This is a genomic window from Allonocardiopsis opalescens (genome assembly GCF_003002095.1).
GTDB lineage: Bacteria > Actinomycetota > Actinomycetes > Streptosporangiales > Streptosporangiaceae > Allonocardiopsis > Allonocardiopsis opalescens.
In genome coordinates, this window is record NZ_PVZC01000003.1 from 338562 (window position 1) to 395406 (window position 56845).

The window sequence follows — 56845 nt, forward strand, 5'->3', positions numbered from 1 at the left end:
GATGGACGTGGTAACGGCATCACCGCTGGGCGAAACGAACCGCAGCCGATAGTGTGCGCCTGCGCGGTTCGCTTCGGCAAGGACCTCCGCGGGTCCCGACACATCCAGCAGTTTGACATCGTCGAAGACGAGAAAGACGACCTCGTGGAATGTCGGGGTGGGCATGCGTGCCTCCGCGTCAGGCGGTGTCTTCGCGCATGTGCGCACAGACGAGCTCTGCCGGCTGGACGGCGTTCAGCGCCGCGCCCTTCCGCAGATCATCGCCACTGACCATATAGGTCAGCCCTCGCCCGTCCGGCATCCCCTCATCGCGCCGCACCCGGTCGATGAGCGTCGCCTCTGTTCCCGCCGCGCCGCGGCGTCGGGACACCGACGCCCTCCACGCCCACGGCCCCGGCAAGGAAGGCACGCGCCTCGTCGGCGGAGATCGGCTCGTCGAACTCGGCGTCGATCGTCATCGAGGGGCCGGTGAGGACGGGACGCGCACGCACGCCGAGCAGCTCCTCGTTGCCCGTGCGGCCCATGCCGGAAACCGCTTGGTACGTGCTCACGACAAGGCGCCGCAGGCGACCGGGAACATCCTCTCCCGCAGGATCGAGCGGCGCCTTGGGGATCGGAGGGGGCGGACCGTGCACCATGCGTTGTCCAGCCAGTTGCATATTCCTGCCGATACCGATTGTGACTATGCCTCTAATATGTTGGTGTGGGCGATGCGCTGCTGCTTGAGTTCTCCGATCTCCTTCGACGCCATGCGAGGTCCGATCTTTCGACACCGCTGGAGGGGGTGACGATCTGCAAGATGGATGACACGGACGTGCTCAGCGCGTCGATGTCCGGCACGGTCTTCGCCGCGATGGCTGAGGGCTGCAAGCGGCTCGCGGTCGCCGATCGTGTCTACGAATACCGAGCGGGCCAGCATCTGGTCGCCCCCATCGATCTGCCGGTGACCGGTCAGGCCATCGGCGCGACTCCGAGCAGCCCGACCCTGGGATTCGGCATGGCGCTCGAACCGGCCGCGATCGCGGAGGTTCTGTTGGCCGCCGGCCCGGGTGATCTTCCGCGTACGAGCGGTCGAGCCCGCCTGGGCATGGTTGTCGGGGAGACGTCGCATGAACTGCTCGATGCGATCGTGAGACTGCTCCGGCTGCTCGATCGGCCACAGGACCGCCGGGTGCTGGCCCCCGTGTACAAGCGTGAGATCCTCTGGCGCCTCATGACCGGCGATCAAGGAGACGTCGTCCGTCAACTCGGCCTGGCAGACAGCGGCCTGAGCAGCGTCGCTCACGCCGCGCAGTGGATCCGGGAGAACTACCACCAGAGTTTCAAGGTCCAGGATCTCGCGCGCATGGCGAACACGAGCGTGTCAGCGTTCCACCGGAACTTCCAGGCCGTCACGTCCATGAGCCCGATCCAGTTCCAGAAGCATGTGAGGCTGCAAGCCGCGCGGTTGATGCTGCTCAACGAACCCAACGACGTCACCGGGGTCGCCCACCGTGTCGGGTACGGAAGCTCCACGCAGTTCAGCCGCGAGTACCGGCGCCAGTTCGGCACGTCGCCCAGCGCGGACGTCGCCCGTTTCCATCAGGCGGGGTCCCGTCCTCCGCAGTCGGCGCTCCCATAGGTGGGATCGTCCGAGCGACCGCCGGCAAACCGGGCCAAGACCTGCAGGATCGTGCATGGGTGCAAGAGGATCGTGATGTTCCAGATCCTGTTCTGCGGGTTCCATGGATCGAGCGAGAGAGCGTCACCATGACCAGCGAGCTTGATGACGAGCCATGCCCTTCAGGAATGGCTGAGCGTCGACGTGCTGGCGTCCATCGTGGGGTGCGCCCTATCGCAGAACCAAGAGGTCGCTCGAACACCACCCTGAGTTCGGCGGCACGATAGGAGGAACACCCGTGGGAATCAATGTGATCGACAAGATCTACGTCAACGGCGAGTTCGTGACTCCGCACGGTACCGAGATGTTCGATCTGTTCAACCCTGCCATCGGGCAGGTCATCGGCCAGGTCCAGCTTGCTGACGAGGTCGACACCCAGGCCGCGGTCGCCGCCGCCAAGGCCGCCCTGCCGGCGTGGTCGGCGACGACCCGCGAGGAGCGGATCGACGCCCTGCGACGCATGCGAGACGCCGTCACCGTCAGGCGCGACGAACTGCTCGAGGCCGTCCGCCTCGAGTACGGGGCGCCCGTCCGAAACGAGTGGATGGTCGACAGCGCCATCGGCGCGTTCGAGGACATGATCACGACGCTGGAGACCTTCGAGTTCACCCGGCAGGTGGGCAATACGACCGTCGAGATGGCGCCGGTCGGTGTCGCCGGCCTGATCAGCCCCTGGAACGCGGACGCGTTCTTCATCGCCGACAAGATCGCGACCGCACTCGCCGGCGGGAACACGGTCGTCATGAAGCCGAGCGAGATGAGCGCGACCCAGACCCGGGTCATGACCGAGGCGTTGCACGATGCCGGCCTGCCCGCCGGTGTCTTCAACATCGTGACGGGCCGTGGCGACGTGGTCGGGAGCACGATCACCCGGCACCCCGACGTGCCCAAGATCTCCTTCACCGGCTCGACGTCCGTCGGTAAGTCGATCTTCCGCGACTCGGCGGACCTGGTGAAGAACCTCACGCTGGAGCTCGGCGGCAAGTCCCCGTCGATCATCCTCGACGACGCCGACATGAGCACTGCGATGTTCGGTGCGCTCGCCTCCGGGTTCGTCAACAGCAGCCAGGCATGCGTCGCGGGCACACGAATCCTGGTCCCGGTGTCGCGGTACGAGGAGGCACTCACCGCGGCCGTCGAACAGCTCGCCGACTTTCCGGTCGGGGACCCGGCCGACCCTGCCACCGTGATCGGGCCCATGGTCAGCCAGAAGCAGTGGGAGCGGGTCCAGGGGTACATCGCACGCGGGGTCGAGGAGGGCGCCCGGCTGCTGGCCGGCGGTCCCGGCAAGCCCGAAGGTCTGCCGGACGGCTACTTCGTGCGTCCGACCCTGTTCGCCGACGTCACGAACGACATGACCATCGCCCGTGAGGAGATCTTCGGCCCGGTGCTCTCGATCATCGCGTACACCGACGAGGAGAACGCCGTCGAGATCGCCAACGACACCGACTACGGCCTCCACGGATACGTGTTCTCCGCAGACCAGGAGCGCGCCAAGCGCATCGCCTCGCGGATCGAGGCGGGTCGTGTCTCGATCAACGGCGGCCAGGAAGGGGTCTCGACCTTGCCCTTCGGAGGGTTCAAGCAGTCGGGGATCGGCCGCGAGTACGGCGTCGCCGGGCTCGAAGGGTTCCTCGAGACCCGCTCGGTGTTGGTGTGAGCATGTGCACCGCCATCGGGCAACGCGGACCGAGGAGCTGATGGGTCGGGTGGGACGCGCTGTACGTCCCACCCGACCCATCGGCGTATGGCAAGACACCCGGGACGCCCGGCTGAGCACGAATGAGGGCGTGGTGGGCGTCCCATGCGCGGTCGAGCGCGTCGGAGCCGGGTCGGCACAGGGCGGCCGGCACGGCGGTGACCGCCTGCTCCCACGGTTCCCCGGCGTGGTGGTCTCCACCAGCGCCTGGCCTGGTCGACGCGCGGTGCTCTCGCTGCCCAGGTACGCCTCGACCGGCGACGACTCCGACCTGGCCGGGGTTCACGGGCCTTCTCCCGAGTGGAGGTGCCTCCGACCGGGGGCGCAGGGCGCTGTGGAGGGAGAGCCTGGGAGCGTGGTCGCCCATGGCCCACAGGTACAGGCGTTCGCGCAGGCGGAGGCGGCGGGTCCGGGCCTCCTCGGTGAGGTGGCGGCGGATGTCGTCGACGGTGAGCCATTCGCGGACCTAACCGGCCCCTGCGGTGTTCCCCAGGGCCTCCAGGGTCACGGCGAGGGCCGCGCAGATCGCGCGCAGGTTCTCGTCGGCCGCCTCCACGTGCCGGTGGTGGATCTCCACGGCCTCCACGAGCTGCGCGCCCAGGGCGCCCAGGGCCGGGGCCAGGTCGAGTCCGGGATCGTCCCGGGCGCACGCGCGCAGGGTCCCCACCGCCTCCTGGAAGGCGGCCAGCGCCTCGTCCGGCTGCCCCGCCTCGCCGAGGTGCAGGCCCAGGCTGGTCGGCGCGTCGCCCAGGATGATCATGTGGTGGCCCCGCTGGTCCGGGTCGGTCTCGGCCAAGCGCCGCTGGATGGCGACGGCCTCGCGGGTCGGCGGGACGGCCCGCTCCGGCGCCCCCGACGAAGCGAGCAGGGCGCCGAGTTCGACCAGGGCGATGACCAGGTCCGTCGCGTGCGCTCGGGGTCCTCGTCCGCCATCCGACGGCGCCCGGCGACCTCCTCCTCGATCAGCGACAGCGTGAACTCCCACCGCCGCGCGATCCCCTCGTCGTGGTCCGGCTCGGCCACCGCGGCGGCCGGCGCGAACGCCTCCGCACGATCCAGGTCCGGGTGCTCGGCCAGCAGGTCCTCCAGCCGCGGCCGCCACCCGGCCACGAGCTGCTCGCGCGCCACGTCGGGCTCGGAGGCCCGGGTCACGAGCCCGTTGTCCCCGTCCAGCCGGGCCTGCACGGCCGGCCGCGCTTGCGGATCGCGCCCGAACAGCCGCAGGACCCGCCCCTGGACGCTCGTCCACGCCTGGGTGGCCATCGCGGTGACGATGGTGCTCGCCCCGGTCATGGCCGGTTCTCTGGCCTCCTCGAACGTGGTCCCTCCCGGCGACGCCGCGCGGCCGATGACGCCGGCTCCGTGCGGGAACGCTACCGCCGGCCGCGGCCCCCGGCAGCTTTCCCACAGTGACAAAACGCTGGCGCCCGTGACCGGTTCCGGCACCCGGTGACCGCCTGGGGGACCGGTGCCGTTCGTCGCCGGGTGGACAGGAACCAGCGCTCGGTGGAGCCGGGAAGGCCGCAGTCAGGAGAGTCCGCCCTGGACGGCGGGCGCGTGGGCGCCACTCCTCGGCCGGCCCGTCGAGGACCACCGAAGCGACCCGCCCGCCGCCGCACGCGCGGGCGAGCGCGTTGCCGGCCTGATGCGCGTCCCGGTCGGTGGAGCTGGTCCGGCCTCTCAACAAGCGCGCGGGAGATCCTGGCGGTCCAGGAGGGCGGTGCCCAGCGGGGTGATGCTGTGCAGGACGTGTTGGCGTTCGCGGTTGGAGCTGACCAATCCCGCTTCGCGAAGGGTGCGGGCGTGCTGGCTCGCCGCTGCGGACGAGACGCCGAGCACGCGTCCGAGCTCTGTTGTGGTGCACCCTGAAGCGATGGCCTCCAAGGCCCTGGCCCGCGTGGCTCCGAGCAACTGCGCGAGCGCACCGGCGTCACGCTCCGACGCGGGGAAGCGCACGGTGCCGTTGTGCAACGGATAAGCGAGCACGGGCGGTAGTTCGGGGTCGGCGAGTGTGATCGAGTGTCGGGTGCAGAAGTAGGCCGGGATGAGACGCAGCCCGCGGCCCCGCAGGTGCAAATCGCGGGAGAACGGATAGGTGACGTGCAGGATCGGCGGCTCCCAGCGCATCAGCGGCCTGAAGCTGTGGAGCAGTCCGTCGATTCCGCCATCGAGAAGCGCCCTGGTCCGTCGTAGCCGGTCGGCGTCGATTTCGCTGCGGATCTGCAATTCGTACGGCGCGATCACGTACCGGTGGTAGGTACCCAGCATCGCGCCGAATTCCCGTCGCGCCGTTCGCCCGCCTGTGGCCAGGCTCCAGACCCACCTCGGCGTACCCGTGAGGGCGTCGAGCCGACGTAGTTCGCTGTGGATGCGCTGGGGCGGAGTCTCGACCACTGAACTTATCTGCCCCGAAATCTCCTCTGTCTCGCGCCAAGGCGTCAAGAAATCAGGGGTGTACCCCGCATGCGGTGCCAGCGAGCACACTGCGGAACAGATATTCCGGACAGATCGATTTTCGGTCATGCGCTCTCGAACAGTTGCATACCAAACGTTGTAAGGAGCGCGTCCGCGGCGTGTTTGGAGCAGGTGGGAGCTCAGAATGATCTCCCACATGGCGTCCGGTGCTGAGTCGATTCGGACTCGACCGATATCCTCGGGCGTGAAGTGGATACGCAGCATCTCTCCCCCAGAAGATGATCACTGTCGTATCGGCTGTACGCCACCAAGGGTCGCATGAATTTGTCGGTAGACACGGAAGGCGGTGCGATGGCCGGCTGACCACATCCGGACCTGGTGCCCGGTGATTCGTTTACACGAACCAACTTCGCGGATTTCACCTCGTTGATATTCTGCTTCCGTCCACGCCGAAACATGACGTGATGAATTCGGGCGTCTTAGCCGAGGCGTCCGGTGAGTGGGACACGTCCCGGTCGACGCGGTGCTGGTGGTCCGTCACCTCTGCGGTTGAGGAACATTCAAGAAGAATCGGTACAGGTTTTACCCGTACCGATTCTCCTCACGGCCGAATAGTCGGCTCTTGCTCTAGCGGATGCGGTAGGCGCTGACCCAATTGCCAATCGACCTGTAGCCGGACCTGTCGACGACGATCGCACCCCCGGTGCAGTCGTGGTTGTCCCACAGCTCCACCACGCGGCTGCTCTCGGTTCGGGCGGAATTGATCCTGTCGTTCCAGCCGGAGCCGACGTAGTAGCACTGGCCGACGTTTCCGTTGAGCCAGGTGTTCGGACCTTCGAAGTCCGTGTAGTCGTAGACGTGGACGCCACGGACCTGCGGCGCGGCGCTGGCCGGCGCCGCTGACAGCGCGGCCATCCCCAAGACGGCCACCGTGGCCATCATCGTCATCGTTGTCTTCCTCAACACAGCGACCCCTTACAGGAATCGTCGGTGGCGGTCGCCACCGACCATCCCGATGGTCACGGATTCCCCCGCCACCCAGGAAGGCCTTTCAGTCCACCCTGAAAACCGCAGGTCACAGCCAACGGCGCCCCGCACGGCACCTCTTCTCCTCTCAGAGTGCGTTAAGCGAGCTGATGCCCCTTCGTCGTTGCGGTCGGTTGGACGAGGTCTGCTGGCCGGTCAGCCGCCGTTCGGCCTGCGGGCGCGGCTGGCGCGGACACCGGACCGCTGGTGAGCAGGTTCTCTGCGTATACCGCGACTGAGTTGGTCACGGTCGGCCCGGTGTCCGCGGCGTCGGGCTTCACGCCGTAGGAGCTATACCCGGACTCCTACCGTCGAAGGTCCTGTCGAAGGTCGGTCGTCGCGGGACCGGCTGGGACGGCGGGGGTTCGAGGCCATGTCCAGGCGGAGCGCAGGATGAACGCCAGGAGCAGCACCTCGATTCCGATGGAGAGGCCGTAGAAGGGGGCCCAGTCCCAGGACTCCCCTACCGCGTTGAACGCCGAGTAGGGGATGTAGAGCGATGCAACGACGAGGTTCGTGGCGCGGTTCACCCGGGCGGGCAGCGTCATGGAGAACATCACCATCAGGGCCGGGATCGCCACGGACGCGAGCATAATGGTCAACAGCGTCGGGCTGATGTCGAACTCGAAGATGACGCCGGCCAGGATGTTGTCGACGGTGCCAGGCTTGTAAAGGTGGAAGTAGTCGACGTAGATGTAGAGGAACATGAAGCTGGTCCATGCGGCGGCGAGCTTGGCCTGCACGGGGACCGGCGGGTTGTCGAGCAGGTCCGGGGTTCTCGTCCGGGTGGTCATCGGTTCTTCTTTCGATAGGAGCGGTCCGTCCGCCGGAGTGGCGGCAGGTTGGGGCGTACATACGCACGGGGTTGGATCGTTCTCGTCGGTCCGGTCGTCAGATGGTGACGACGGCCTTCCCTCGGGTGTGGCCGGCCGCGACGTGGCGGAGGGCGTCGGCTGCTTCGCCGACGTTGCGGGTGCTGCACACACCCGTCCCCTCGGCGGCAAACGCCTTGGCGATCTGTACGGCGAAGGAGCCCACACCGCCCGACATGCCCGTGACCAGTACCGTCTGGCCTGGTCGAACGTTCGCGATCTTGCGCAATGCCTGCAAGGCCGCCATGGCCGAGGTGGGCACCGCTGGCGCGTCCACGACCGACAGGTCGGCGGGCACGGACAAGAGCGTGTCCGGGACGCAGGCGGACTCCGCGAGCGTTCCAGCGGTGCTCTGGCCGGACACCTCGTCGCCGGGGCGGAGAGCGGTGACATCTCACCGGTCATGACCAAGTAGGCGCCAGGATGTACCGAGGCCGCGCCCGCCTGGACGCGCACATCGCCTCGACCGGGCAGCGGTGGCCCGACCTCGGACGACTCGAGCACTGAATTCGGCCCGCATCGTCGTCGCCCCGGCCGGACTCGCCCCCGGCACCAGGCGTGCTCCGGCATTCGATCGCTGTTCGATTCCCACAGCAGCCTCCTCACGTCCGAGCTACGACTCTCGCCGGTTCGTACATCGTACGTCGTACACTGTACTAGGACTAGTACGCTGTACCATGACCGTGCGCTGAACGATTGTCAAGCCGTTCGAGGGAGCGAGTAGACCCGTTGTCTGAGAGGGAACGACGCCAGGTCGCGTCGGATGCGGGGCTGAGCAAGAAGCGGGTGGTGGCCGAGGCGGTCCGGCTCGCCGACCGCGAGGGGGTCGGCGAGCTGAGCATGCGCCGGCTGGCTCGCGCGCTCGGCGCGGGCGCGATGTCGCTCTACTACTACGTGGCGAATAAGGAGGAGTTGCTGGACGCCATGATCGACGTCGTGTTCGAGGAGATCGAGCTCCCGCCTGAAGAGACCGACTGGCAGTCGGCGATGCGACGTCGGGCGGTATCCGCCCGACAGGTTCTCGCCCGCCACCCGTGGGCGATCGGCCTGATGGAGTCGCGGACATCGCCGGGGCCCGCGAGCCTCCGCCACCGCGAAGCGGTCACCGCCTGCCTGCGGAGGGCCGGCTTCCCGGTCTTGATGGCGACGCACGCCAACTGGTTGCTCGACAGCTATGTATACGGTTTCGCCCTGCAGGAAGCCAGCCTGCCGTTCGACGCCGCCGATGAGTTCGCGGACATGGCCGAGGACGTCTTCCTGCCCCAGCTTCCTCCTGACGAGTTCCCCTACCTCAACGAGTCCGCCGCGGTGCTCGCCGCTGCCGGCTACGACCCGGCAGAGGAGTTCACCTTCGGCCTCGACCTCGTCCTGGCCGCCCTCGAGCCCCTGAGAGTGCCTACCTGAGCCTCCATCCGTGGTGTCGTCATGTGATCGTGTGGATTTGTAGTGTTACCGCCAGTCCGCGGGCGGCGCACCAGGTCGAACACGGTGATGCCGGCGGGTGCGATGGCTGTCTGTGGCGGCAGCCCGAGGCGCGTGGCGACGTCTTTGGCCCGTGAGCGCTGGATGTCCTTGCCGTCGAGGTAGACCGTTCCGGCCTTGGGCTTCAGCAGCCGGGACAGGGCACGCGGCAGCGTCGACTTGCCGCATCCGTTCGGGCGGATGATCACAGTGAACACCGGTTTGACGCTCCGCTTCGTGCGGCTGGTGCGCAGATCAGGGCTGCCAGATCATCCCGCGAGCGAACAGCGCGTTCTGAGGCGGGCGGCGCCACAGCAGGTCCGGGCGAGGGGACGGACGGTCGTCCGCCTGCCGGGCGGTCGTGACATCGGCACTGAGGCCGGGGCCGCGCATGTGAACGGTGCCATGGCACAGGATGGCGCCGGCGGGGCGCTGAGCCGTGGAGGAACAAGTGTTCCGCTCATTGGAACTCGGAGCTTCGGCGCCGTTGCCGACCGGCTGTACTGCCCTGTGACGGGCCGGGTGGCGGGTCGCCGACACCGGCGTCGCCCCCCTCGCCATTCGGAGGATTCATGGCCGGCGAACCGCGGTTTCGATTCACCAAGATCGTGGTCGACGATCTCGACGCTCAGGCCGCCTTCTACTCCGCTGTGCTGGGCCAGGTGGTCGGACACCGGTTCGGCGGTGGGGAGGGCGATGGGGTGTTCGAGGAGGTCGTCATGGGGCCGGCGCGGGGCGATGACGGGCCTTCGCTGCTGCTGGTGCGCTATCCGCGCCGCAGGACACCGCGGCCCGGTGAGGCCGTGCTGGGGTTCGCGGTCGCCGATGTGGACGAGACGGTGCGGGCGGCCGAGGCGGCGGGCGGTGTGGTGCGCGCTGAGCCCCGGTTCCTGCCGCAGGTCGCCATGCGCGTCGCCCGGGTCGAGGATCCCGAGGGCCATCTGCTGGAGATCGTGCAGCAGGTATGAGTGCAGGGGAGAGGAGATCGATGTTCGATCTGTCGGGGCGTGCGGCGCTGGTGACGGGAGCCGGTCAGAACGCCGGGGCGGGGATCGCGCGGGCGCTGGCCGCGCGGGGCGCCGCGGTGGCGGTGAACGACCTGGTGCCCGAGCGGGCCGAGGCGGTCAGCGGCGGGATCACCGCGTCGGGCGGGACGGCCGTGCCGGTCGCCTTCGACGTCACGGACCTGGACGCGGTGCGTGAGGGGGTGGCGCGGGCCCGCGCGGAACTCGGGCGGCACGTCGACATCCTGGTGCACAACGCCGGCATCCCCGCCGACTTCGGCCAGGGGCCGTTCCGAACCCTGGCCCCCGGGCGCTGGCGCGGGCCGGTGGAGATCAACCTGTTCGGCGCGATGAACTGCGTGTCGGCGGTCGTCGACGACATGTGCGAAGCGGGGTGGGGACGGATCGTTCAGATCTCCTCAGGGGCCGCGCGCACCGGGTCCGACCAGGGACTCTCGCTGTACGGGGCGGCGAAAAGCGGGGTGGAGGGCTTCATCCGGCACCTGTCCCAGGAGCTCGCGCCCTCCGGTGTCACCGCCAACACCCTGGCGCTCGGCCTGCAGACCAACGCGGCGGGGGATGCGACGGAGGTGTTCGCCGCGAAGATTCCGACGCGCCGGCTCGGCACGCCCGAGGACGTCGGAGCGGCGGTCGTCTACCTCGCCTCGCCCGAGGCGTCCTGGATGACCGGGCAGACGCTCAACCTCAACGGCGGCAGCGTGACGACGTAGAGTAGGCCGATGCCGCCGAGGAAGACGCGTACCGCCGACGTCGGGCCGTCCGCCGGCCACGCGGTGCTGCGCGTGGTCGACGGGATCAAGGAGATGATCGTGTCGGGCGAGCTGCTGCCCGGGCAGCAGATCCGGCAGGAGCAGATGGCGGCCGCCCTGGGGGTGAGCCGGCTGCCGGTGCGCGAGGGGCTGCGCCAGCTCGTGGCGGACGGGCTCCTCACCCATGAGCACAACGTCGGCTTCGCCGTGGCGCGGCTGAGCCGGTCGGAGTTCGACCAGATCTACCTCATGCGGCGGCTGCTGGAGACCGAGGCGATCCGCGCCCTGGCGCGGCCCGGGACCGAGCGGCTGGCGGAGATCGCCGCGCTGGCCGAGGGCGTCGAACGCGCCGCGGCCGACCTGGACCTGCCGCGGATGCGCACGCTCAACAGCGAGTTCCACCTGGCGATCTTCGGGCTGAGCGAGCTGAACCTGGTCGTGGCGGAGATCGCGCGGATCTGGACCTGGGCGCTGCCCTACCACTCGGTCTACCTGCACGACGAGGCGGCGCGGGAACGCATCCTGGCCGAGCACCGGCAGATGGTCGACGCGCTCGCCGACGGCGACTCCGACCGCCTGGTCGAGCTCATGGACCTCCACCGCGCGGGCTCGGAGACGCAGCTTGACCTCATGCTGCGGGCCGGGGCGGCGGTGCGCCCGTACGCGGGCTGAGCGGCCGTCCACTCACCGGAACGTCCGGAATCCTGGCCGGATCCGATCGCTTAGCGTGAGCCGGAATCCGAAGAAGGAGTCCGGTTGACCGCGACGATCGAACTGTCCGCCCACCGCCTGGACGCCGGCGCGCGGCGCCTGCGCGACGAGGTCCGGGCCTTCCTCGACGACGAACGGGCCGCCGGCGCGTTCGTCCCGCGCTGTGACGCCTGGATGACCGTGCCGGACCCCGCGTTCAGCAGGCGGCTGGCCGCCCGCGGCTGGCTGGGCATGACGCTGCCGCGCCGCTACGGCGGCCACGAGCGGTCGCCGCTGGACCGGTTCGTCGCCAATGAGGAGCTGCTGGCGGCCGGTGCGCCGGTCGCCGCGCACTGGATCGCCGACCGTCAGATGGCACCGTCGATCTTGCGCCACGGGACCGAGGAGCAGCGGCGGCGCTATCTGCCCGCGATCGCCCGCGGCGAGTGCTATTTCGCGATCGGGATGAGCGAGGCCGACGCGGGTTCCGACCTGGCGTCGGTGCGCACCCGGGCGCGGAAGGTCGCCGGCGGCTGGGAGATCACCGGCGCGAAGCTGTGGACGACCGGGGCGCACTTCGCCCACGCGATGGTGGTCCTCGCCCGTACGGACGGGGCGTCGACGGACCGGCAGACCGGCCTGTCGCAGTTCATCGTGGACCTGCCGGCCCCGGGCGTCGAGATCCGGCCGATCAGGGCCGTGGACGGCGAGCACCACTTCAACGAGGTGGTGTTCGACGCGGCCTTCGTCCCGGCCGACAGCATGCTCGGTGAGCGCGGCGCCGGCTGGAGCCAGGTCACCGCCGAACTCGCGCACGAGCGCTCCGGCCCCGAACGGTGGATGAGCACGGTGCCGCTGCTGCGGGCCTGGGCCGAGCGGCAGGGCGGCGATCCGGTCGCGGCGCGGGAGCTGGGACGGCTCACCGCGCGCGCGTGGACGCTGCGCCAGCTGTCCCTCTCGGTCGCCGCGACGCTGGCGCGGGGCCGCTCCCCCGAGGTGGCGGCCGCCCTGGTGAAGGACCTGGGCTCCCGTTTCGAGGTCGACGTGGTGGAGACGGTGCGGCGCCTGGCCGGGATCGAGCCTCGCGGCGGCGGGCCTGGCCTGGAAGGACTGCTGGCCGACGCGGTCCTGCACGCCCCGGCCTTCACCCTGCGCGGGGGTGCCAGCGAGATCCTGCGTTCGGTGGTGGCCCGCGGGCTGGGGGTCCGGTGAACGACGAGCTGAGCGAGGACGTCCGCGCCGCGGTCGGCGCCATCCTCGACGGCAGGGACGCGCATCCGGGCGACTTCGACCGTCCGCTGTGGACGGACCTCGCCGAGACGGGCTTCCACCTGCTGGGCGTGCCGGAGGAGGTCGGCGGCAGCGGCGGACGCCTGCGCGACCTGGCCGTGGTGGCCGACCTGACCGCCTTCCACGCCTCCCGGGTGCCGGTCGCCGAAGCGGCGTTCCTGGCCGGCTGGCTGCTGGGCCGGGCGGGGCTCGCCGTGCCGGAAGGACTCGTGGTCGCCTCCCTGGACGAGGCCCGCCGCACCACCGGGCTCCGGCTGTCCGGGTGCCTGCGCACGCCGTGGGCCCGCCACGCCGATCACGTCGTGACGATCGCCCGGAGCGGTGGCGAGCGCGTCGTCGCCGTCGTCCCCACCGGTGGCGGCGTCGAGCGGGCGCGGAACCTCGCCGGCGAGCCGCGCGACACCCTCGTGCTCGATCACGTGGCGGCCATCGCCGCGGCCCCGGCGGACGTCGACGCCGAACGCCTGCGTGAGCGCGGGGCGCTGGCCCGGTCCGTCCAGCTCGCCGGCGCGGCCCGAGCGGTGCTGGAGTCGGCCGGGCGGCACATCACCGAACGGGTGCAGTTCGGCCGGCCGCTCGCCCGCTTCCAGGCCGTGCAGCAGCAGCTCGCCGCGCTGGCCGCCGAGGCCACCGCCATGCGGCTGAGCGCCGATGCCGCGGTCCTGGCGGTCGAGGCCGACGCGGCCGACGCCGGGATCGCCGTCGCCGCCGCGAAGGCCGGCTGCTCGGCCGCCGCGCACACCGTCGCGGCGATCGGCCACCAGTTGCACGGGGCGCTCGGCTACTCCCAGGAGCACCGCCTGGGCGCCGCGACCACCCGGCTGTGGGCCTGGCGCGAGGAGTTCGGCGGTGAGGCCCACTGGCAGGACCGCCTGGCCGCCGCGGTGTCCGCCTCCGGGCCGTGGTGGCCGCTGCTGACGGGCGGCGCCAGATGAGCGCCGTGCTGCGCGGACTGCGGGTCCTCGATCTCAGCCGCGTCCTCGCCGGGCCGCTGTGCGCGCAGATGCTCGCCGACCACGGCGCGGACGTGATCAAGGTCGAGGCCCCCTCGGGCGACGAGACCCGCCGCTGGGGGCCGCCGTTCGTCGACGAGGCGGAAACGACGAGCGCCTACTACCAGGGGCTCAACCGCGGCAAGGCGAACATCGTCCTGGACCTGCGCACCGATGCGGCCCGGAAGGTGCTGCGCGACCTCATCGGCCGTGCGGACGTCGTGGTGGAGAACTTCAAGGCCGGCACCATGCGGCGGTGGGGCCTGGACTACGAGGCGCACCTGGCGGCGGAGTTCCCGCGCCTGGTCTACTGCCGGATCACCGGGTACGGCGTCGACGGGCCGCTGGGCGGCCTCCCGGGCTATGACGCGGTGCTGCAGGCGTACGGCGGGCTGATGAGCGTCAACGGCGAGCGCGGCGGCGAGCCGCTGCGCGTCGGCGTCCCCATCGTGGACATCACCGCGGCGCACCAGGCCTTCGCGGGCGTCCTGCTCGCCGTGCTGGAACGGTCCGCCGGCGGCAGGGGCCAGCTGGTCGACGTGACCCTGCTCGACGCCGCGGTGTCGCTGATGCACCCGCACGCGGCCGCCTACCTCCAGTCCGGTGCCGTGCCCGAGCGCACCGGGGCGGCGCACCCGGCGGTGGCGCCCTACCAGGTGTTCCGCACGGCGGGGGACGGGCGCCTGTTCGTCGCGGCCGCCAGCGACGCGCAGTTCGCCGCGCTCACCGAGGTGCTCGGCCTGCCCGGGCTGGCCGGAGACGCCCGCTTCCGGCGCAACCGGGACCGGCTCGGCAACCTGGGACGGCTGCTGGCGGAGCTCGAACCGGCGTTCCGCACCCGGGACGCGGACGAACTCGCCACCGAACTGGCGGCGCGGGGCGTGGCGGCGAGCCCGGTCAACGACGTCGGCCAGGTGCTGTCGGCTGCCCAGGTGCGCCACCGCGGCATGGTGGTCGGCGACGGCCGCTATCGCGGCGTCGGGGTGCCGGTCAAGCTGAGCCGGTCGGGCGCGGCGCCCCCGCGCGCCCCCGCGGCCCTGGGCGCCGACACCGAGCGGGTCCTCACCGAGTGCGGGTACACCGCGGCCGACATCGCCGGACTGCGCCGGTCGGGCGCCCTCGGCGCGGCGACCGACGCCGCGGCCGGATACGGCACGGACGCGTCCGGCGGGTGAGCGCTAGGTCCCTTCCGCGGCCGGAGCGCGGTACGTCGCCTCCACCCCGGCGAGCACCACCCGGAAGCCGTCGCGCAGCAGATCGGTGATGTCCTCGGCCGAGTCGGCGGAGACCCAGTGGTCGAAGACATGCCGGGTGGCCTGCACCAGCAGGTAGGCGGGCAGGGTCCGGTGCAGGGGGTGCCCGCCCAGGGGGATCCGCTCCCGCAGGAACTCGGCCATGGCGGCGCAGAGCTCGTCGTCGACCTCCATCCAGCGCAACCGGTACTGCGGTGTCGTCACCATCAGCTTCAGGAAGCGCCGTTCGAACGGGGTGAGCGCGCCGTCGTGCAGGTCTGACGTCCAGGCGCCGACCAGCGTCTCCACCAGGTCGCCGTCCCGCGGCGCGTCCGCCAGGGCGGCGATCACGTGGCGGGAGCTCAGCCGGAACAGCGGCCGCACCACGTCCTCCTTGACGGCGAAGTGCCGGTAGAAGGTGCGCGAGGAGATCCCCGCCGCCTCGGCGATCCGTTCGACGGTCGCGGAGGTGTCGCCGTCGGCGACGAAAATCTCGACCGCCTTGCGGGCGATCTCCAGCCGCAGCTCCTCGGCGCGCCGCTCGGTCAGGCTCGGCCGTTCGCGGCTCAGCACACCGCCTCCCATGCGTATCCAGAATCGTATGCGGAAATTGGACGCGATTTGTTTACACGATCGACATCCGCGACTAGGCTCATGCCTGTCAGTTTGTGCCATGTCGGCAGATTCTGCAAACATGTGCCGGTGCCGGAGGTGGACGATGACGACGGCGCGCAGCCAGGACACACCCACCGCCATGATCGACAGGGTGGCCTCACTGCTGGAGGTCTTCGCCGGCCACCACCGGCTCACCCTCGCCCAGATCTCCCGCCGGGCCCGGCTGCCCCGGTCCTCGGCGCACCGGATCCTGCAGCGGCTGGTCGAACTGGGCTGGGTCGAGCGGCAGGGCTTCCAGTACACGATCGGCATCCGGATGTTCGAACTCGGCTCGCAGGCCGTCCGACGCGACCGGGTGCATCAGGCCGCCCTGCCGGTGATGCACGCCGTGCACCGTTCGACCGGGCTCACCGCGCACCTGAGCGTGCTCGTCTCCTCCGACGTCCTGCACCTCGAACGGATCGGCGGCTGGCCCGACAAGGACAAGGGCTGGCGCCTTGGCGCCCGCCAGCCCGCCGTGCACGCCGCCGCGGGGCGCGCGCTCCTCGCCCGGCTCGACGCGGCCGAACGGCCCGCACTGGAGTTCCCCCCGCCCGCCACGCCCTACGGAATCCGCACCCCCGCGCACCTGGACCGCGAACTCCAGCGGATCCGCGACCGCAGCGGCGTCGCGATCGACGTCCAGTCCTGCACCGCGGGCATCACGGCGGTCGCCGCACCCATCGGACCGTCCGAGAGCGGGCTCCGCGCGGCACTGTCGCTGTGCGGGCCCACCGACACCATGCCGACCGACAAGGCCGTCGCCGTCGTACGCACGGCCGCGATGGACATCTGGTACGCGGCGTCGGGCCTCACCCGGCCGCGCGGCCGCCCCCACCGCGCCCCGGCGCGCGGCGGCGCCGCACCCGCCGTCGCCGGCGGCTGACCCCGACCACGAGGAACCGGTGACCCATGACCCTCATCTCCCCAGACCACCCCACGTACGTCGTCCCGCCCGTGACGGACGTCGATGAGCACGAACTCGCCGCCGCCATCGACGCCGCCGAACCCGGAGCGCTGCTCATGGCGCTGGTGCACCTCACGGGTGACACCGGCCTCGTCGCCGAGTTCAAGGCCAGGCTCGACGACGAGCGGCGGCAGGCGGAGACCTCCGCGACCATGGGGCGGTATCCGGCGGGCGTCGCCGCCGAGGTCCGCGCGCGAGCGCGGCGGCTGCTGGGCGGCACGCTGGTCCCGAGGATCGCGGTGCCCGACGACGACCTGTTCCGGCGGATGGCCGAGGTCTGCGTGGACGACGCCGTCGGCGGCGAGTACGTCCCCCACCTGCGCGAGCAGGGCGGGTTCGAAGCCGCCCGGCCGGTCGTCCCGCGCACCCGCACCCCGCCGGAGGACTTCACCGTCGCGGTCATCGGCGCCGGGATGATCGGGCTGAACGCGGCGGTCAAGCTCGGCGCGGCGGGCTTCCGCTACCAGGTCTTCGAAGAGCGCGACGAACTCGGCGGGACGTGGTCGCGCAACACCTATCCGGGCGCAGCCGTCGACACGCCGAGCCACTTCTACTCCTACTCCTTCGAGCTGAACCCGCGGTGGACCCGGTACTACCCCACGGGGCCCGAGTACCTGGACTACCTGCGCGGTGTGGCCCGCAAGTACGACCTCTACCCGCGCATCTCCTTCGGCGCCAAGGTCCTCGGCTGCGCGTGGCTGGACGAACAGCGGGTGTGGCAGCTCACCGTCCGCCACCGGGACGGCGCCGTGCGCACCCACCAAGCCAACGCGGTCGTCACGGCCACCGGTGTGCTCAACGGCGCGTTCGTCCCCGCGATCGAGGGGGCGGACACGTTCACGGGCACGATGATGCACACCGCCGAGTGGCGCGAGGACGTGGACCTGCGCGGCAAGCGCGTGGTCATCCTCGGCACCGGCTGCACGTCGGTCCAGGTCGTCGCCGACATCGTCGAGCAGGTCGAATCCCTCGCCGTCGTGATGCGCCAGCCGCACTGGATCGTGCCGGAGCGCCAGGTCGGCGAGGACGTGCCCGACGGCATGCGGTGGGCGCTGGAGCACATCCCGTACTTCCACCAGTGGTTCCGGCTCAAGTCCTACTGGTGGGCCGCGGACAAGGGCTGGGCCATCCCCCGCATCGACGCGGAGTGGTACGCCACCCACGTCTCGGCCTCCCCGGCCAATGACGCGCTGATGCGCGTCTGCCTGGACTACCTCGACCGGGCCTTCGCCGACCGCCCCGATCTGAAGGCCAAGCTGACCCCCGACTTCCCGCCCTTCGCCAAGCGGATCGTGAAGGACCCCGGCTTCTTCGACGCCGTCAAGCGGGACAAGGTGTCGCTGCACGCCGCGTCCTTCGACCGGATCCGCCCGGACGGCGTCGTGACGACGACGGGCGAGTTCCTGCCCGCCGATGTCATCATCTGGGCCACCGGCTTCAAGCTGGAGTACCTGGGCTTCCTGGACATCACGGGCCGCGACGGGGTCAGGCTGGCCGACGAGTGGGCGGACCAGAACCCCCGGGCCTACCTCGGGATCACCGTGCCCGGCTTCCCCAACCTGTTCGTCACCGCCGGCCCCAACGCCGCCCCCAACCACGGCGGCGGGCACAACGTCACCAGCGAGGAGCACGTCCACTACATCGTGGAGAGCCTGCAGTACCTGCTGGAGAACGGGTACGCCGCGATGGAGCCGACCCGCGCGGCGACCGACGACTACAACCGGCGGGTCGACGCGGAACTGGACACGACCGTCTGGAAGCACGGCGGCACGGCCAACGGCTACTACCGCAACACCTCCGGGCGGGCGTGGATCAGCTGCCCGTGGCGGCTGGTCGACTACTGGACGATGCTGCGCGCACCCGCGCCGGAGGACTACCTGTTCTTCGGCGACGGGAACGCCTGACGGCCGCGGCCGGCCGCCCCGCACCCGGGACGGCCGGCCTCATTCGCCGCGGAAGACCGGGGGCCGCCGTTCCAGGCTCGCCGCGATGCCCTCGGCGCTGTCGCGCGTCGCCCACAGCCGGGCCTGCTCGGCCAGCTCGTGCTCCAGGGCCGCCTGGACGCGCCGCGGCAGGTCCGCCCGCAGCGTCGCGCGGATCGAACGCACGGCCAGCGGCGCCGCCGCGGCCAGCTCGCGCGCCCACGCCCGCGCGGTCTCGCGCTGGCGGCCGGGCTCCGACAACCGGTCGGCCAGCCCGATGCGGACGGCCTCCTCGCCGCCCACGCGCCGTCCGGTCAGCAGCAGGTCGGCCGCGACCTGCCGTCCGACCAGGTCGGGCAGGGTGACGCTCAGCCCGAACCCCTGGTGGAAGCCCAGCCGCGCGAAGTTCGCGACGAACCTCGTCGAGGCGTCGGCGACCCGGAAGTCGGCCGCACACGCCAGCCCCAGGCCGCCGCCGACGGCCGCGCCCTGCACCGCCGCGATGACGGGCGTCCTGATCTCGAACAGCTGGACCGCCCGCCGGTACAGGCGCTCGGACACCGCCACCCGGTCCCCGTCGAAGCCGCCGCCCGCCCCGAAGTCGGCGCCCGCGCAGAAGTGCCTGCCCTCCGAGGCGAGGACGAGCGCCCGGCAGCGCGGGTCGTCATCCAGCTCGAAGGCGGCGTCGACGATCTGCCCGATCAGCCGCTCATCGAAATGGTTCGCGGGCGGCCTGCGCATCTCCAGCAGCCCGACGCCGTCCTCGACCACCACCGACAGATCCGTCATGGCCCCACGCTCCCAGACCGGTGCGCGCGGGCGGCGACCGGGTGTCCGCTGAGCGGACCTTCGCGGCCCGCCGGGGCGCCATCCGGCGGACAGTCGGTATGTGGAGATCACCGACACGCTGTACGCGTTCGCCCGGCTGGCGGACGAAGGGACGATCGAGCAGATCGGCGAGCTGCTCACCGCCGATATCGAGTGGGCCATGGCCGGCACGACATGGCGCGGCCGCGCGCAGGTCCTCGACGGGCTCCGGTCGATGCGGGCCCTCGGCCACGCCGGGCCCGACTCGGGGAACCGCCATGTGGTCACCAACCAGGAGGTGCGTGCCGAGAGCGACCGCGCCACGGCGCACGCCTACTTCCTGCTGGTGTCCCGCGGCGCGCCGGCGGCGATCCTGGCCGTCGGCTCCTACCGCGACGAACTGCGGCGCGTCACCGGTCGGTGGCTCATCGCCAGGCGCGAGGTCGCGAGCTGACCGCGTCCCGAAGCCGTCCACTGACCGGAACTTCGCCCGGCCCGACGGCCCCGTCGGCTTAGCGTCGGGCCTACCCGCAGGCAGGAGGAGAACCGATGACCGCCGACGTCCGCACCGATCCCCGCGTCCGCGCCGCGCTCGACCGCGCCGTGGAACTCGGCGAGACCGGTATCGCGGTCGCCGCCTACCACCGCGGTGAGCCGATCGCCGACGCCGTCGCCGGGATCGCCGACGTCGCGAGCGGCAGGCCCGTCGACGAGCGCACCCTCTTCCCGGTGTTCTCGGTGACCAAGGGTGTCACCGCGATCGCCGTGCACCTGCAGGCCGAACGCGGACTGGTCGACCTGAGGGCCCCGATCGCCCGCTACTGGCCGGAGTTCGCCGCCCATGGCAAGGCCGCCATCACCGTCGAGCAGGCCCTCTCCCACCGGTCCGGCATCCCGCAGATGCCCGACGGCGTCACACCGGAACGCCTGGCCGACTGGGAGTGGATGACCGAGCGCATCGCCGGCTTCACCCCGATCTTCGAGCCCGGGACCGCCAGCGCGTACCACGTGCTGGTGTGGGGCTGGGTGATCGGCGAGGTCGTGCGCCGCACCGATCCGGCCCGCCGCCCCTTCGCGACCTTCGTCGCCGAGGAGATCTGCGCGCCGCTGGGCGTCACCGACTTCCATCTCGGGGTTCCCGATGCCGACCTGCCCCGCGTCGCGACCCTGTACGGGGGCAACGACTTCGCCATCGCCGACGAGCACAATGTGAGCCCCCGAGCGGTGTTCCCCGGCTCCGACGTGCACAACCAGCACACCATGCTGCAGGCCGTCGACCCCGGCGCGGGCGCCGTCGCCACCGCGGGCGCGGTCGCGCGGATCTTCGCGCTGCTGGCCGAAGGCGGCGAACTCGACGGCGTCCGGCTGCTCTCCCGCGAGCGCGTCGCCACGTTCACCCGGCCCCGCCACGGCGCGCACGACCCCGACGAGGTGCTGACGATCCCCGTCTGGTTCGGCGCCAACGGGTTCTGGCTGGGCGGCGAACCGGGTGCCTCCGATCCGCTGGTGGGCGGCCACCGCGACATCGTCTACAGCCCCGGTGCGGGCGGCTCGCTCGCCTGGGCGGACCTGCGCGGACGGCTCGCGGTGGCGATCTGCCACAACGACATGGACACCCCGGCCGTCACCGAGCCGGAACGGACCTTCGACCCGATCGTGCGCGCGATCCGCGAGATCGCCGCCGAACGCGAGGAGACGCGCTGATGAGTACGGCCAAGGAGCTGTTCGGAGGCGGCACGGCGGTGATCACCGGCGCCGGATCGGGCATCGGCGCCGGCCTCGCCCGCTACGCGGCGCGCGAACTGGGCATGACCGTGGTCCTCGCCGACGTGGACACCGCCGCGATCGCCGCCCTGCGCGCCGAACTGGCCGCCGACGGCGCCCGCGCGCTGGCCGCCGGCTGCGACGTACGCGACCCCGCCGCGCTCGAAGCGCTCGCCGAGCGGACCTCCGCCGAGGCCGGCCCCGTCACCCTGCTGGTCAACAACGCCGGCATCGAGCAGTTCGGCTACCTGTGGGACGTCCCGGTGGCCAACTGGGACCGGCTCGTCGCGGTCAACGTCAGCGGGGTCTTCCACGGCATCAGGGCCTTCCTGCCGCGGATGCTGGCCGAGCCGCGCCGCTCCTGGGTGTGGAACCTGTCCTCGGTCGGCGGCGTCACCGCCGGCCCGCTGCAGGCCCCCTACATCATGAGCAAGCACGCCGTGCTGGCCCTCACCGAGTGCCTGCACCAGGAGGTCGAACTGGCCGGGCACGCCCACCACGTACACGTGCGGGCGGTCCTGCCGGGCGCGGTGGCCTCCAGGATCTTCGAGTCCGCCGGCGCCGTCGACACCGGCGACACCGGCGCGGCCGAAGAGCACCGCGCCGCCATGCTCAGGGTGAAGGAGCAGGCCATGGGCCCGGTCGACGCGGCCCGCGCCTTCTTCGACCAGGCGGCGGCCGGCGAGTTCTACCTGAGCTCGCAGTCCTTCGTGCGCGACGCCATGGCGGCACGGGCCGACACCCTGCTCAACCGCCGCGCCCCGGCCCTGGTCCGCGGCGAGTTCACCGTCCCCGCCGACTGACCCCGCCCGCCGACCCCGGAGAGCGCGATGCCGCTGCCCCCGCTGGACCCCGACGCCGCCGCGATCGCCGCTGCGGCGGCCGAGCTGCCGCCGATGCGCGTACGCGGGATCGCCGCGATCCGCGCCGCCCTGGAGAAGGCACCCCACCCGCAGGACCTGGCGGTGATGGCGGAGACCGAGGACCGGGTGATCACCGGTCCGCACGGCGACATCCCGCTGCGCGTCTACCGCCCGGAGCCCGGCGGTCCGGCGCCCGTGCTCGTGTACTTCCACGGCGGCGGGATGTGCATGGGCTCGATCCACTCCTTCGAACCGCTGGCCCGTGCCCTGGCGGCGGCCAGCGGCGCCGCGGTCGTGTCGGTCGGCTACCACCTCGCTCCGGAGTCCCCGCCGCCCGCGCAGTTCGACGACGCCTACACCGCCACGGCCTGGGTGGCCGAGCACGCAGCCGAACTGCGGGTCGACCCCGACCGGCTCGCCGTCGTCGGCGACAGCGCAGGGGGAACCCTGGCCGCCGCGGTCGCCCTCGCCGCACGGGACCGCGGCGGGCCGCGCATCGTCTGCCAGGTGCTGGTGTATCCGGGGCTCGACCGGGACATGGCCGCCCGGTCGATGACCCAGAACGCCGACGCCCCGATCCTGAGCCGCGACGACGTCCGGTACCTCAACGAGACGGCCGACGCCGGGCAGGGCAGCCCCGACAGCCCGTACCGCGTCCCCGCCTACGCCGCCGACCTCGGCGGCCTGCCGCCGGCCGTCGTGGCCACCGCCGAACGCGACCCCCTTCGGGACTGGGGCGAGCGCTACGCCGACCGGCTCCGGGAGGCCGGGGTGCAGACGACCCTGACCCGGTATCCGGGCTCCTACCACGGGTTCGCACTGCAGGCGGCCTACCTGGCCAGGGGCAGGCTCGCCGTCGCCGAGACCGGCGCGCTGCTGCGCGCCAAGTTCGCCCACCCGCTCCCGTTCTAGGAGGACGCCATGACCGACACCGCCGTCGACCCCTTCGCCGACGCCCTCCACACCGTGCCGATCGAACTGTCGCGGGGCTACACCTGGGCCGAATGCCCGCGCTGGCACGACGGCGCCCTGTGGTTCAGCGACATGTACGCCCACCGCATCCTGCGGCTGGACGCCGAGGGAGCGCCGGAGACCATGGTCGACTGCTCCACCCGACGCTCCGTGAACGGCGCCGAGGTGATCCCGGGCGGCTTCGGCTGGCTGCCCGACGGCAGGCTGATCCTCACCTCGATGCACGAGCGGCTCGTGCTGGCCTTCGACGGGACCGGCCTCACCGAGTACGCCGACCTGCGCCACCTGGCCACCGGCCCCATCAACGACATGGTCGTCGACGCCGACGGCCGCGCCTACGTCACCCAGCTCGGCTTCGAGCTCTTCGAGGGCGAGGCGCCGAAGGACTCAGCCCTGCTGGTGGTCGAACCCGACGGCACCGCCAGGGCGCTGACCGAGCTGGGCGGCTTCGCCGGCGCCAACGGCATCGCCGTCAGCGGCGACGGGCGCCGGGTGGTGACCGCCGAGGCCTTCGCCGACCGGATCACCATGCTCGACCGCGACGAGCGCGGCCGCCTCGGCGGCCGGCGTACCTTCGCCGCCACCCCCTCCCTGCCCGACGGCATCTGCCTCGACGACGACGGCGGCGTCTGGGCCGGGATGCCCTCGGTACCCGCCGTCGCGCGGTTCACCGAAGGCGGGGCCATCACCGACGTCGTGCGCTTCAGCCCCGAGCGCGCGCTGCCGCCCGCCTGCGTCCTCGGCGGCCCGGACCGGCGCACGCTGTTCATCTGCGCCGGCCTGGACGTCCTCGACTGGGAGGAGTCCCGCCGCAAGCGCAAAGGCACGGTCTGGACGGCCGCCGCCGGCGTGAGCGGCGGCACCAACCGCCCCTGAACCCTTGGGAAGCTCCTGTGCACAGACTTGATTTCACCGGCCGCGCCGTGGTCGTGACCGGCGCCGGCCGGGGCATCGGCCGGGCGCACGCCCTCCTGCTGGCCGCGCGCGGCGCGTCGGTCGCCGTCGCCGACCTCGGCGCCCGCGTCGACGGCTCCGGTGTCGACGGCGACGACCCCGCCGGCGCGGTCGCCGCCGAGATCCGCGCCGCCGGCGGGCGGGCGGTGGCCGTACGGGCCGACGTGTCCACCCCGAGCGGAGCCGCCGCGATCGTGGACGCCGCCATCGCGGAGTTCGGCCGGCTGGACGCGGTCGTCAACAACGCCGGCATCGTCCGGACCGGGCACTTCGACGAGATCCCCGTCGAGGAGTACCAGCGCCACCTGGACGTCCACTTCTTCGGGTCCCTCCACTTGTGCCGGGCGGCTTGGCCGCACCTGATCGCCTCCGGGACCGGCCGGGTGGTCAACACCGTCTCCAGCGCGATGCTGGGCAACCCGCTGATGACGCACTACGGCAGTTCCAAGGGCGCGGTGTTCTCCCTGACCCGCAACCTCGCCATCGAGGGGGCCGAGCACGGCGTCCTCGTCAACGCCATCGCCCCGGGCGCCGGCACCCGGATGGCGGAGAACTCGGCGGACTCGCTGTCGCCCGAGGTCATGGAGTACGTGCGCACGCGCCTGCGGCCTGAGCACGTCGCCCCGCTGGCCGCCTACCTCGTCCACCCCGCCTGCCAGGTCACCGGCGAGCTGTTCAACGCCGCCGGCGGGGCGGTCAACCGGGTCGTCGTGGTCACCACGCCCGGCGTCCACGACCCGGCACTGACCGTCGAGACGGTCGCCGAGCGCTTCGACGAGGTCATGGCCCTCACCCCCCAGGCGCGCCCCGAGGTCGTCGCCGCCCCGACCCGCACCGACCGAACCGACACCGGAGAACCACGATGACCACCACTCCCGGAACCGAGTACCCCTTCGGGCCCGTGCCGGCCGCCGAGGCCGTCGAGCACTTCGGGCGCCTGATCGCCGACCGCCCGATGACCAAGGTCACCATGCCGCACGGAGGCGACGTCTGGCTGGTGCACCGCAACCGGGCGGCACGCGAGGTGCTCAGCGACCGCCGGTTCGTCCGCGAGCCGTTCCGTACCGGCGAGCGTGCGGTGCCCTTCTTCGTGCCGTTCCCGGACTTCCTGCTCGGCACCCTCCAGTTCGAGGACCCGCCCCAGCACACCCGGCTGCGCAAGCTCGTGCAGAAGGCCATCTCGCCCAAGCGGGTGCGCGAGATGCGGGGCTCGGCGGTCGCCTTCGCCAACGAGTTGATCGACGGCATGGTCGCCCGCGGCGGCGTGCGCGACCTGGTGCGCGAGTACGCGCTGGCGCTGCCGATCGAGATGCTCAGCTCCCTGCTCGGCGTGCCGTCGTCGGACCGCGAGACCTTCGAGCGCTGGAGCTCCTCGACACTCGCCGTGGCCGGCAAGTCGGAGGAGGAGGTCGCCACCGACATGGCGGAGCTGGCGGCGTACATGACCGACCTGATCGCCCGCCGCCGCGAGGACCCGCGCGAGGACCTGCTCAGCGCCCTGGCGCACGCCCGGGACCGCGACGAGACGCTGACCGACGCCGAGATCCTGCCCATCGCCTTCATCCTCATCGTCGGCGGCTTCGACAACACGGCGACCTTCCTGTCCACCGGGGTGCTGGCACTGCTGCGCTCCGACGAGCAGCGCGCCGTGTTCCTGACCGACCCGGACGGTCTGGCGGCCACCGCCGCCGAGGAGGTGCTGCGCCACGGCGGGTTCGCGACCGGGCGGCCGGCCGGCGGCGGTGGCGGCCTGGTGCCCTTCGTCGCCACTGAGGATGTCGTCGTGGACGGGCAGCTCATCGCCGCGGGCGAGGCCGTCAGCATCGATCTGGTCGCCGCCGGGCACGATCCGAGCGTTGTGGTCGAGCCGGGGAGCTTCGACGTCACCAGGACCGACAACCCGCACCTGACCCTCAGCCACGGCCTGCACCACTGCCTGGGCGCGCCACTGGCGCGGATGGAACTGCAGGTCGGCCTGGCCGAGCTGTTCAAGCGCCTCCCCGGGCTGAAGCTGGCCGGTGAGCCGGTGTTCAACCACGACGTCCTCACCCAGCCCATGACCAGCCTGCCGGTCAGCTGGTGACGAAGGGGGATGCCGACGTGCCGAAGGTGTTCTACACCCTGCCCGACGGCACCGAGCGGGTCGTGGCGGCCGAGCCCGGCGACTCCGTGATGCGCACCGCGATCCGCAACGGTGTCACCGGGATCCTCGGCCAGTGCGGCGGCGAGCTGTCCTGCGCGACCTGCCACGTCTTCGTGGACGAGCGCCACGCCGGCGAGTTCCCGCCCGTCAGCGAGGACGAGGACGACATGCTCGACGTCGCCGCCACCGACCGCGAGGACACCTCCCGGCTGTCGTGCCGGCTCGTCCTGGCCGCCGGGCAGGAGGTGCACGTGACCGTCCCGGAGGCCCAGCTGTGAGCACCGGCCGCCTGCTCGTCGTGGGCGCCGGCCAGGCCGGCGCCCAGCTGGTGAGCAGCGCCCGAGAACTGGGCTGGGACGGGCCGATCAGCCTGGTCGGGGGCGAGCCCCACGCCCCCTACGGCCGGCCGCCGCTGTCCAAGGCGTTCCTGCGCGGCCAAGCGGCGGCCGGGTCCCTGGCGCTGCGCAGTGCCGCCTTCTACCGCGAGCGGGAGGTCGACCTGGTGCTCGGCGAGCGGATCGTGCTGCTCGACCCGCCGTCGGGTACGGCCGTCGCCGCGTCCGGACGGCGGTGGCGGTTCGACCGGCTGGTGCTCGCCACCGGCGCCCGGCCCCGCCGCCTGGCGGTGGAGGGCGCCGACCTGGACGGGGTGCTCGTGCTGCGCGACCTCGCCGACGCCGAGGCCCTGGCCCGCCGCCTGGGCGCGGTCACCGACCTGGTGGTGGTCGGCGGTGGCTTCGTCGGGCTGGAGGTGGCCGCGACCGCGGCCGCGGCGGGCGTGCGGGTGACCGTCGTGGAGGCCGCCCCGTCGCTGATGAACCGCGTGGTTGGAGCGGAGACCGCGGGCTTCGTCGAGGCCGCCCACCGCGAGGCGGGGATCCGGGTGCTCACCGGGGCCCGCCCGGTGCGCTTCCGGGGCGACGGCCACGGCGCGGTCACCGCGGTCGAACTGGCGGACGGCACCGACCTGGCCGCCGGGCTCGTCCTGGTCGGCGTCGGCGCCCGCCCGCGCGACGCCCTGGCGCGCGCGGCCGGCCTGCGCTGCGACGGCGGAGTGGTCGTGGACGCGTACTCCCTGGCCTCCGACGGGCGCACCCTCGCGATCGGCGACTGCGCCGATCTGCCCGATCCGACACCGGGCTCCGACCGGCGGCTGCGGCTGGAGAGCGTGGACAACGCCGTCGAGCAGGCCAAGGCCGCCGCGACCACCCTGGTCGGCGACCCGCGGCCCTATCGGGGTGTGCCCTGGTTCTGGTCCGACCAGGGCGCGCTGAAGATCCAGATCGCCGGCCTGGCACTGGCCGGCGACGAGGCCGTGGTGCGGCCCGGCGCGCGGCCGGGGCAGCACATCGCGCTGCGCTACCGGGGGGAGCGGCTCGTCGCCGCGGAGTTCGTCAACGCGCCCGCCGACTTCCTCGTCGTCCGCAAGGCCCTGGCCCAGGGCGCGCCCCTGTCCCGGGAGGCGGCGGCCGACACGAGCATGCCGCTGAAGCGGCACCTGGCGGGGCGGCCGGCATGAGCGGGCGCCTTCCGCCGCCTCCCCGCCGGCACCCGTCTCTCGCGGACCGCTCCCTGCCGGGCGGTCCCGCAGCGTCATCGACCCGGCTCCGACGCCAGGTGCCGGGGTCCGTGCGGGGCGGGCGGTGTTCCGGTGAGTGGACGGCCCGCGCGGCCGCCGGAGCACCGCGCCGGCCGCGTCACGCCGGTCGTATCGGCAGGTGAGCGGCTACCGCGTACCGCCCGTGCCGCGATCCGGGGCGGCAGCACACGGCGATTGCGCGCGCAATCACGCGGCAGTACGGTCTCCGATGGCGTGCTTGCGCGCGTCACCAAGTCCGGACACGCACGTGGCGGGCGGCGCCGGACCCGCATCGGGCGCCCCCGCACGAAGGAGCAGTCACATGGCCAGGAGCTTCCCGAACGGTTTCCGCTGGGGCGCCGCCACCTCGGCCCACCAGACCGAAGGCGGCAACGTCAACAGCGACTGGTGGCGGATGGAGCAGTTGCCCGGCATCGGCCTGACGCACAGCGGTGACGCCATCGACAGCTACCACCGCTACGAGGAGGACATGCGGCTGCTGGCGGACGCCGGACTGGACCACTACCGGTTCAGCGTCGAGTGGGCCCGGATCGAGCCGCTGGAGGGCGAGTTCTCCCGCGCCCAGCTCATGCACTACCGGCGCATGATCGACACGGCGCTCGGGCTGGGCCTGAAGCCGGTGGTGACCCTGCACCACTTCAGCAACCCGCAGTGGTTCACCGACCAGGGCGGCTGGTCGGCGCCCAAGGCCGGGGACGCCTTCGTGTCCTACGTGGAGCGCGCCGCGGACATCCTCTACGACGTCGAGTGGGTGTGCACCATCAACGAGCCCAACCTGGTCTCCATCTTCGAGGCCATGGCGCGGCGGGGAAGGGAGGGCGACACCTCCTACACCCCCGGGCAGCTGTGCCCGCCGGACGAGGAGATCGGCCGACTGCTCATCGACGCGCACAAGTCCGCCGCGGCCGTGCTGCACCAGCGCACCGACGCCAAGGTCGGCTGGACCGTCGCCGCGCAGGCCTTCGTCGCCGCGCCCGGCTGCGAGGAGGTCCACCGGCGGGTGCAGTACACCTGGGAGGACCAGTACCTGGAGGCGGCGCGCGGCGACGACTTCGTCGGCGTGCAGTCCTACACCAGCCAGTCGGTGGACGGCACGGGGCCGGTACCGCACCCCGAGCACCCCGACAACACGCTCATGGGCTGGGCCTATCGGCCCGACGCGCTGGGCATCGCGCTGCGCAACGCCTGGAAGGTCGCGGGCGGCACGCCGCTCATGGTGACCGAGAACGGCATCGCCACCGACGACGACGAGCGCCGCATCGCCTACACCCGCGAGGCGCTGGGGCACCTGCTCGACGCCGTCGACGAGGGCGTCGACGTGCGGGGGTACCTGCACTGGAGCCTGGTCGATAACTTCGAGTGGGGCCACTGGGAGCCGACCTTCGGGCTGGCCGCCGTCGACCGGGAGTCCTTCGAGCGCCGGCCCAAGCCGAGCCTGGCCTGGCTCGGGTCCGTCGCCCGCGCCAACGCCCTGTGACGTGCCCGCCGCGGCCGGACGGACGTGCTCCCGGCCCGGCCGCGGCGGTGCACCGGGCGCGCACGGTGGAACGCCGGTCCGGCGCCGCGATGCCCTCCGGGCGCGTCTCACCCGGACGGCCGGGCCCCCTCGCCGGCGGCCGGCGGGCGGGCCGGGCCGGTCGACTCGCGTTCGACCAGGAAGACGGCGGGTTCGGGCAGGTCGGCGGTGGGGGTGCGCCCTTCGGCGAGGTCGAGGGCCTGCCGGGCCATCCACCGGCCGAAGCCCACGCTGTCGAGGCCCACCGAGGAGATCGTCGGGGCGAAGTAGGCCGCCATCGGCGTGTCGTCGTGCCCGACGACCGACAGGTCGCGCGGCACCGCGATCCGCGCCCGGACCGCCGTGCCCGCGATCATCCCCGCGATGTCGTCGTTGAACGCGACGACCCCGGTGACGCCTGCCGACAGCCAGGCCCGCAACACGGCGGGCAGCCTGCCGTCGCGGTGGTCGACCGCGCGCGCGTCCAGTACGTCCAGGCCCAGCGCCGCTGCCTCGCGCTCCACCGCCTGCCGGCGCACGGCGGCCAGGCCGGCGTGGCGCCGGTCCGCCGATGCCGCGAACGCGAGCGCGCGGTGCCCGAGCGAGGCGAGGTGGCGGACCTGGAGCCGCGGGCCCGCGACGACCGCCGGCACGGCGCCGATGTCGGGCCGCTCGTCCGGGTCCGGGGTGATGCGCGAGATCCCCGCCGCGCGGATGGAGCGCAGCTGTGCGGGCGTGAACGGCACGAGGCCGACGACGACCTCCGGATCGACCAGCTTCCACAGCGGCTGGGCGTGCTCGGACTCGTGGTGCGTGTAGGTGATCGTGGCGTAGCCGGCGTCGTCCAGGACCCGGGCGGCCTCCTCCAGGTGGGTGCGGAGCGTGAACTCGATCGGCCAGTCGGGCAGGACGACCAGCACGATCCTGGACCGGCCGCGGGCCAGCGCCTGGGCGGCCGTGCTCGGCTGGTAGCCCAGGCGGGCGGCTTCCCGCAGGACGCGCTCGCGCGTCTGCGCGGAGATGCGCGCCCCAGGGGTGTCGTTCAGGACGTAGCCGACGGTCGCGCGGGACACGCCGACCGCCTGGGCCACATCGGCCGCGGTCACCCGGCCCCCGCGCCTTCTTCCCGGATCACGGGACGGCGTGCGTCGAACCATGCATCACTCCGCTTGGGTGCTTGTGCGCGCAACCTGGCCGACCTTAGCACCGGAAAGTCATGCTTGCGCGCGAAACCAAAAGCAACGTACGGTACCCCACACCTTGGTTGCGCGCGTAACCTCCCCGAGTCGATGGAGTTACGGATGAGTACTGAACCCGTCGGCGTCCCCGTCGCCCCCGAGACCGCCGAGCCGCAGCCGAGACCCGTGACCGGCTGGTTCATGTTCGTCTACACCCTGACCAACTTCGGTCTCTCGCTGTCGATCCTGATGCCGACACTGTTCACCCTGGCCTACAAGATCCAGGTCATCGCTCCCGCGACCAGGGAGAGCAGCCTCGGGCTGGTCATCGGGATCGGCGCGCTGGTCGGATTCCTCGCGGGCCCGGTCATCGGGGTGCTGAGCGACGGCACCCGGCTGCGGTGGGGCCGGCGGCGGCCCTACCTGGTCGGAGGAGTCGCGATCCTCGCCGTGGGCGCCGTGATGATCGGCACCGCGTCCTCGGTCGGCCCCGTCCTGCTCGGCTGGGCGGTGTCGCAGATCGGCGTGGCCTTCGCGTCGACGGCGGTGACGCCCGTCCTGGCGGAGTGGGTGCCGGAGACGCAGCGGGGCAGGCTCGGCGGACTCGCCGGTGTCGCGGCGCAGCTGGCCGGAGTGGCGGCGAGCCTCGTCGGGAGCCTGCTCCTCGATCAGCCGATCCTGCTGTTCCTGCTGCCGGTGCTGGTCCTCGGCGGCGCCTCGGTCCTGTTCCTGCTCACCCTCCCCGACCGCCCGGCCCCGCACCGGACGGAGCGGGCGTCGGTCCTGCGGTTCGTCAAGGACCTCGCCTTCGACCCGGTCCGGCACAAGGACTTCTCGCTGGTGCTGGTGGGGAAGTTCCTGACCCAGCTCGGCGTCAACGCCTTCTCGACCTACCAGCTGTACTTCCTGCTGGAACGCCTCGGGATGACCCCGGAACAGGCGGGGCAGAACCTCGCGCTGCTCGGCGGGATCGGGGTGCTGGTGGCGACCGGGTCCGCCGTGGTCAGCGGCCTGGTCTCCGACCGGATCAAGCGCCGCAAGCCCTTCATCTACCTGTCGACGGCCACGACCGCGCTCGCGCTGGTGGTCGTCGCCTTCGCGCCGAACCTCCCCGCCTACGCCCTGGGCACGACCCTGCTGGTGTTCGGGTCGGGCATGTTCGGCGCCGTCGACCTGGCGCTGGCCAGCGACGTGATGCCCGAGCGCGACACCAAGGCCGGGAAGTACATGGCGATCTACAACCTCGCCGGCGGCCCCGCCGGCGCCCTCGCCCCGATCCTCGCGCCGCTGGTGCTGGCGACCGGTGACGGGAGCAACTACACCGCCCTGTTCGTCTGCGCCGCCGTCGTCCTGGCCGGCTCCGGGATCACGGCGATACAGATCCGCAGTGTCCGGTAGCCGGTACCCGCGTCCCGGTCCGGCGCCCGAGCCGCACCGGCGAGCGAAACGGCCGAGCGTCGGGCACCGCGTCCGCGGCGCCCGTCCGGCGGCGAGGCGGGCACCGCGCCGCCGCCCGATCCACATCCGACGTTCCAGGAAGGCGGCATCCGTGATCCGACGGCAGTTCTGCGAGGGCTGGACGGTGCGTCCGAAGTCCAACGACTTCGCCGAACTCGGCACATCGGCCCCTGCTGTGCCGGTCACCCTGCCGCACGACGCCGTCATCGGCACGCGGCGGGACGCCGGAGCCGGCGACGGGGCGCCGACGGCCTTCTTCCGCGGCGGCACGTGGGAGTACGCCAAGAGCTTCTTCGTGCCCGAGGAGTGGGCCGCCAAGCGGGTCCGGATCGAGTTCGAAGGGGTGTACCGCTCGGCGCTGGTGTACCTCAACGACGACCTCGCCGGCCGGTGGGCGTCCGGGTACACCGGCTTCTGCGTCGCGGCCGACGACTTCCTGCGCTACGGGGAGGAGAACGTGCTCCGGGTCGAGGCGCGCGCCCACCGCGACTCGCGCTGGTACTCCGGGGCGGGCATCCACCGGCCGGTCCACCTGATCGTCGCCGACCCCGTCCACGTGGCGCTGGACGGCGTGCACGTCACCACCCCCGACGCCGGCGCGGACCGTGCCGTGGTGGAGGTCGCCACGACGATCGAGAACGAGGGGCACCGGCTGCGCACCGTCACGGTCGAAACCGCGCTGCGGGACGGGGCGGACCGGGCCGTCGCGGTGGACCGCGCCCCGGTGAGCCTGCGTCCCGGCGAGGACGCGGTGCTCCGCCAGCGCGTCACCGTGCCCGGTCCGGCGCTGTGGAGCCCCGACGCGCCGAACCTGTACCGCGCGGCGGTCACCCTGCGCCTCGGCGACGAGGTCGTCGACGAGGCCGGGACCGCATTCGGGATCCGCCGCCTCCAGCTCGACGCCGAACGCGGCTTCCGAATCAACGGCGAGGCCGTCGACCTGCGCGGCGCGTGCGTCCACCACGACAACGGCGTCCTGGGCGCCGCCGCCATCGCCCGGGCCGACGAGCGCCGCGTCGAGCTGCTGAAGCGGGCCGGCTTCAACGCCGTCCGCAGCGCGCACAACCCGATGAGCCGCGCGATGCTCGACGCCTGCGACCGGCTCGGCGTACTCGTCATGGACGAAGCCTTCGACATGTGGACCCAGAGCAAGAGCGACTTCGACTACGCGCTCGACTTCACCGACTGGTGGGAGCGCGACATCGACGCCATGGTGCGCAAGGACCGCAACCACCCGAGCGTCTTCGCCTACTCCATCGGCAACGAGATCCCCGAGGTCGGCGGCCCGCACGGCGCGATCTGGGCGCGGCGGCTGGCCGAGCGGGTGCGCTCCCTCGACGGCACCCGGTACGTGACCAGCGGCGTCAACGCCCTGCTCGCGGTGATGGCCGAGCTGAGGGCCGACCTGGAGCGCGCCGGCGCGGAGCAGGCCGAGGGCACGGGCGTCAACACCTTCATGGCGAACGCGGGCGAACTGCTGAACAGGATCGGCTCCTCCGACCTGGTCACCGAACGCACCGCCGAGGTGTTCGCGACTCTCGACATCGCCGGCATGAACTACCTCGACGGCCGCTACGAGACGGACCGCGAGCTGTTCCCCAACCGGATCATCGTCGGCTCGGAGACCTTCCCCACCCTCATCGACCGCCTGTGGCGCCTCGTGCGGACATACCCGCACGTCATCGGCGACTTCACCTGGACCGGATGGGACTACCTCGGCGAGGTCGGCGTCGGCAGGCCGCAGTACGCCGACGAGCCGGGCGGCTTCATGGGCGGCTACCCGTGGCTCACCGCCTGGGTCGGAGACATCGACATCACCGGCGTGCGCCGTCCCGCCTCCTACTACCGGGAGATCGTCTACGGCCTGCGCCCCGAGCCCTACATCGCGGTCCAGCGGCCGGGATCCCGCGGCCGCGACGCCGTGTCGTCCCCGTGGGCCTGGACCGACAGCGTCTCGACCTGGACCTGGCCCGGCCACGAGGGCGAGCCGCTGACCGTGGAGGTCTACAGCGACGCCGACGAGGTCGACCTGCTCCTCAACGGCGCCTCGCTGGGGCGCAGGCCGACCGGCGAACGGCACCGGTACCGCACCGCCTTCGAGGTCCCCTTCACCCCGGGCCGCCTCACCGCCGTCGCCTACCGCGACGGCGCCGAGGCCGAGCGCGGCGAGCTGCGCACGGCGACCGGCGACGTGCGCCTGACCGCGACCGCCGACCGCACGGTCATCACGGCCGGCGTCGACGAGCTCGCGTTCATCGACATCGCCCTGGTCGACGCGGACGGCTCGGTGTTCACCGGCACCGGCCGGCGCGTCGAGGTGGCCGTCGACGGCCCCGGCACACTCCAGGGCCTCGGCAGCGGCGACCCGAGGACCACCGAACCCTTCACCGGCACCGCCCATCGCACGTACGACGGCCGCGCGCTCGCCGTGGTCCGGCCCACGGGGCCCGGCGAGATCCGCGTCACGGTGACCGACGACACCGGTCTGAGCACCGAAGCGCTGGTGGTCGCGGAGAAGCCCGCCGGCGGATGACGCCGCGCGGAACACGGCCGCCCGCAGCTCCCACGACCACCTGTCCGACACGACCGCGGCCCGCCCGGGCCGCACAGGGGAAGATGATGACCGACATCGGCACGCTCGTCCGGCGACTCGACCTGGACCAGAAGATCGCCCAGTTGACCGGGATGAGCTACTACGACCTCATCGATCCGGTCGCCGCCTACACACGCGGTGAGACCGTCGTCGAGCTGTCGCGGATCGCCGAGACGCGCCCGCACGGCGCCGGACACCTCTCACTGGCCTACCAGCTCGCGACGGACCCCGGTGAACTCCGCAAGGTGCTGCGCACCATCCAGGACACCGTCCGCGACATCAGCCCCTTCGGCATCGGGGTCCTGGTGCACGGCGAAGCCGTCAGCGGCCTGGTGCACGAGGCCGGCAGCCAGTTCACCACACCGTGGGGCCAGGCGGCGACCTGGGACCCCGAGGTCCCGCGCCGGATCGGTGAGATCGCCGCCCGCGACTCCCGCGACCTGGGCTTCCACCTGGTCTTCTCGCCGGTCCTGGACCTCGCGCGGGACCTGCGGTGGGGCCGCGTCCACGAGACCTACGGGGAGGACCCCGAACTGGTATCCCGGATGGGCGTCGGCTTCATCACCGGTATCCAGGGCGCCCACCACGAGTCCGGAGTGCTCGCCACCGGCAAGCACTTCCTCGGCTACGGGCACTCGGTCGGCGCGCTCAACCAGGCCGCGACCCAGCTGGGCCGGCGCGAACTCGTGGACGTGTACGCCGAGCCGTTCCGCCGCGCCATCCGGGAGACCGGCCTGTCGGTCATGATGAACTCCTACAACGAGGTGGACGGGATCCCGGCCGCCGCCAACCGCTGGCTGCTCACCGATCTGCTCCGCGGTGAACTGGGCTTCCGCGGCCTCACCGTCAGCGACTACGACTCGGTGTCCATGCTGCTGAGCCGCCAGCGCACGGCGGCCACCCCCGGCGCCGCGGCGGTCCAGGCCCTGGAGGCCGGCCTCGACGTCGAGCTGCCGAGCGCGCCGATGTTCTCCGCCCTGCACGCGGAGGTGGCGGCCGGCCGCATCGGCGAAGAGGTGATCGACCGGGCCGTGGAGCGTGTCCTGGAGCTGAAGTCACGGTTCGGGCTCGTCCCCGGAATCGGCCCGGCCCGCCCACCGGCGCCGCACGCGCCGATCGCCAAGGCCGACACCCGCGGCCTGGCCCGCGACATCGCCACCAAGAGCATCACGCTGCTGGCCAACGACGGTGTGCTGCCCCTGACCGCGGGACACGGCCGGATCGCCGTCGTCGGCCCGGCAGCCGACGAACTGCGCATCCACTTCGGCGCCTACTCCGATGTGGCCAACCGCGAACTGCCGATCGCCATCCGCAAGATCATCAGTGGCGAGGTCCCCGGCGTGGCGGCATCGGAGGAGGTCTTCACTGACCTGTTCCAGACCCGCCTGCCCGGCACCGGACCGGACTTCGAGGACCTGGCCCGGAGCCTGCACCCGGACGCGGTCAGCGTCCTGGCCGCCGTGCGGTCCCTGGACCCCGGAGCCGAGTACCACGCCTTCGGCAGTGTCGAGCCGGGCGGCGAGCTGGACGAGGCGGCGCTGGGCGCCGCGGTCGCCGGCGCCGACGTCGTCATCGCCGTCGTCGGGGAGCGCACCGGCTGGGTCGGCGACCACACCGCAGGCGAGGGGCGCACCAGCGCCGACCCGAGGCTGCCCGGCGACCAGGAGCGGCTGGTGTCGGCGCTGCGGCGGCACGGCAAGCGGGTCGTCACCGTCGTGGTGAGCGGCCGCCCGCTGCTGCTGGAGGCCGTCCACCGCGACTCCGCCGCCGTGGTCCTGGCTCCCCTGCTCGGCGACGTGGCCGGCCCCGCCATCGCCGACGTGCTCTTCGGCGCGGCCGAGCCCGGCGGACGGCTGCCCTCCACCTTCCCCCGCCACCTCGGTCAGGTGCCGCTCTACCACGGCCACCCCACCGGCAGCGGCTACTCCACCCGCGGCGGGACGCGGAACGCCTACACCGATCTCGCGGACAACTCGCCGCTGTACGCCTTCGGCCACGGCTTGACCTGGACCGACTTCGACGTGGCCCTGGAGGGCGCCGCGGTGTCCGACGACACGATCACCGTGACCGCGCGCGTGACGAACACCGGGGACCGGGCGGGCACCGCGGTGGTGCAGCTCTACGGGCGCGACGAGGCCGCGTCCGTCGTGCGCCCCGTGCGGCAGCTGCTGGACTTCGCCCGGGTCGAACTGGCCCGGGGAGCAGGGGCCGACATCGCGTTCGCCGTGCCCGTCGAGCGCCTGGCCTACACCTGGCCGGACGGGCGCCGCGGGGTCGAGGAGGGGGAGCTCACCGTGCTGCTGGGCCTCGCCAGCGACGACATCCGCGCCGGCGGCTCCGTCGTGCTGCCCCGGCTCGTCCTCGCCTGAGCCCGCCATCCGCCGTTCCGACCCTTCCGACCGCCCACCAGGAGAACCGCGATGACCGAACTCGATCCCGCTGACCTGCCGCTGGAGCGCAAGGCCGCGCTGCTGACCGGCGCCGACTTCTGGTCCACCGCGGCCGCGGAGGAGGCCGGGATCGCCTCCGTCGTGCTCAGCGACGGCCCGCACGGCATCCGCCGCCAGGCCGACACCGGCGACCACCTGGGCATCAACGACAGCCTGCCCGCCACCTGCTTCCCGCCCGCGGTCGCGGTCGGGTCCAGCTGGGACCCGGAGGTGGCCGCTCAAGTCGGCGCCGCCGTCGCCCGCGAGGGCCGCGCGCTGGGGGCCGACGTCGTGCTCGGCCCCGGGGTCAACATCAAGCGCACGCCGCTGTGCGGGCGCAGCTTCGAGTACTACTCCGAGGACCCGCACCTGTCGGGCGTGCTGGGCGCGGCCTACGTGCGCGCCGTGCAGGCCCAGGGGGTGGGCGCGTCGGTGAAGCACTTCGCGGTCAACAACCAGGAGACCGAGCGGATGCGCGTCAGCGCGGACGTCGACGAGCGGACCCTGCGCGAGATCTACCTGCCGGCCTTCGAACGCGTGGTCACCGAGGCCGCCCCGGCCACCGTCATGTGCTCCTACAACAGGATCAACGGGGTCCACGCCGCGGAGAACCACCGGCTGCTCACCGAGGTGCTGCGCGGCGAGTGGGGCTTCACCGGCGCCGTCGTGTCGGACTGGGGCGCGGTCGGCGACCGCGTCACGGCCCTGGCCGCCGGCACCGACCTGGAGATGCCGGGCGCCGAGACCGCCCGGCAGGTCGTCGACGCGGTCCGGTCGGGGCGGCTGGCGGAGTCGGTGGTCGACACCGCCGCCCGCCGGGTGGCCGCGCTCAGCCGCTTCGCCCGGCCCTCGGGCGCCGCCGCCGGCGGCGATCCGCGGCTGACGGAGCAGGAGGTCGAGGCGGGGCACGCGCTGGCCCGGCGGGTGGCCGCCGAATGCGCGGTGCTGCTGCGCAACGAGCGCGGCGTGCTGCCGATCGAGCGCGCCTCCCGGGTGGCGGTCGTCGGCGAGTTCGCCGTCCTCCCCTCTTACCAGGGCGGCGGCAGCTCCCACATCAACCCGACCCGCGTCGACACCGCACTGGACGCCATCCGCGAACACGCCGAAGCCCGCGGGCAGGCCGTGGACTACGCCCCCGGGTTCCACCGCGACGGCAGCGGCGACGCCGCGCGGCTGCGCGCCGACGCGGTCCAGGCCGCGAGCGGCGCCGACGTGGCCGTCGTCTTCGCCGGTATCGTGCGCGAGTCCGAGGGCTTCGACCGCGAGCACATCGACCTGCCCGCCGGCCAGGTGGAGCTGATCCGGGCGGTGGCGGCCGCGGCCGAGCGCACCGTGGTCGTGCTGTCCAACGGCGGCGTGGTGTCGCTGGAGGGCTGGCACGACGAGGTCGACGCGATCCTGGAGGGCTGGCTGCTCGGCCAGGCCGGGGGCGCGGCGCTCGCCGACCTGCTCTACGGCGCGGTGAACCCGTCCGGCCACCTGGCCGAGACGATCCCGCTGCGGCTGCAGGACACCCCCGCGTACCTGAACTTCCCGGGCGAGCAGGGGCACGTGCGCTACGGCGAGGGCGTCATGGTCGGCTACCGCCACTACACCACCGCCGAGCGGGCCGTGCGCTACCCGTTCGGGCACGGACTCGGCTACACCGAGTTCACCACCACCGGCCTGGACGTCACCCCCGCAGGGCCCGAATCGGCGCAGGTCAGCGTCACCGTCGAGAACTCCGGCCGCCGCGCGGGCAAGCACGTCGTGCAGGTGTACGTGGCCACCACCGCGGGCCCGGTACGGCGCCCGGCGCGCGAGCTGCGCGCGTTCGCCAAGATCGAACTCGCGCCCGGGGAGTCGCGCACGCTCACCCTGGACCTCGACCGGCGCGCCTTCGCCTACTGGGACATCGAGGTGGGCCGCTGGGTCGTGGCGCCGGGCGCCTACACGATCCAGATCGGCGACTCGGCGACCCGGATCGTCGCCGACCGGACCGTCACCCTCACCGGGGAAGCACTCGCCGCGGAGCTGTCGATGCGCTCCACCGTCGGCGACTGGTTCGACCACCCCGTCGTCGGCGCCCGGTTCGCGCGGATGCTCGCCTCGGTCATGGGCTCCGCGCCGGCCGAGCGGAGCGAACAGGCCGAGGACGGGATGAAGATGGCGCGGGGGATGCCCCTCTACCAGTTCGCCGGCTTCCTCAGTGGTCCGCTGCCCGCCAAGCAGCTCGACCGGCTGATCGAACTGACCCGAGCCGCTTCGGCCGCAAGCCGATGACCCGCGCCCCGCGGCCGCGCCCGCACCGCGGAGCCCACGCGTGGACGCACCGGGCGGAGCCCTCCCGGACAGCGGGAGGCCGCCGCGCGCAACGAACCGATCACCGTCGCCGTCGACGGCGTGCAGAAAGGAATCCGGCATGACCTGGCTAGGGACCTTCGTCGGCCCCGACCACCCGTGCGAGGCGGGCGAGCCCGCCGCGTACTTCCGCCGCGAGTTCACCGCCGGCGACGGGCTGCGCCGCGCCACCCTGCACGTCACCGCGCTCGGCATCGTCGAGCCCTACCTGAACGGCGCCCGGGTCGGCGACGAGGTGCTCGCCCCGGGCTGGACCTCCTACCGCCACCGGCTCGCCGTCACCGCGCACGACGTGACGGACCTGGTCGCCCCCGGCCGCAACGCCCTCGGCGCGATCGTCGGCGAGGGCTGGGCGGTCGGCCGGCTCGGGTGGGAGGGCCGCCGCCACCACTACAGCGACCGCCCCGCGTGGTTCGCGCAGCTCGAACTGGAGTACACCGGCGGCCGCGCCGAGATCGTCGCCACCGACGGAACCGTCCGGGTCGGGACCGGCGCGGTACGCGCCAACGGCATCTACGACGGAGAGGAGTACGACGCCCGGCAGGAGCCCCGGGGCTGGTGCCAGGCCGGATTCGACGACACCGGCTGGACGCCGGCCGTGCGGGTGGACTGGGATCCGGGCACCCTGGTGCCGCCGGCGGCGCCGCCGATCCGCCGCGTCGAGGAGCTCGCGCCGGTCGAGGTGATCACCACCCCCAGCGGCCGGACCGTGGTGGACTTCGGCCAGAACATCACCGGCTGGCTCCGGATCACCGTCACCGGGGAGGCCGGGCGGACCGTCACCCTGCGGCACGCCGAAGTCCTCACCGGCGGTGAGATCGACGTCGAGACACTGCGCACCGCCGCCGCGACCGACCGGTACACCCTGCGCGGGGGCGGCACCGAGACCTGGGAGCCGAGGTTCACCTTCCACGGCTTCCGGTACGCCGAGATCGACGGCTGGCCCGGCGAACTCGATCCGGAGGCGGTCCGCGCGGTCGTCGTGCACAGCGACATGGTCAGAACCGGGTGGTTCGAGACCTCCGACGACCTGCTCAACCGGCTCCACGCCAACGTCGTATGGAGCATGCGCGGCAACTTCGTCGGCGTCCCCACCGACTGCCCGCAACGCGACGAGCGGCTGGGCTGGACCGGTGACCTCAACACCTTCGCGCCCACGGCCGGCTTCCTGTACGACGTGCGCGGTGTCCTGGGCTCGTGGCTGGCGGACCTGGCCGCCGAGCAGCGCGAGCGGGGCTTCGTGCCCTTCGTGGTCCCCGACGTGCTGTCCACCCCGTCGCCCCCGACCGCGCTGTGGAGCGATGTCGCCGTCAGCCTGCCCTGGGCCCTATACCAGGAGTACGGCGACGAGGAGACCCTGCGCCGCTGCTACGACTCGATGGCCGCGTTTGTCCGCCAGGTGGAGCCGCTGCTCGACGAGCACGGCCTGTGGAGCCGCGGCTACCAGTTCGGCGACTGGCTCGACCCCGACGCCCCGGCCGACAACGCGAGCGGCGGCAAGACCGACCGGCACCTGGTCGCCTCGGCGTACCTGTGCAGGACCACCCGCCAGATGGCGCGGACCGCCGCGCTGCTCGGCCGCGACGACGACGCGGCGCACTTCGCCGCGCTCGCCGACCGGGTGCGCGCCGCGTTCCGCCGTGAGTACGTCACCGCGTCCGGGCGCGTGGCCAACGAGACCGCGACCGCGTACGCGCTCGCGATCGCCTTCGACATCCTCGACGCCGACCAGCTCCAGCATGCGGGCGACCGGCTCGCCGAACTCGTCACCAAGGCCGGCCACCGCATCTCCACCGGCTTCGCGGGCACGCCCTGGGTGACCGACGCCCTGAGCCGCACCGGCCACATCGACGACGCCTACCTGCTGCTGATGGAGACCGGCTGCCCTTCGTTCCTGTACCCGGTCACCATGGGGGCGACCACCATCTGGGAGCGCTGGGACTCCATCAGGCCCGACGGCACCGTCAACCCGTCCGGGATGGCCTCGCTCAACCACTACGCCCTGGGCGCGGTCGCCGACTGGCTGCACCGCGTCGTCGGCGGACTCACCGCCACCGAGCCCGGCTACCGCCGGATGCGGATCGCCCCGCGGCCCGGCGGCGGCCTCACCCGCGCCCGGGTCGCCCACGACACCGCCCATGGGCGCGTCGAGGTCGCCTGGCGGCTGGACGACGGCTCCATGCACCTGGCCGTCACGATTCCCCAGGGCACCGCCGCGACCGTCGTACTCCCCCTGCACCCGGAGTCCCACCAGGCCGAAGTGGGGCCGGGCGAGCACACCTGGCGCTACGAGGTGCCCCGGGCTGCCACGGAGACCTTCACCATGGACACCCCGCTGCGCACCCTGGCAGAGGACCCGGCCGTGTGGCGCGCCGTGACCGACGTGTTCGCCGCGCACTTCCCGGGCGTGCCCATCGACGCCAGAAGCCCGGAAGCCGCAGGTCTGTCGCTCAACGCCGTCATGGGATTCATCCCGGGTTCGCCAGAGGGGGTCAGGCACGACCTCGTCGCCGCCCTCGCGGCGCACCGGGAACAGAAGTGACACCGCGGTCCTGTAGCAGGCCCTGCCCCGCTCAGCGGCGCCATGAAACGCGGCTGCGGACGGCCGGGTGGGGCGCACCGCGGCCGCGATCGGGGGATCTCGCGAAGGCCCCTGACGGGCTGCCGCCTGGGCACGCCGGCCGTACCGGCCGACCGAAGTCGCAGCGCACCGACCGATCACGACAGGAAGCACACTCGATCATGGACACCACCAGGCCGACCCTCGCGCGCTCGCGCGCTGAAGTCGCGGCGACCGCGGAGAAGAGCGAGAGATGACGACGCCCATCATCGCCGGGTTCTACCCCGATCCGAGCATCTGCCGAGCGGGAGACGCCTACTACGTCGCCAACTCCAGCTTCGAGTACGCGCCAGGCGTGCCGATCCACCGCAGCACCGATCTGGTCACCTGGACACCCGTAGGCAACGCGCTGCAGCGTCTCGGTCAGCTGGACGTCCGCGCCGCGCCGGCGAGCACCGGGGTGTACGCTCCGACGCTGCGCCACCACGGCGGCAGATTCTGGCTCGTGACGACGAACGTGCTGGAAACGCACCGCGGTCAGCTCATCGTCTCGGCCGATGACCCGGCCGGTCCGTGGTCGGACCCGGTCCACGTGGCCGGCGCCATCGGGATCGACCCGGACCTCGCCTGGGACGAGCACGGGGTCTGCCACCTGACCTGGGCGTCGAACGGCCCGGAATCGCCGGCATGCCGATCGATCCCACGACGGGCACGGCACTCGGCCCGCCGCGGCTGCTGTGGCAGGGCACGGGACTGGCCTTCCCCGAGGCACCGCACCTGTACCGACGGGACGGCTGGTGGTACCTGATGCTCGCCGAGGGCGGCACCGAGCGGGGCCACACCGTCACCATCGCGCGTTCCCGTGCACTCGACGGACCCTACGAAGCCGCGCCCGCCAACCCGATCCTCACCCATCGCAGCACCACACACGCCGTGCAGAACACCGGTCACGCCGACCTCGTCGAACTGGCCGACGGCTCGTGGGCCATGGTCTACCTCGGCGTCCGGCCCCACGGCCGCACCCCGATGTTCCACGTCAACGGCCGTGAGACCTTCATCGCCGGGGTGAGCTGGATCGACGGCTGGCCGGTCGTCGACGAGGAGCGCTTCGACCCGGTCCCACCGGACCATTCGTTCGTCGACCGGTTCCACTCGACCGACCTCGACGCCCGCTGGGTGTCCCCGAACGTCTTCCCGGACACCTTCACCCGGCGGGAAGGCGGCCGCCTCGTCCTGACCGCTCCCGCCATGGGCGATCCGAAGCCGGTGCTCTCGGCCCGTGCCCGCGACCGGGAATGGACCGCCGAAGCCGCTCTCGACACGTCCGCCGGCATCGCCCGCTTCCTCGTCCGGATCGACGGATCGCACTGGTACGGACTCACCGCCGACGCGGAAACGGTCACCGCCACCGTGGTCATCGGACCCGCCCGCACGACCACCGCCCAGGTGCCGATACGGGGGCGGGCGACCCTGCGCATCTCGGTCCGCCGGCCCACGGCGACCCCTCCCATGCCCGCGCACGAGCCCGATGTCATCGAGCTGTCCGTCGTCGCGGACGACGGGACCGCGGAGGTGCTCGGGTCGTTCGACGGACGCTACCTCTCCACCGAGGTGGCCGGCGGGTTCACCGGCCGCACCTTCGGCGTGGAACCCGTGGCAGGCGAGGTCACGGTCCACCACATCGCCTATCGCCCCCATCGCTGAAGGCCGAGCACGTGAACCACGGAAGGCCGGCTTCGCATCCGTGACCCTGGCAGCGAGCTCCGTACGTCCGGCGCGCGTTCATCACCGCGGCACCCGCTGAGCGACGCCGTACGGCACCGGGCACGGCACCGTCGCGTCCTCAACGGCGGCCACGTTGGGGATGACCCGCGAGTACGTCCGAACGTGCTTCCAACACCCGCCCGTGCGGCGAAGTCAGCACAGGACGTGTACCAACCGACCGGCCCGAACACCGAAAAACCTGGGGGCCCGACGGCGAACAAACCGCCAAACCCCCAGGTCAGAGCGGAGGATCGGGGATTTGAACCCCGGAAGGGCGGTAAACCCTAACCGCATTAGCAGTGCGGCGCCATAGACCGGACTAGGCGAATCCTCCAGTGCGGGACAGCGTACCGAGCGGAGCGTGGTGGCCGCAAAGTGAAAAGCCCGGTGGCTGGTCCATGTGGACGGTACCACCTCCGGGGACGGCCTTAGGCGACGCTGCCGAAGTCGGCGGCGAGGGACTCGTCGTCGCGGAGCTTGGCGACGCCGCGGGAGACGGAGCTCTTGACGGTGCCGACGGAGACGCCGAGGCGGGCGGCGATCTCGGCCTCGCTCATGTCCTCGAAGTAGCGCAGGACGAGGGCGGCGCGCTGGCGGTCGGGGAGGCGTTCCAGGGCGCGCAGGAGGGCGTCGTGCAGGTCCGTGCGCCAGGTCTGGTCGTCCTCCTCCTGCTCGGGGAGGTCGGCGGTGGGGTAGATGTCGAGGTGGCGGCCGCGCCACCAGGAGATGTGGGTGTTGACCATGATCCGGCGGACGTAGGCGTCCAGGGCGCCCCGGTCGTCGACGCGGCCCCAGGAGATGCAGGTCTTGACCAGCGCGGCCTGCAGCAGGTCCTCGGCGTCGGCGCGGTGGCCGGTGAGGAGGTAGGCCGTGCGCAGCAGCGCCGGGCCGCGGGCCCGCACGTAGTCGCGGAAGTCGGCCAGGTCGTTGCGGTCCATCTCACCACCGAACCGAGGGCTGGGTACTCGGGCACCCCGACACGCTGGTGGGGGCCGCGCGCTACCGTCGTGCTGACGAGACGCAGATCACTCCTACCCCATATTCTGATCAACGATCACTACCTGGGCGAGTGGTGCGATCGGGGCGTGACCATGGACAGGCGTGACAAAGCCAGGTAGCCCGCAGGCCTGGCAAGGCGGCGAGCGAGACCCAGCACGGCGGCGGCTGCTGCGCGCCGCGGTGCTCGGCGGCGAGCCCGCGCTGCCTCCGGCCGACGGCCGCGCCGTGCGCGGAGCGCTCATCGACCTCAGCCCGCACTTCATCACGCTCGCCACCCCTGAAGGCCCACGGCGCTTCGTCCTCGCCCCCACCGCGACCTACTGGCGCGGCGGCGCCGTCGAACTCACCGACCTGCGCCCCGGCCAGGTCATCACCGCCCGCCTGGCGCCCGGCGCCGACCCGCACGGCGACCGCCCCCCGCCCCAGGTCCGGCGCCCGGCCGCGGACGCTCCTGGCCGCGAGGGCTCGCGTGCGCACGGGCGTGCGGATCCGGCCGGCTGGGACGCCGGGACGGGCGGCGGGGCGTCGCCTGGCGGTGGCGGCCCGCGGGCGTCGGACACGGATCCCTCGCGTCGCGACGGCGGTCAGCGTGCGCACCGGCGTGCGGATCCGTCAGGGCGGGGACGGGAGGGACCGTCGGTCCGAGGAGGCGGGGACGACGGCTCGGGGCGTGGCGGCTCGCGGGGGCACGGGGCTCCATCGGGTGCGGGAAGCGCCGAGGAACGGTTCGCCCGGCGCGCCGGAGACGGCGGGTCCGCCGCGCGGCGGCGGAGCGACATGGTTCCGCTGGGCGCTCCCGTCGCTCCGGTGCTGGACCCGTCCGGACCGCGGTCGTTCCACGAGGGCTCGGAGGGCGCCGCCGTCCGCCTGGGCGTCGACCCGGACGGGGAGCGCGGTGCCGCGGCGCTCAGGGCCCAGGTGGGGGCCGGGCCCGCCGTGCCGAGGCCGCGGCGGCATCGGGGGGCGCGCGCGGAGGGCGACGCGGGGGACGGGGCGGTCGTCGAGCGGGTGTGGGCGGACATCGACCGGGTGGCCGGGGTGATCGTGGAGGTCGACGGGCGGGCGCTGGTGGTCGATACGGGCCACGACCGGCCGCGGCGGCGCGTGGTGATCCCCGAGCGGGCGGCCGGGCGGATCCAGGTGCGGCACCCCTGGCTGCGGCCCGGCCAGCTGTTCGACGCGGTGGGGCTGGCGAGGGCCGGGGTGTTCCAGGCGCTGCGTCCGGCCACCTCGCAGATGCCGTACCGGGTCGGCGCGGCGGAGCGGACGGTCGGACGGGAGACGGACGTGATCGTCGGCAGCGTCACCTGGTGGAACCCCGGCGAGGGCGCCGACGCGTACGGGCTGGCCTATCCGGCGCTGGACCCGTCGGCCGACTGCGGGCCCGGCTGCGAGCGGGCCGAGGTCTGCCCGCCGCTGCCGCTGCTGTCGACCGGCTCGGTGCTGCGGGTGCGCAACGAGTGCGCCGGACGGGAGGCGCCGGTGGCGGTGACCGCGTGCGGGGCGATGGCGAGTCGGTTCTGCGACCGCTGCCTGGCCTGCGACACGTCGGTGCGGGGGCGGATCGCCGAACTGACGCTGCTCAGCTTCGTCGCCTTGGGCGGCGATCCGGAGACGGGCTGCTTCAACGCGACGATCACGGTGGAATGAGCACATGCTGGATGTGGCCCGCGAGGCGCAGCTGCCGGTGGTGGGGATGCTGCTGATCGTGGCCGGCGCCGCCAAGCTGGTGAGCCGCCGGCCCGGCGGGCTCGCACTGCTGCTGGCCCCGGGCGGCGGGCGGCTGGTGAACGGCGGCGTGGGGGCGGCCGAGCTGGTGGTGGGCGCGCTGCTGCTGTTCGCGTCGGGCGTGCCGGGGCTGGCCGGGCGCTGGCTGGCGGTGCTGATGTTCGTCACCGCCTTCGTCGGCCTGCGGGAGCTGCGGCGGCAGCGTCCCGAGGCGGACTGCGGCTGCTTCGGCGAGCTCAGCGCCGCTCCGGTGTCGAGCCGCACCCTGGCCCGGGCGGCCGTGTGCGCGGGCGCGTCGCTTGCCACCATCGGGGTGTCGGCCACGGGCTGGCAGGTGCTGACCAGGCCCGCCCCGGTGCACATCGCCGGGGCGCTGACCACCGCCGCCGTGGTGGCGCTCCTGTCGCCCGAGTGGCGCGAGACGGCGGCACGGCTGCGCCGCGGCGTGCCCTGCGAGCGGCGCGAGGTCCCCGTCGCGCGCACCCTGGCCGCGCTGCGGTCGAGCGCCGCCTGGCGGGCGCACGCCCGCCACCTGACCGGACACGAGCCCCTCGACGTCTGGCGCGAGGGCTGCTGGCAGCTGGTCGCCTACCCCGCCACCGTCGACGGCGGCGCCGCCACGGTGGTCTTCGCCGTCCCCACCGGCCGACTCCGCCGCCGCCCGGTGCGCGCCGCCGTGGTACCCGGCGATGGTCCAGAGGGGGTCCGCCCGCCGGACGGGTGATACCGGCGGCGGCGCCGCGACACGGCACGGGGGAGAGCGCGCCGTGCGGCCGGCGTCGGACGCGGCCCTGCCCGCGGCGGAGACGCGAACCCGCGATCCGAAACGCCGGGACCTGTCGGGGGTACCCCCCGAGATCCATTCTTCCAGGTGACCCCGCCCCAGAGTGTGCCTCAGTGCGGGTTGTGGACAGCACGGACCGATGCGGTCGACTTGTGCACAGATCGCCATGTGCCGCTTGTGCGCAGATGCCCATGTGCCGAGGTCTCCCATGCGGCGATGCCGCTCGGCCTTCCGGCATCGTGCTCTCTACGGCTGTCTAGCCCCACGTGTAGACAGCCGTAGACAACCCGATGCCGACGGCGATCGCGCTCCATAAGCCATTCTAGAGAATTCGCAATACTCCACTAGAAAGCTTGATCGACGGGCGGGCGCCCCGGGTCCGGCCTACAAGGGCTGGGTGCGGAGGAAGTTGCCGAAGTGGGGGACGGTGAAGGCGATGAGGCCGCGTTCGGCGCTGTAGATGAGGCCCTTCTTGATCAGGCTGTCGCGGGCGGGTGAGAGGCTGGAGGGTTTGCGGCCGAGGACCTCGGCGACGTCGGCGGTGGCGGCGGGCTCGTCGCCGAGCGAGGCCATGGCGCGCATGTAGTCGCGCTCGGCGGGGGTGGCGCGCTCGTAGCGGCTGCCGAAGAAGCCGACGGCGAGTTCGGCGGCGGCCTCGGGGGCGGCCACCCGCACGTCGTCGGAGGTGATCGGGGTGCGCAGGGCGAGGTCCCAGGTGACCTTGCCGTACGCCTGGACGAAGAAGGGGTAGCCCTCGCAGATCTCGTACAGGGCGTCCAGCGCGTCGGCCTCGAAGGCGACGTCCTCCTGGGCGGCGGGCACGGTGAGGGCGGAGTCGGCGGCGGCGCGGTCGAGGCGGTCGATCCGGGCGTAGCGGAACAGCCGCTCGGAGTAGCTCTTGCTGGCCGACAGCACCGACGGCAGGTGCGGGAGCCCGGCGCCGACCACGATCAGCGGGCCGCCGCTCTGCGAGAGCTCGTGGCAGGCCGCGCAGAGCGCCGAGATGTCGTCGGCCGGGACGTCCTGCATCTCGTCGATGAACAGCGCGATGCCCACCCCGAGGTCGGTGGCGACGGAGGCGGCGTCCACGAACAGCTCGGTGAGGTCGATCTCGAGGTCGCCGGAGTCGGCCCGCCCGCGCACGGCGACCGCGTCGATGCCCGGCTGCCAGCGCGAGGGGCCCTTCGCCGCCCGGGCCGGCTCGTCGAGCGGCTTGGCCATCGCGAACGACTTCAGCACGCCGAGGACGTGCTCGATCCGCTCGGGGGCGCGGTGGCGGGGGCTCAGCTCGCGCAGCGCCATGTGCAGCGCGGCGGCGACCGGCCGCCGGATGGACTGGTCGGGGCGGGCCTCGATCTTGCCGGTGCCCCACAGCTTCTGGATGGCCATCGAGCGGAACGCGTTCAGCAGCACGGTCTTGCCGACGCCGCGCAGGCCGGTCAGGACCATACTGCGCTCGGGGCGCCCGCGTGCGACCCGCTCCAGCACGACTTCGAACTGCCGCAGCTCGCGCTCCCGGCCGGCCAGTTCGGGCGGGCGCTGTCCGGCCCCGGGCGCGTAGGGGTTTCGCACAGGGTCCACGGGATCGGACTCTATATCCGCGTCTAGGCCCGGATCTAGATTGGGATAGAACGGGGCATCGACCGGGCCGCCCCACCCGGCGTGCTGGCGCAGCGCCCGCGAGCGGCCGCGGCACTCCCGCGGCACCACGGCGGCCATACCGCTCCCCTTCCGGCCTCCGGCCAACATCGAACAGGCGTTCGATTGCGTAGAAGATAGCGCAGCCGCCCGCCCGCCGCCAGCCGTTCGGACGGATTCAGCGTGCGGCCCGGCACCGCCCGCCGGCGCGCAGATCCCGCCCGGCCTGGGCGCCCCGGCCCGTGGCCTGAGTCGGCCAAGGCCGCTCCGGGACGTCTTGACGGGCGCTGATCGGTGGGAATGGGGCACTTGTTCACTAAACTGCCCCCCGTGGCCCACGCAGCTCCCCAGACGGCAGCCCCCGAATCCGACGAGCGGCCGCCATGGCTCCTCCTCGTCATCGCGGCGGTGGTCATCGCGGTGGCCTCGCTCGTCATCTGGCCCCTCGGCGGCTTCCGCACCGCACCCGAACCCGTCCCCCAGCTCCAGGCGGGCGCCCAGGCGCGCAACGCGCTGCTGGCCATCACCCCGGTCGAGGTCCGGGTCTTCACCGACGATTCCGAGTTCGGCGGCGGCACCTACATCGAACTGGTCGCCGACCTCGAAGTCCTCGACCGCCGCCCGATGAGCGCATGGGACCTCAACACGGCGCTGGAGGCCAGGCTGATGCCGTCCACCCAGGAACTCGACCACTTCGAGATCCGGGTCGAACGCGACCCCGAGGCGATCTACTCCTCCCTCAACCCCGGCATGCCCGAGCGCGCCATGATCCGCTGGCCGGTCGAGGCGCTCGCCGAGGGCGACAACGAGGTGCGGATCCAGTTCTGGGACGTGGTCTACCAAGCCGGATTCGTCGACGAGTCCTCCCGCTGGTTCATCGGCGACCGCGTGATCGCCGAGTACCGGCTGCCACTGGCGGGAGCGGGCGAATGAAGTGGTACGCCATCCCGCTGAGCCTGCTGCTGCTGGTGGGCCTGGTCCTCGTCGGCCGGCTGGAGATCGACGACCCCGAACTGGTGGAGCCGCTGTCCTACAGCGGCGACGCGGGCGAAAGGGTGCACGCCGGCTCCTTCAGCGTGCTGGTCAACCAGGTCGCCGCCACCGGGCAGATCGCCGACGCCTCCGACCTCGGCGAGCCCGAGCCCAAGGACACCCAGGGCGTGTGGCTGGTGATCGTGATGGCGATGAGCTCGACCAGCACGCCGCTGAACATCGTCAGCCCCGTCATCGTGACGGACGACGGCTACGAGTACGCCGCCACCCAGCGCGTCTTCAACACCATCGCGAACCACAGCGCCCCGTTCCAGCCCGGGATCCCGCAGGCCGGCGCGATGGCCTTCGAGCTGCCGCCGGAGCGGCTGCCCGGCGCCCGGCTGCGCTTCAGCACCTCGGAGGGCATCGACGACCGCCTCGCCGGCCAGGTGGAGATCGACCTCGGCATCGACGCCGCCCGGGCCGCCGAACTCACCGAGAACGCTCCCGAGCTGATCCAGATCCCCGAGGTTGGTTACCCCTGATGAGCCACGGACGCGACGCCTCCGGCCGGCAGCCGCACCACCGCCCGCCCGGCGCCCACGCCGCCGCAGGCGGCCCGCCGCCCTGGGACGGACGCTACGGGCCGTACGGGCAGCCTCCGCAGGTCGGACCCGCCACCGGCGGCAACCGGCCCCAGCCCGGCCCGGTGCCCTCGGGGCCGCAGTACCCGCCCACCCAGGGCCAGCCCTCCTGGCGCGGCGCCCCGCCCCCCGGCGGCCCGCCCGCCGGCCCGCCGCCGTGGCCCGGCCCCGCCGCAGCGCAGCCCCCCGGACCGCCGCCCGCGCCGCGGCCCGGCCCGCCCCCGGGCGCACCGCCCGGACGGCGCCGCACGCCCTGGTGGCGGCGCGGCCACACCCCGCACATGCTCGCGCTGGCCGTGGTGCTCCCCGCGGCGCTGGCGGTGCCGTGGTACTTCCAGCGCCAGTCCCTGCTGCAGGACGGAGCGGGGGCCCTGCCCGCGGTGCACGTGCCGCCGGACCAGCCCAGTGAGTACGCCGGCGCGCAGTGGCGCTTCGTCTCGGCCGAGTCCAGCGACCCCGCCGAGTCCTCCAGCCTGCCCGTGCCCGCCGACACCGTGCTGGTCGAGACCGTCTTCTCGATCACCCCCGCCGACGCCGAGTCCAGCGAGGCCGTGCGCAGCTGCAGCTTCTCGCTCTACGACGACCAGGGCCGCCGCTGGGACACCGCCGCCGGCTTCGACTCCCTCACCGAGGAGGAGAGCGAGGTGCTGTCGGCGGCGTGGGGCTGCACCACCGCCGACAGCGAGCCGCTGCCGCCCGGCGAGGAGCACCTGGTCAGCGTGGACTTCCTGGTGCCCGCCGACGCCACCGGTCTCAGCCCCGAGGTGCGGCTGCTCTTCCTCAGCGAGGAGGACGCCGCCGCGGAGGGCGTGCCCTACATCGAGCCGGAGGTGCTGCGCTTCGCGCCGCTGGACTGAGCGGCCCCGCTCAGGAGAAGACCTTCTCGCGCCCCTTGGAGCGGCGGCCCCGGCTGAGGTGGCCCACCCGGCGCAGGGTCAGCTCGAACGCGGCCGCCAGCAGGCAGACGCGCAGGATCTCGTGCAGGGCGTCCACGCCGAACTCCACGAAGGGCAGCCGGTTCCACCACCATTCCAGGAAGTCGTGCGGGCCCATCGCGTACAGCACGCCGCGGTACAGCCAGTCCATGCCGATCTCCAGCAGCGTGTAGATCAGGCAGTAGCTCAGGTAGAACACCATCCCGGTGCGCAGCACGAAGCGGAAGGCGTTCAGGAACGGCGTGTACTTGTCCTGCAGGTCGCGGGTGAGGCTGACGCCGGCCCAGCGCAGGGACCGCGGGATGCGCGAGCTGAGGCGGTCGATGCGCTCCTCCAGCCGCCCGGTGCCCTCGATCAGCGCGCGGTTGCGCGAGATCTCCGCGCCGAAGACCACGGCCGCGATGGTGAGCCACAGGATCGGCTGGAGCAGGCCGTCCTTGAGGTAGGGCCAGATCTCGACCAGCCACCAGTCCCAGCTGAGGTTCACGAACAGGTTCAGCTCGAACGGCACCAGGCCGTCCAGGAAGGTGATCGAGGACTGGACGGCGTCGCCGATGCCCTGCACGAACACGCGGTTGCCCAGCCAGGTCCAGAAGTCGCCGATCAGCTGGGCGACGGTGAACAGGGCGAAGAAGGTCCAGACGGACTCGAACACCGCGGTGGTGATGCCCAGCCAGCGGTTGTGGCTGCGGTTGTAGAGGTTCTCGAAGACCCAGCGGGCCAGCCAGGCGCCGATCGCGACGGCCATCGGGATGCCGAAGGCGACCCCGTTCAGCTCATCGCCGAGGATGTCGAGGTTGCCGGTGGAGTTGAAGAAGCCGACGCCGTACTCGCGCACCTCGTCCGCGATGAGGTTCCAGGCGCCGTAGAAGATGAGGAACGGCAGGATGGCCTGGGCCACCGCGTCGATGACGTTGTGCTCCTCCTCGTCGAAGGCGCTGAGGTCGGCGACGGGGCGGCGGTGGGTGCGCAGCTCCGACTGGAGGGTGGGCAGGCCGGGGCGGACCGCGTGGAACATCAGGATCATCGCCACGAGGGTGATGAGGATCGACAGGCTCAGACCCGCGTAGCCGAGCAGCCGGTGCTGCTCCCCGGCCAGGATCAGCACCTGCATGAAGAGGTCGTGCAGGAGCTGCCCCAGCGCGTACCAGAGCAGCATCGGCGCCCAGTAGCGCCGCACGAGGTCCAGCGTCAGGACGATGAGGGCCCACGGCGAGGCGGACAAGATGGCCACCGGCGGATGTTATCGCTTCTCAGCGGCCATCCCGGGCCGCTCGACCGGATGGGGCCGCGTCGGACATGTCCACTTTGCGCCACGGTCGGGGCGGCGCGTCCGGCAGCGGGCGAGCTGCCACAATGAGAACTGTGGAGCGGGCGGGGGCACGGTGAGCGAGCGCGACGGCGACGGCTGGGTCACCTGCGGCCGGGGCCACCAGCACTGGGGCCGCTTCGGCGCGGCCGGCCTGCTCATCCACCACCGCGGCCCCGGCGGCGTGCGCGTCGTCCTCCAGCACCGCGCGCTGTGGAGCCACCTCGGCGGCACCTGGGGCATCCCGGGCGGCGCCCGGGACAGCCACGAGACGGCGCCGCAGGCGGCCGTCCGCGAGGTGGCCGAGGAGGTGGTGGCCGACCTGTCGGCCCTGCGCACCGAGGAGTCCTACGTCGTCGACCACGGCGGCTGGACCTACACCACCGTGCTGGCCTCACTGCCCGAGCCGGTGCCGGTGGCGCCGGGCAGCTCCGAGAGCACCGCGATCGCCTGGGTGGAGCTGGCCGAGGTCGGCCGACTCAAACTGCACCCGGGCTTCGCCGCGAGCTGGCCGCTGCTCAGCGAGGCGCTGCGCGGGCGCTAGCGGGCGGCCGGAAGCACGGGAGCACGGGAAATACCGCCCGGTTCGGGGGCGGTATTCCCGGCGGTGGGGCGTCAGAGGCAGAAAAGGCAGTGGACGACGGCTTCTTCATTGGTGTTGGCCAGTGCGTTGCGGTTGGCGGCGTCCGCCTGAATGAGCGCCAGCGCCGCGGTCAAAGTGACGGTTTCGTTGGCGGCGACCGCCTTGATCACCGTTCCGGACTCCGCGTGCACGATTCCGCTGTAGAAAACGTGGTTGTCCCCGGAGAGGTCGATCTCCGGCGTCTGGTTCGAGGGGCCGTTCCACAGCGCCCGCTGCGGATACTGCCCGATGACCGCCGGCGACCTGGCGTCCTGCGGATTGCGCAGCGCGCTCTGCAGCACCAGGCCGACATTATTGGCCATCGGGCGGCCGAACTGCTGATAGAAACGCACGCTGACACCGGCCGGCACGGTCGTTTTGGCGTTCCACTGCGGATCTCCGTGCGTGGAGATGATGTAGACGGGCATGATCGCTCCCTGCGGGAATCGCGAATCGGATCGCCTGGGTGATAACGCGAGCGCAGCGGGTAAACGCCTTCGTTCCAAGCGGCCTTCAGTATTACTTTCCCAATCTGTTTCGGCAACGGCAGACAATTGTCACGCCGCCGGAAGGTTTTCGATTCCCGGTTTCGGGCGCGCCCGGATCGCCACCGTCCGCCCGCGGGCCGTCGCGGTGGGTGGCGGCGGCGCGGGCGGGGACCGCCACGGGATCGATTCGGCGGCACCGAGCGTTGTCGCAGTGGGGATTCGTCGGGCGGTGCGGCCCGGCGGAGGCCCGGCCGGGCCACGGTCGGGCCGGGCAGCCGCGGGGTAGGACCCGTCTGGACGGAGAACGGACCGCGCGCCGCGCGGCCCTGCCGGCCAGTAGGGGAAAGCCCAGGGGCCTCCCCTGATGCGCCGACCACCCGGCATGGCGCATGCTGGGAGGCAGTGGAAGACATGAGGAGCGGACATGGCGCTGGAACGCAATAGCAAGGGGACCTCAGTGGCCGCGGCCACGCTGCTGTGGCCGTGGACGACGTCGCTCGCCGCGGGCGTCATCGGCGGCGCTGGGTTCGCCCTGATGAACCTCAGCATCAACATCTTCGCGGTGGGGCTCGGCTCGCTCGCCGCCGGTGCCTTCTGGTTCGCCCTCGTCGGCGGCGCGGTCGCGGCCGCCCGCAAGTCGGGCGACCGCCGCGCGCTGCGCCAGGTCGGCCGGAACCCCTGGGGCTTCGCCATGGTGCCGGCGCTGATCGGCGGCGGCGGCGTCGCGCTGTTCAACCTGCTGATGCTGAACATCGCCGGCGCGATCTTCGGCGGCCTCGGCGCGGCGGCGATGATCTTCGTGGTCGTCGGCGTGGTCGCCGCCGTGGCCGGCGGCGGCAAGCGCTGACCCTCCACCGGCCCCGGCCCGGCCGCCGAGCGCGCCTGGCCGGGGCGGGGACCGCGGGCGGCCGCTAGGCGCGCACGTGCGCGTCCAGCCGGGCGAGCACGGCGTCGTAGATGCGGCGCAGCCCCGCGGGCGCGAAGGCGCGCTCGAAGAAGCCGCCCACCCCGCCGGCGCCCTGCCAGACCGTCTCGATGCTGACGGTGCAGGTGCCGTCGCCGACCGGGCGCACCGTCCAGGTGGTGACCATGCTGGAGTTGGCGTCGTCCTCCACCAGCCGGTTCGGCGCGGGCTCGCTCACCTCCGCGCGCACGTCGCGCACCCGCTTCTCGGTGGCGTGCAGCCGCCACCGCACCTCCGTACCCGCCCCCTGGCCGCCCGCCACGACCTGGTAGTCGGTGAACTGCTCGGGCAGCAGCCCGGGGCGGGTCTTCTCGTAGTCGATCAGGGCCGCGTAAACGACGTCGGGCGCGGCGTCGATCTGCCGCTGGGCGATGGCCCGGACCTGTGCCATGGGGTTCCCTCGTTCGTGTCTGGACGGGCGGCGGGCCGGCGGTACCCGCCCGGCCCGCTCCGTACGGCCTACGGTATCCGTCCGCGGGGCCGGAGGTGGCGGGATCGCCGCCGCCTGCGGCCCGGCACGGTCCGGGCGCCCGGTAAACCCAACCGCGGGTGTGCGGACGTGGAACGTTCGGCGCCGCGTGATACACAGCTGTGGACAAACCTGGGAACAACGCACGCGAGCCGCCGCCGCGCGGCCGAACGGAGCTGGAGAGCCGATGACGCAGCCGGACATCGTCGTCCGAGACGCGCGAGCCGAGGACGAGCCCGAGCTCCTCACCATCGACCAGAAGGCGTGGACCCCGGCCAGCGGCTTCCCGTCACTGGGCACGCCCACCGCCTTCTTCGACGACGACAACCCGCCCGACTGCCACCTCGTCGCCGAGGCCGACGGCGCCGTGGCCGGCTACATCCGGCTCAAGCCCGTCACCCGCCTGGCCGAGAACCGGCATGTCCTGGGCGTATTCGGGCTGGCCGTGGCCGAGGCGGCGCGCGGGCGCGGCGTGGGCGGCGCCCTGCTCGACGCGGCCGAGCGGCGGGCCCGGGCCAAGGGCCACCGCAAGCTCAGCCTGCGCGTGCTCGGCACCAACACCGGCGCCGTCCGGCTGTACGAGCGGCACGGCTACCTGCGCGAGGGGCTGCTGGTGCGCGAGTTCGTCATCGAGGACCGGTACGTCGACGACCTGCTGATGGGAAAGTGGCTCGACTGAGTCCCGCCCCGGCCCGCCAGCGCCAGCCCGGCCGCGATCGCCGCGACCGCCGGCACCGGCCCGGAGACCAGCAGCCCGGGGAGTGAGTCCGCCGGGACGAAGCCGTACGCGGTCAGCCCCAGCAGCCCGGCGCCGACCAGCACCAGCCCCGCCGCCGCGGCCGGCGCCGAGCGGCCCGGCCGCACCGCCGTGCGCTCGAAGCGGGCGAAGACCCGCACCAGCCCGGCCAGCACGCAGCCCAGCGCCGCCAGCCACAGCGGCAGCCCCAGCCACCACAGCGCACCGCCCGGCGCCGGCGTCGGCGCCCCCAGGCCCACCACCGCCACCGCGCTCACCGCGCACAGCGCCGGCATGTGCCACAGGTAGACGGTCATCATCCGCTCCGACAGGAAGCGCACCGGCCCGGCCACCAGCGGACGCGCCGCCGCCCGCACCAGCACCGGCCGCAGCGCCAGCACCGCCGCCACGTGCGCGCAGGCCAGCAGGATCAGGCAGAAGGTCGGCGGGCTCATGTTCGACACCGGCGCCCCCGGCATCCCGATCATGCTCGCCGGGTAGAGCCCGTCCGGCAGCGCCACCGCCGCCAGCAGCGCGAACGCCGCCGCGCTGACGGCGGCCGCCCGCCGCCCCGCAAGCCCGCCGAGCCGGCCCCGCGCGTAGAGCGTGCCCAGCTGGTGCACGAACACCCAGACGAACACCACGTTCAGGTAGCCGACCAGCGGCACACCCGCGAAGCGCGCCGCGTCCACCGCCAGCGCGCACCCGGCCAGGCCGGTCAGCAGCGCCCCGTCCCAGCGGGCCGGCAGCCGCAGCAGCAGCGGCGCCGACGCCACCGCGATCACGTACACCGCCAGGAACCACAGCAGCTGGCCGGCGATCCGCGCCCCCAGCTGCACCGGCTGCTCCGGCACCCCCAGCGCGAGCAGCAGGTGCGGCAGCACCGTCCATACCGCCGCCAGCGGCAGCACCGGGCCGGCCAGCCGCAGCAGCCGCCCGGACAGCCAGCCGGCCGCGCCGCCACCGCGCCGCAGATGGACCGC

The 56845-nt window shown here is 72.7% G+C and carries 53 protein-coding genes, 1 tRNA gene and 1 pseudogene (2 of these 55 only partly in view); 36 read left to right on the forward strand and 19 right to left on the reverse strand.

Features of this window, described 5'->3' with window-relative positions; genetic code table 11:
- Both CLV72_RS11675 and CLV72_RS11680 read right to left on the reverse strand, forming a co-directional pair.
- Positions 1–165: the 5' end (the start) of a GlxA family transcriptional regulator gene (locus CLV72_RS11675; protein ID WP_106244564.1), read on the reverse strand. It extends 828 nt beyond the left edge of the window; the window shows 165 of its 993 coding nt (coding positions 1–165); the start codon lies at positions 163–165; the stop codon falls past the left edge of the window.
- Between the two features lie 140 nt (positions 166–305).
- Complete coding sequence (locus CLV72_RS11680) at positions 306–659, reverse strand: hypothetical protein (protein WP_146159427.1); 354 nt, start codon at positions 657–659, stop codon at positions 306–308.
- Between the two features lie 44 nt (positions 660–703).
- Between CLV72_RS11680 and CLV72_RS11685 the strand changes: the two genes are divergently transcribed.
- Together CLV72_RS11685 and CLV72_RS11690 are read left to right on the forward strand one after the other, a co-directional pair.
- Positions 704–1621: an AraC family transcriptional regulator gene (locus CLV72_RS11685; RefSeq protein WP_106244569.1), complete on the forward strand. Its 918-nt coding sequence runs from the start codon at positions 704–706 to the stop codon at positions 1619–1621.
- Positions 1622–1910: 289 nt separating this feature from the next.
- Positions 1911–3320, forward strand: a complete 1410-nt coding sequence (locus CLV72_RS11690; RefSeq protein ID WP_211302823.1) for an aldehyde dehydrogenase family protein — start codon at positions 1911–1913, stop codon at positions 3318–3320.
- Positions 3321–3825: 505 nt separating this feature from the next.
- Here the strand turns inward: CLV72_RS11690 and CLV72_RS11695 are convergent.
- From CLV72_RS11695 to CLV72_RS32805, 6 genes are all read right to left on the reverse strand, one after another.
- Positions 3826–4155: a hypothetical protein gene (locus CLV72_RS11695; RefSeq protein WP_106244572.1), complete on the reverse strand. Its 330-nt coding sequence runs from the start codon at positions 4153–4155 to the stop codon at positions 3826–3828.
- Entirely contained in the window at positions 4116–4652 is a 537-nt protein-coding gene (locus tag CLV72_RS11700) for a hypothetical protein (protein ID WP_106244574.1), read from the reverse strand. The genes CLV72_RS11695 and CLV72_RS11700 overlap by 40 nt, the downstream gene beginning before the upstream one ends.
- Positions 4653–5039: 387 nt before the next feature.
- Positions 5040–5627 (reverse strand): ArsR/SmtB family transcription factor, encoded by a 588-nt coding sequence (locus CLV72_RS32165; RefSeq protein ID WP_170140956.1) that lies wholly within the window; start codon positions 5625–5627, stop codon positions 5040–5042.
- Between the two features lie 774 nt (positions 5628–6401).
- Entirely contained in the window at positions 6402–6722 is a 321-nt protein-coding gene (locus CLV72_RS11710; RefSeq protein ID WP_106244579.1) for a peptidase inhibitor family I36 protein, read from the reverse strand.
- A 383-nt stretch (positions 6723–7105) separates the two neighbouring features.
- Positions 7106–7594 carry a DUF6326 family protein gene (locus tag CLV72_RS11715; RefSeq protein WP_106244581.1) on the reverse strand — a complete coding sequence of 163 codons (489 nt, stop codon included), beginning with the start codon at positions 7592–7594 and terminating at the stop codon, positions 7106–7108.
- A gap of 97 nt (positions 7595–7691) precedes the next feature.
- Entirely contained in the window at positions 7692–7970 is a 279-nt protein-coding gene (locus tag CLV72_RS32805) for an MDR/zinc-dependent alcohol dehydrogenase-like family protein (RefSeq protein WP_211302824.1), read from the reverse strand.
- A 431-nt stretch (positions 7971–8401) separates the two neighbouring features.
- On the opposite strand from CLV72_RS32805, the gene CLV72_RS11725 reads away from it, so the two are divergent.
- Entirely contained in the window at positions 8402–9076 is a 675-nt protein-coding gene (locus tag CLV72_RS11725; protein WP_106244584.1) for a TetR/AcrR family transcriptional regulator C-terminal domain-containing protein, read from the forward strand.
- Here the strand turns inward: CLV72_RS11725 and CLV72_RS33615 are convergent.
- Positions 8998–9351, reverse strand: coding sequence for an ATP-binding cassette domain-containing protein (locus tag CLV72_RS33615; protein ID WP_342755664.1), 354 nt, complete (start codon positions 9349–9351; stop codon positions 8998–9000). The genes CLV72_RS11725 and CLV72_RS33615 overlap by 79 nt on opposite strands.
- A gap of 354 nt (positions 9352–9705) precedes the next feature.
- Between CLV72_RS33615 and CLV72_RS11735 the strand changes: the two genes are divergently transcribed.
- The 6 genes from CLV72_RS11735 (at position 9706) to CLV72_RS11760 (ending at position 15054) form a co-directional block, all read left to right on the forward strand.
- Positions 9706–10101, forward strand: a complete 396-nt coding sequence (locus tag CLV72_RS11735; RefSeq protein ID WP_106244589.1) for a VOC family protein — start codon at positions 9706–9708, stop codon at positions 10099–10101.
- A gap of 20 nt (positions 10102–10121) precedes the next feature.
- On the forward strand, positions 10122–10868 hold the full coding sequence (locus CLV72_RS11740) for an SDR family NAD(P)-dependent oxidoreductase (protein WP_106244592.1): 747 nt from the start codon (positions 10122–10124) through the stop codon (positions 10866–10868).
- 9 nt (positions 10869–10877) lie between these two features.
- The gene (locus CLV72_RS11745) at positions 10878–11579 is read left to right on the forward strand and encodes a GntR family transcriptional regulator (protein WP_106244594.1); all 702 of its coding nucleotides are present in this window, start codon (positions 10878–10880) and stop codon (positions 11577–11579) included.
- 84 nt (positions 11580–11663) lie between these two features.
- The gene (locus tag CLV72_RS11750; protein ID WP_106244597.1) at positions 11664–12809 is read left to right on the forward strand and encodes an acyl-CoA dehydrogenase family protein; all 1146 of its coding nucleotides are present in this window, start codon (positions 11664–11666) and stop codon (positions 12807–12809) included.
- Positions 12806–13822 carry an acyl-CoA dehydrogenase family protein gene (locus CLV72_RS11755; protein ID WP_106244600.1) on the forward strand — a complete coding sequence of 339 codons (1017 nt, stop codon included), beginning with the start codon at positions 12806–12808 and terminating at the stop codon, positions 13820–13822. The genes CLV72_RS11750 and CLV72_RS11755 overlap by 4 nt, the downstream gene beginning before the upstream one ends.
- Positions 13789–15054, forward strand: coding sequence for a CaiB/BaiF CoA transferase family protein (locus CLV72_RS11760; protein WP_211302826.1), 1266 nt, complete (start codon positions 13789–13791; stop codon positions 15052–15054). Before CLV72_RS11755 ends, CLV72_RS11760 begins: the two co-directional genes overlap by 34 nt.
- A gap of 3 nt (positions 15055–15057) precedes the next feature.
- Here CLV72_RS11760 and CLV72_RS11765 read toward each other — a convergent pair whose 3' ends face one another.
- On the reverse strand, positions 15058–15684 hold the full coding sequence (locus tag CLV72_RS11765; protein ID WP_211302827.1) for a TetR/AcrR family transcriptional regulator: 627 nt from the start codon (positions 15682–15684) through the stop codon (positions 15058–15060).
- Positions 15685–15829: 145 nt separating this feature from the next.
- On the opposite strand from CLV72_RS11765, the gene CLV72_RS11770 reads away from it, so the two are divergent.
- Both CLV72_RS11770 and CLV72_RS11775 read left to right on the forward strand, forming a co-directional pair.
- A complete protein-coding gene (locus CLV72_RS11770; RefSeq protein WP_106244605.1) occupies positions 15830–16651 on the forward strand; it encodes an IclR family transcriptional regulator in 822 nt (273 codons plus the stop codon).
- 26 nt (positions 16652–16677) lie between these two features.
- Positions 16678–18636 (forward strand): flavin-containing monooxygenase, encoded by a 1959-nt coding sequence (locus CLV72_RS11775; protein ID WP_106244608.1) that lies wholly within the window; start codon positions 16678–16680, stop codon positions 18634–18636.
- A gap of 39 nt (positions 18637–18675) precedes the next feature.
- On the opposite strand, the gene CLV72_RS11780 is transcribed toward CLV72_RS11775, so the two are convergent.
- Positions 18676–19443, reverse strand: coding sequence for an enoyl-CoA hydratase/isomerase family protein (locus CLV72_RS11780; protein ID WP_106244611.1), 768 nt, complete (start codon positions 19441–19443; stop codon positions 18676–18678).
- Positions 19444–19543: 100 nt separating this feature from the next.
- Here CLV72_RS11780 and CLV72_RS11785 point away from each other — a divergent pair, with 100 nt between their 5' ends.
- The 10 genes from CLV72_RS11785 to CLV72_RS11830 all read left to right on the forward strand — a co-directional run bounded on the left by CLV72_RS11785 (position 19544) and on the right by CLV72_RS11830 (position 29234).
- A complete protein-coding gene (locus CLV72_RS11785; protein ID WP_106244613.1) occupies positions 19544–19915 on the forward strand; it encodes a nuclear transport factor 2 family protein in 372 nt (123 codons plus the stop codon).
- A gap of 95 nt (positions 19916–20010) precedes the next feature.
- Positions 20011–21165, forward strand: a complete 1155-nt coding sequence (locus tag CLV72_RS11790) for a serine hydrolase domain-containing protein (RefSeq protein WP_106244616.1) — start codon at positions 20011–20013, stop codon at positions 21163–21165.
- Positions 21165–22028: an SDR family NAD(P)-dependent oxidoreductase gene (locus CLV72_RS11795; RefSeq protein WP_106244618.1), complete on the forward strand. Its 864-nt coding sequence runs from the start codon at positions 21165–21167 to the stop codon at positions 22026–22028. The genes CLV72_RS11790 and CLV72_RS11795 overlap by 1 nt, the downstream gene beginning before the upstream one ends.
- 27 nt (positions 22029–22055) lie before the next feature.
- On the forward strand, positions 22056–23000 hold the full coding sequence (locus CLV72_RS11800; RefSeq protein ID WP_106244620.1) for an alpha/beta hydrolase: 945 nt from the start codon (positions 22056–22058) through the stop codon (positions 22998–23000).
- Between the two features lie 9 nt (positions 23001–23009).
- Positions 23010–23936, forward strand: coding sequence for an SMP-30/gluconolactonase/LRE family protein (locus CLV72_RS11805; protein WP_106244622.1), 927 nt, complete (start codon positions 23010–23012; stop codon positions 23934–23936).
- A 17-nt stretch (positions 23937–23953) separates the two neighbouring features.
- Entirely contained in the window at positions 23954–24880 is a 927-nt protein-coding gene (locus CLV72_RS11810) for an SDR family NAD(P)-dependent oxidoreductase (RefSeq protein WP_106244624.1), read from the forward strand.
- Positions 24877–26097: a cytochrome P450 gene (locus CLV72_RS11815; RefSeq protein WP_106244626.1), complete on the forward strand. Its 1221-nt coding sequence runs from the start codon at positions 24877–24879 to the stop codon at positions 26095–26097. Before CLV72_RS11810 ends, CLV72_RS11815 begins: the two co-directional genes overlap by 4 nt.
- On the forward strand, positions 26094–26435 hold the full coding sequence (locus CLV72_RS11820) for a 2Fe-2S iron-sulfur cluster-binding protein (protein ID WP_245930112.1): 342 nt from the start codon (positions 26094–26096) through the stop codon (positions 26433–26435). The genes CLV72_RS11815 and CLV72_RS11820 overlap by 4 nt, the downstream gene beginning before the upstream one ends.
- Positions 26432–27676, forward strand: coding sequence for an NAD(P)/FAD-dependent oxidoreductase (locus tag CLV72_RS11825; protein ID WP_106244632.1), 1245 nt, complete (start codon positions 26432–26434; stop codon positions 27674–27676). The genes CLV72_RS11820 and CLV72_RS11825 overlap by 4 nt, the downstream gene beginning before the upstream one ends.
- 382 nt (positions 27677–28058) lie before the next feature.
- Positions 28059–29234 carry a glycoside hydrolase family 1 protein gene (locus tag CLV72_RS11830; protein ID WP_106244635.1) on the forward strand — a complete coding sequence of 392 codons (1176 nt, stop codon included), beginning with the start codon at positions 28059–28061 and terminating at the stop codon, positions 29232–29234.
- 107 nt (positions 29235–29341) lie between these two features.
- On the opposite strand, the gene CLV72_RS11835 is transcribed toward CLV72_RS11830, so the two are convergent.
- Positions 29342–30358 carry a LacI family DNA-binding transcriptional regulator gene (locus tag CLV72_RS11835; RefSeq protein ID WP_211302828.1) on the reverse strand — a complete coding sequence of 339 codons (1017 nt, stop codon included), beginning with the start codon at positions 30356–30358 and terminating at the stop codon, positions 29342–29344.
- 195 nt (positions 30359–30553) lie between these two features.
- Between CLV72_RS11835 and CLV72_RS11840 the strand changes: the two genes are divergently transcribed.
- The 7 genes and pseudogenes from CLV72_RS11840 (at position 30554) to CLV72_RS34070 (ending at position 43514) form a co-directional block, all read left to right on the forward strand.
- A complete protein-coding gene (locus CLV72_RS11840; protein ID WP_106244639.1) occupies positions 30554–31828 on the forward strand; it encodes an MFS transporter in 1275 nt (424 codons plus the stop codon).
- A gap of 151 nt (positions 31829–31979) precedes the next feature.
- The gene (locus tag CLV72_RS11845) at positions 31980–34421 is read left to right on the forward strand and encodes a glycoside hydrolase family 2 TIM barrel-domain containing protein (RefSeq protein ID WP_106244642.1); all 2442 of its coding nucleotides are present in this window, start codon (positions 31980–31982) and stop codon (positions 34419–34421) included.
- An 86-nt stretch (positions 34422–34507) separates the two neighbouring features.
- On the forward strand, positions 34508–36850 hold the full coding sequence (locus CLV72_RS11850) for a glycoside hydrolase family 3 N-terminal domain-containing protein (protein ID WP_106244645.1): 2343 nt from the start codon (positions 34508–34510) through the stop codon (positions 36848–36850).
- A gap of 51 nt (positions 36851–36901) precedes the next feature.
- Entirely contained in the window at positions 36902–39172 is a 2271-nt protein-coding gene (locus CLV72_RS11855; RefSeq protein ID WP_106244647.1) for a glycoside hydrolase family 3 C-terminal domain-containing protein, read from the forward strand.
- Between the two features lie 139 nt (positions 39173–39311).
- Positions 39312–41792: an alpha-L-rhamnosidase gene (locus CLV72_RS11860; protein ID WP_106244649.1), complete on the forward strand. Its 2481-nt coding sequence runs from the start codon at positions 39312–39314 to the stop codon at positions 41790–41792.
- A 271-nt stretch (positions 41793–42063) separates the two neighbouring features.
- Positions 42064–42839: pseudogene (locus tag CLV72_RS34065) on the forward strand (glycoside hydrolase family 43 protein); the annotation flags it as partial.
- Positions 42837–43514: a beta-xylosidase family glycoside hydrolase gene (locus CLV72_RS34070; protein WP_483860564.1), complete on the forward strand. Its 678-nt coding sequence runs from the start codon at positions 42837–42839 to the stop codon at positions 43512–43514. The pseudogene CLV72_RS34065 and the gene CLV72_RS34070, both read left to right, overlap by 3 nt.
- A gap of 304 nt (positions 43515–43818) precedes the next feature.
- On the opposite strand, the gene CLV72_RS11870 is transcribed toward CLV72_RS34070, so the two are convergent.
- Positions 43819–43908, reverse strand: a tRNA-Ser gene (locus CLV72_RS11870).
- Positions 43909–44002: 94 nt separating this feature from the next.
- Entirely contained in the window at positions 44003–44512 is a 510-nt protein-coding gene (locus tag CLV72_RS11875; protein WP_106244652.1) for a SigE family RNA polymerase sigma factor, read from the reverse strand.
- Between the two features lie 838 nt (positions 44513–45350).
- Between CLV72_RS11875 and CLV72_RS31740 the strand changes: the two genes are divergently transcribed.
- A complete protein-coding gene (locus tag CLV72_RS31740; RefSeq protein ID WP_146159429.1) occupies positions 45351–46223 on the forward strand; it encodes a hypothetical protein in 873 nt (290 codons plus the stop codon).
- Positions 46224–46227: 4 nt separating this feature from the next.
- Positions 46228–47025, forward strand: coding sequence for a MauE/DoxX family redox-associated membrane protein (locus CLV72_RS11885; protein ID WP_106244656.1), 798 nt, complete (start codon positions 46228–46230; stop codon positions 47023–47025).
- A gap of 444 nt (positions 47026–47469) precedes the next feature.
- Here the strand turns inward: CLV72_RS11885 and CLV72_RS11890 are convergent, their stop codons facing one another.
- Positions 47470–48666 (reverse strand): ATP-binding protein, encoded by a 1197-nt coding sequence (locus CLV72_RS11890; RefSeq protein WP_106244658.1) that lies wholly within the window; start codon positions 48664–48666, stop codon positions 47470–47472.
- 387 nt (positions 48667–49053) lie between these two features.
- On the opposite strand from CLV72_RS11890, the gene CLV72_RS11895 reads away from it, so the two are divergent.
- Genes CLV72_RS11895 through CLV72_RS32170 form a run of 3 tightly spaced genes read left to right on the forward strand, consistent with a single transcriptional unit; the run spans position 49054 to position 51196 of the window.
- Positions 49054–49656 carry a hypothetical protein gene (locus tag CLV72_RS11895; RefSeq protein ID WP_146159430.1) on the forward strand — a complete coding sequence of 201 codons (603 nt, stop codon included), beginning with the start codon at positions 49054–49056 and terminating at the stop codon, positions 49654–49656.
- Complete coding sequence (locus tag CLV72_RS11900; protein ID WP_106244664.1) at positions 49653–50240, forward strand: hypothetical protein; 588 nt, start codon at positions 49653–49655, stop codon at positions 50238–50240. The genes CLV72_RS11895 and CLV72_RS11900 overlap by 4 nt, the downstream gene beginning before the upstream one ends.
- Entirely contained in the window at positions 50240–51196 is a 957-nt protein-coding gene (locus CLV72_RS32170) for a hypothetical protein (RefSeq protein ID WP_170140957.1), read from the forward strand. Before CLV72_RS11900 ends, CLV72_RS32170 begins: the two co-directional genes overlap by 1 nt.
- A 10-nt stretch (positions 51197–51206) precedes the next feature.
- Here CLV72_RS32170 and CLV72_RS11915 read toward each other — a convergent pair whose 3' ends face one another.
- The gene (locus CLV72_RS11915; protein WP_106244672.1) at positions 51207–52508 is read right to left on the reverse strand and encodes a hypothetical protein; all 1302 of its coding nucleotides are present in this window, start codon (positions 52506–52508) and stop codon (positions 51207–51209) included.
- Positions 52509–52659: 151 nt separating this feature from the next.
- Between CLV72_RS11915 and CLV72_RS11920 the strand changes: the two genes are divergently transcribed.
- Positions 52660–53127 (forward strand): NUDIX hydrolase, encoded by a 468-nt coding sequence (locus tag CLV72_RS11920; RefSeq protein WP_211302829.1) that lies wholly within the window; start codon positions 52660–52662, stop codon positions 53125–53127.
- A 71-nt stretch (positions 53128–53198) separates the two neighbouring features.
- Here CLV72_RS11920 and CLV72_RS11925 read toward each other — a convergent pair whose 3' ends face one another.
- Positions 53199–53633: a putative adhesin gene (locus CLV72_RS11925; RefSeq protein WP_106244678.1), complete on the reverse strand. Its 435-nt coding sequence runs from the start codon at positions 53631–53633 to the stop codon at positions 53199–53201.
- 484 nt (positions 53634–54117) lie between these two features.
- On the opposite strand from CLV72_RS11925, the gene CLV72_RS11930 reads away from it, so the two are divergent.
- The gene (locus CLV72_RS11930) at positions 54118–54540 is read left to right on the forward strand and encodes a hypothetical protein (protein ID WP_106244680.1); all 423 of its coding nucleotides are present in this window, start codon (positions 54118–54120) and stop codon (positions 54538–54540) included.
- Positions 54541–54604: 64 nt separating this feature from the next.
- On the opposite strand, the gene CLV72_RS11935 is transcribed toward CLV72_RS11930, so the two are convergent.
- Entirely contained in the window at positions 54605–55048 is a 444-nt protein-coding gene (locus CLV72_RS11935; RefSeq protein ID WP_106244683.1) for an SRPBCC family protein, read from the reverse strand.
- A 265-nt stretch (positions 55049–55313) separates the two neighbouring features.
- Between CLV72_RS11935 and CLV72_RS11940 the strand changes: the two genes are divergently transcribed.
- Entirely contained in the window at positions 55314–55805 is a 492-nt protein-coding gene (locus tag CLV72_RS11940; protein ID WP_106244685.1) for a GNAT family N-acetyltransferase, read from the forward strand.
- Here CLV72_RS11940 and CLV72_RS11945 read toward each other — a convergent pair.
- On the reverse strand, positions 55718–56845 hold the 3' portion of the coding sequence (locus tag CLV72_RS11945) for an acyltransferase family protein (protein ID WP_211302830.1). Its footprint extends 270 nt past the window's final position; the window shows 1128 of its 1398 coding nt (coding positions 271–1398); its start codon lies off the right edge, out of view — the gene reads right to left on this strand; it ends in the stop codon at positions 55718–55720. The genes CLV72_RS11940 and CLV72_RS11945 overlap by 88 nt on opposite strands.

Excerpts from the sequence above, each read along its gene's own strand:
- CLV72_RS11680 (WP_146159427.1), bottom strand. The coding sequence starts at position 659 with ATGCAACTGGCTGGACAACGCATGGTGCACGGTCCGCCCCCTCCGATC.
- CLV72_RS11700 (WP_106244574.1), bottom strand. The coding sequence starts at position 4,652 with ATGACCGGGGCGAGCACCATCGTCACCGCGATGGCCACCCAGGCGTGG.
- CLV72_RS32165 (WP_170140956.1), bottom strand. The coding sequence starts at position 5,627 with ATGCTGGGTACCTACCACCGGTACGTGATCGCGCCGTACGAATTGCAG.
- CLV72_RS11710 (WP_106244579.1), bottom strand. The coding sequence starts at position 6,722 with ATGACGATGATGGCCACGGTGGCCGTCTTGGGGATGGCCGCGCTGTCA.
- CLV72_RS11715 (WP_106244581.1), bottom strand. The coding sequence starts at position 7,594 with ATGACCACCCGGACGAGAACCCCGGACCTGCTCGACAACCCGCCGGTC.
- CLV72_RS11735 (WP_106244589.1), top strand. The coding sequence starts at position 9,706 with ATGGCCGGCGAACCGCGGTTTCGATTCACCAAGATCGTGGTCGACGAT.
- CLV72_RS11740 (WP_106244592.1), top strand. The coding sequence starts at position 10,122 with ATGTTCGATCTGTCGGGGCGTGCGGCGCTGGTGACGGGAGCCGGTCAG.
- CLV72_RS11745 (WP_106244594.1), top strand. The coding sequence starts at position 10,878 with ATGCCGCCGAGGAAGACGCGTACCGCCGACGTCGGGCCGTCCGCCGGC.
- CLV72_RS11770 (WP_106244605.1), top strand. The coding sequence starts at position 15,830 with ATGACGACGGCGCGCAGCCAGGACACACCCACCGCCATGATCGACAGG.
- CLV72_RS11775 (WP_106244608.1), top strand. The coding sequence starts at position 16,678 with ATGACCCTCATCTCCCCAGACCACCCCACGTACGTCGTCCCGCCCGTG.
- CLV72_RS11780 (WP_106244611.1), bottom strand. The coding sequence starts at position 19,443 with ATGACGGATCTGTCGGTGGTGGTCGAGGACGGCGTCGGGCTGCTGGAG.
- CLV72_RS11790 (WP_106244616.1), top strand. The coding sequence starts at position 20,011 with ATGACCGCCGACGTCCGCACCGATCCCCGCGTCCGCGCCGCGCTCGAC.
- CLV72_RS11795 (WP_106244618.1), top strand. The coding sequence starts at position 21,165 with ATGAGTACGGCCAAGGAGCTGTTCGGAGGCGGCACGGCGGTGATCACC.
- CLV72_RS11800 (WP_106244620.1), top strand. The coding sequence starts at position 22,056 with ATGCCGCTGCCCCCGCTGGACCCCGACGCCGCCGCGATCGCCGCTGCG.
- CLV72_RS11805 (WP_106244622.1), top strand. The coding sequence starts at position 23,010 with ATGACCGACACCGCCGTCGACCCCTTCGCCGACGCCCTCCACACCGTG.
- CLV72_RS11815 (WP_106244626.1), top strand. The coding sequence starts at position 24,877 with ATGACCACCACTCCCGGAACCGAGTACCCCTTCGGGCCCGTGCCGGCC.
- CLV72_RS11830 (WP_106244635.1), top strand. The coding sequence starts at position 28,059 with ATGGCCAGGAGCTTCCCGAACGGTTTCCGCTGGGGCGCCGCCACCTCG.
- CLV72_RS11840 (WP_106244639.1), top strand. The coding sequence starts at position 30,554 with ATGAGTACTGAACCCGTCGGCGTCCCCGTCGCCCCCGAGACCGCCGAG.
- CLV72_RS11850 (WP_106244645.1), top strand. The coding sequence starts at position 34,508 with ATGACCGACATCGGCACGCTCGTCCGGCGACTCGACCTGGACCAGAAG.
- CLV72_RS11855 (WP_106244647.1), top strand. The coding sequence starts at position 36,902 with ATGACCGAACTCGATCCCGCTGACCTGCCGCTGGAGCGCAAGGCCGCG.
- CLV72_RS11860 (WP_106244649.1), top strand. The coding sequence starts at position 39,312 with ATGACCTGGCTAGGGACCTTCGTCGGCCCCGACCACCCGTGCGAGGCG.
- CLV72_RS34070 (WP_483860564.1), top strand. The coding sequence starts at position 42,837 with ATGTTCCACGTCAACGGCCGTGAGACCTTCATCGCCGGGGTGAGCTGG.
- CLV72_RS11875 (WP_106244652.1), bottom strand. The coding sequence starts at position 44,512 with ATGGACCGCAACGACCTGGCCGACTTCCGCGACTACGTGCGGGCCCGC.
- CLV72_RS31740 (WP_146159429.1), top strand. The coding sequence starts at position 45,351 with ATGGTTCCGCTGGGCGCTCCCGTCGCTCCGGTGCTGGACCCGTCCGGA.
- CLV72_RS11885 (WP_106244656.1), top strand. The coding sequence starts at position 46,228 with ATGCTGGATGTGGCCCGCGAGGCGCAGCTGCCGGTGGTGGGGATGCTG.
- CLV72_RS11900 (WP_106244664.1), top strand. The coding sequence starts at position 49,653 with ATGAAGTGGTACGCCATCCCGCTGAGCCTGCTGCTGCTGGTGGGCCTG.
- CLV72_RS32170 (WP_170140957.1), top strand. The coding sequence starts at position 50,240 with ATGAGCCACGGACGCGACGCCTCCGGCCGGCAGCCGCACCACCGCCCG.
- CLV72_RS11925 (WP_106244678.1), bottom strand. The coding sequence starts at position 53,633 with ATGCCCGTCTACATCATCTCCACGCACGGAGATCCGCAGTGGAACGCC.
- CLV72_RS11930 (WP_106244680.1), top strand. The coding sequence starts at position 54,118 with ATGGCGCTGGAACGCAATAGCAAGGGGACCTCAGTGGCCGCGGCCACG.
- CLV72_RS11935 (WP_106244683.1), bottom strand. The coding sequence starts at position 55,048 with ATGGCACAGGTCCGGGCCATCGCCCAGCGGCAGATCGACGCCGCGCCC.
- CLV72_RS11940 (WP_106244685.1), top strand. The coding sequence starts at position 55,314 with ATGACGCAGCCGGACATCGTCGTCCGAGACGCGCGAGCCGAGGACGAG.